Genomic DNA, 57,671 nt, shown 5'->3' with positions numbered 1-57,671 from the left:
CGGTCGCGATCATGGCCTACGCGGTCGATGACCCTGCGGTGTCGGCATTCTGGCCATTCGGTGGTTTTTCGCCCGAGTGGCAGGCGCTGCTGTGGGCCGCCCGCCACCGGGTGCCGGTGCGGTTCTGCGATCTGCCCGCTGCCACCGTGCTGGCCCAGCGCGACGAGCGGCATGCGGACGTATCACGGGTCCGAGTCGACCCGATCGCGGCGCTCGCCGACGCCGCAGGCTACGACGATCCCGAACGCTGGTGGGATGATGTGGTCGAATCTCGCACGGACGGAAGCGGTTTCGACGCGATCACCGAGGCCATGCGGACGGTACGGGAACTCGAACCCGCTGAGGACGACCTGATCGAGCATCAGCGCGAAGCACACATGCGTCAGGTGATCCGCAAAGCCGTCAAGGAGTTCTCGACGGTGGTCGTGATCTGTGGGGCGTGGCACGCACCGGCCTTGGTCGGGAAACTGCCTCCGGCAAGCGGGGATTCGGCTTTGCTGCGCGGGCTGCCCAAGGTCAAGTCCGCGACGGTGTGGGTGCCGTGGACGCATTCGCGGCTGGCCGCGGCGTCTGGCTATGGCGCGGGTGTCCGCTCGCCCGGCTGGTATCAGCACGCGTTCCTTGAGCGAGAACGTCCGGTCGAGACCTGGCTCACGCTGGCGGCCAGGGCATTACGCGACCATGACATCTTCGTCTCCTCGGCCCATGTCATCGAAGGAGTGCGGCTGGCGAACGCGCTGGCCGCGATGCGGGGCCGCGCCCATCCCGGTTTGAGTGAGGTCAACGAAGCCACCGAGGCCGTGTTGTGCGAGGGATCCGACACCCAGTTCGGGCTGATCGTGCGCGAGCTGGTGATCGGTGAACGGCTTGGCAGCATTCCCGAACATCTGCCGATGGTCCCGCTGCTCGCCGATATCACCAAACAACAGAAGTCCTTGCGCCTCAAACCCGATGCCACTGCCAAGCAGGTCACCCTCGACCTGCGAAAGCCCAATGACCTTGCCAAATCGCATCTGCTGCACCGGCTCACCGCGCTCGACATTCCGTGGGGCAAACCCGAGACAATCACCGGGCAGGGCACGTTCAAGGAAGCCTGGGCACTGCAATGGCAGCCCGAATTCGCCGTGCAGGTCGTGGTGTCGTCGGTGTGGGGCAACACGGTGTACCGCGCCTGCAAGGCCAAATTGGCCGACACCGCCGAGAAGGCAACGCATCTGGGATACGTCACCGCGGCGATCGAGGCCGCTCTGCTCGGCGGAGTCGACGAGGCAGTCCCGGAACTGCTCGCGATCCTGGAGAACAAGGCCGCCGTCGACCGCGACCTCACCGAACTCATGGCGGCGCTGCCCGCGCTGGCCCGATCACTGCGCTACGGCGACGTGCGCCGCACCGACGCGGGTGCGCTCGGAGTGGTCACCACGTCTCTGCTGCGCCGTGTCAACGTCGGGCTGCCCGCGACGCTGACCGGGCTCGGCCCGGATGCGGCCGCCGAGATGCTCGCCCACATCAATGCGGTCACCAACACCGTCGACCTGCTCGACGCCGGAACCCGCGAGGAATGGCTGTCCACCATCGCGCGTCTGGCCGATCGCGACGATCTGCACAGCAGCCTGGTTGGCCGGTTCGTCCGGATCGGTGTCGACGGAGCGGTGTTCACCACCACCGAAGCCGCGCGGCGCATGCGCCGCGCCTTGAGCATCGGCGCGCCTGCCGATGAGAAGTCCGCCTGGATCGAAGGTTTCCTGTCCGGCAGCGGTCTGCTGCTGGTACATGACACAGAGCTGCTCTCCGTGATCGATGAATGGCTGACCGGTTTGACGGCAACGGAATTCACCGATGTGCTGCCGCTGGTACGTCGCACCTTCTCCACATTCGACGCCGGCATCAAACGCAACATCGGGCATGCGGTGGCCACTGCAAGCGCCACTGCTCACACCGAATTCGCCATCGACGCCACTCGCGCCCGCCCTGCGGTGATCGCGGCGGCGGCCATCTTCGCACGAGGTATCGCCCATGACTGACGAGACCATCTCCGACGAACGGGACCGCCGATGGCGGCTCGTGCTGGGCTCGGACGCGGAGTCACTGCCGAGCCTGCAAGGCGGTGACGTCGAGATGGACAAGGCATTGTCGGCGCTCTATGACCGCAAAGGCGGACTCGGCGGTTCGGCCCCGTCAGTGGCGCGATGGTTGGGAGATATTCGAAAGTACTTTCCCAGCACGGTGGTTCAGGTCATGCAGCAGGATGCCGTCGAACGGCTCAACCTGCGCATGCTGCTGCTCGAACCGGAGATGATGGACAGCGTTGTACCGGACCTGTCGTTGGCCACCACGCTCATCACGCTGGGGCAGGCCATTCCCGACGAGTCGAAGGCGTCGGCCCGGGCCCTGGTCCGCAAGGTCGTCGAGGACATCGAGCGGCGCATCGCCGACGGCACCCGCGCCACACTGCGCGGGGCACTGTCGCGCAATGCCCGCACCAGCAGGCCGCTGGCCTCCGACATCGACTGGAACCGCACCATCGCGCGAAACCTGAAAACGTTTCAGCCCGAGCTGAATACGATCATCCCCGAACGGCTGGTCGGGTTCCGCCGTGCCGGCCGCTCGGTGACCAAGGACATCGTGCTGGCCATCGACCAGTCCGGTTCGATGGCCGAATCGATTGTGTACTCCGCGATTTTCGGCGCGGTGATCGCCTCGATGCGGTCGCTCCGGACGTCGCTCGTCGTGTTCGACACCGAAATCGTCGACCTCACCGGCCTCCTCGACGATCCCATCGACGTGCTGTTCGGCACCCAGCTCGGCGGCGGCACCGACATCAACCGGGCCATCGCGTACTGCCAGACTCTGATCACGCGCCCGGCCGACAGCATTTTCGTGCTGATCTCCGACCTCTACGAGGGCGGCATCCGCGACGAGATGCTGGCCCGCGTCAAACAACTCGTCGACGCGGGCGTTCAGGTGGTCGTGCTGCTGGCACTGTCCGATTCGGGCGCACCGTCATTCGATCGGGAGATCGCCGCCGACCTGGCCACGATGGACATCCCCGCGTTCGCCTGCACGCCCGACGCGTTCCCCGAACTGCTGGCGCTGGCCATCAACAAGGGCGACATCCGCGGCTGGGCAGACCGACAAGGCCTCAGCTGACATCTACAGGGACTGAGCACCGCGGCTACACGGAATGACACCCGGCATCCAAAGGCGTCCGCTGGAACCGGTCGGTCTCGTTCCCCACCGTTGTTTCGGTGATCAGAACCAATCGAGCCATGCCTCTGCCAATATCGGGCCCGTGAGATTGGAGGCAGGGTACGGGAATTCTCCGGCGGACGCTGTGTCTAAAATTGGTGGCCAGCATTCTGTTGCGGTTTCAGCCCTTGCGGACAACATGGCAAGCGGCCTAGGCGACACGCTTAAGGCTGTGAGGAAGTTCTTATGGTAAATGTAGCTATTGCCATCGCTAACGGCGTATCGAGCGCGTGTTTACTCCTTCAGGCGACACGCTTGTGGAACGATTCCGGCGATGAGAAGCAGCCGCACGTTGCGGATTGGCTTGCATTACTTGGCGGCAGCGTACTACTCGGGAACACAATCTATCTAACTTCCGGTAACCCTCAGTTGTTTCAGACCGCTCTGATTCCCGCGGCCGGATATGCCATAGGTCATGCCAAATACCATCAATTTTGGCCACGTGTCATTCCGCGAATACGCAGGAAAGGGGACGAGCGCAATGGTTGATCCAGTGGGCTTCGAGTTGGACTCTCCGAGGCGTGATGTGGTGATGGCACGTGTGTTGGCACGCATGAACTCCACGATCGAACGACGATGGGCACCTGTCACGCGGCGTGTTCATCACGCGTCGCTTTAGCGCATCGCGCCTCGCTGTTGCCCTGGGCGGCCGCCAATTTCCGGGCGTGCATACAGGGGCGACGATCACGAGCAACGAGTCGGCTGACCGGATCGCGGTGACGCTGCGCACCTCATCGACATCGCCGGTCACAGTTGATGCTGACGTCGAGGTGGGCCGTCACTGGCAGGAGAGCATCTTCCCGACTGTGGCTGATGCCTCCAACTTCTTTCAAGCTGGCAGCACCGCGTGGTCACCGGCACGGCGAATAGGCGCGTTTGACGGTTTGCGTCTTGGATGGTCCTCGTTCAATCCCGCGTGCTGTGGCCACCACGCGAGAAGCGCCTGTGCCTCTTCATCGGTGAGAGGATTGTCCGCGGTCACCGACTCGATGCGGCACTCCGGGTACTCAGCAGCTTTGGCGGGTGAGATAGGCCTTTTCGTACCGCCCCTTTCAAGCAAAAGGTTAGTTCGATTTGGCAAGCCGTGGTGTCGGACGACCTGCCAGGCCACGCATGCGATGTGGAAGCCTCCTACTGCGCTCTTGCTCCGACGTGCACACGACCCCTTTCGCGCGCTTGATCGCGGCCCTGAGCGCCCCGGTTGTCAGGCACACGCGGTCCGAACTTTCGCCCGCTGAGCGAGCCGCTCAGCCCCCTCAAACACGTACAGCAAGTTGGCTTCGTCGGCCGCGGCATCGCTATCGAAAGACTGTCCAGCCAGCCGCGTCACTGTTGCGGCAACTACAGCGGCGAAATCGTCAGGCCACGTGACCGTGCGAGTAGCCAAGACCGGACCATCGATCTCGGCCAACCCGACGGCGATACTCGGACACTCCCCGGACGCCGCCGTCGGCACTCCGGGAGACATTCCGTTTGGCGTATCCCGGTGCGGATTGAATGGCAAGAACTCCCAGTCTAAGTCGCCAAATCGGCAACATAGGATCCCGTTGTGAGGGCAATCGATCCAGGCGAACTCTATGTCAGCCTTCTGAAATTTCCGGATCTGGTACGCCGAGGCAGACACGCAGGCGACGAGCACAACGCAGCCCTCGGTAGTCAAGACAAGTTCCTGACCCGGCCACCTCTTAATCCCCGAGTCATAGACCTCACCCACGGCTAGCCGGAGCGGATCGACCATGTCGAGCCTTCCTGGGGTGCCAGTCGCCGATCACGAATCATCATTCTGGCCAACCCGGGTCCGAAGGTTCGGTGGGGTACAACGGATTATTCCCATCGGTCTGAGGTTTCGCGAGCGGTTGAGCAAAGTGCTTGCAGGCTTCGAGGTCAGCGTCAGCGGTGGGCCAGGGCACGGGCGAGAGGAAGAGTTTCTTATTGGTGTAAACGGAATACTGTCCGACATACACGCTGAATTCGTCGATAGACCATTTGCCAAAAACATCACCGCGCGGGAAATTGCTGCTGCCGCGTTGTGCCGGTTGGGCTGGTTCCGGTGATCCGCTCATGAGGATCCGCATCACGGTGATACCCATGCGCACCGGGAACTCTGGTTCCATGCTGCCGTACGGTTGAACCGTCCCGCCGACGTCAAGGACGAGTGACCTGTAGGGCGGGTCGCCTCCCCAATCGTTGTCGAATACCTGGGAGATTCGCCGAACATCACTGAACACGATCGCCTCAGTCCGACCGCCGGACTGAGTGATCCGTTGAATGTGAAGGTGCTCGGTACCCACGGACCCAGGGGCCTTCATGGCAAGAAAGCTGGTGAAGGGGCGACGTAGGCCAGTTGATGAGAGGTAGTCGCCCACATTGGGCTGAACGGCGCGGTAGAACCCGTGATACGCGGCACGTTCGTCCTGGGCGAACAATGCGCGATCATAGGACTCCAGGTAGGCGCGCACGGCAACCGCTGGACCGTCGACCAATGAGATACCCGGTTCGGCCGACCAGCGAAACGTCATGCGCTCAACGGCAGACGGTGGTCGGTAACCGCTGCTAGCTCCCGGTGACGAGCATCCAGTGATTGCCATGGCGGCAATCATATTGGCAGCCAGCACAATTCGATTGCTCATAGGAGCGGACGCTCAGTCACCTTGGAAGGGGCAGCGGGCATCAGAAGCCCGATCGAACCGGGATACCATGTGCCAGCTTCGCCGCCGGTTGCTGCGCCTGCACCAGCAAGTAGACCACCTACTGCGCTTCCCAAAGTGGTCACCGGCAGCGCGGGATCGGCTCGGTGTTGCGGCGTATGGTCCAGAGTTGTTCGCAGTACTGCAGTAGGTGCGACCGCACGGTGAGGGCACGGTCGGGTCGGTACCCTGGCCCGTCCGGCTCGGAATCTTGAAGCAAATTTCGGACTTTGCCGTCGCGGTGGTCGACACCCCAGAGGTGATATTCCACGCCCTTGTAGCCCCACAATTCGTAGGGACACATGAGAACCGCGAACGGGGTGGCCGGGACGCGTCCGATCCGGGCGGCGACCGGCTCGGAATACAGTTCCGGGGGCAGGCTGACACCGGATTCCAGGTGGTGATCGAGCGCCGCTTGGAGGTGTTCAGCGGCGGTTTCGAACAGCTGTTGCCAGCCTTCGGTGTTGGTGATCTCTGCGATGGACAGAATGCGGGTGATGGGCACGCTTCGCCGTTCGCGCGAGAGCGAGGTGAGGTGGGGTAGGTCGAGCCCGTCGGTGAGCTGCAGGAGGGCTCGGTGTTCGGGACGCAGGGCCCGCCCCAGGGCGCGTTCGGCGGTGTCGAGCTCTTCGATGCTCGCCGGCGGGTAGCGGGTGGCCTGCACCGATCCGATCGCCTGGAGTTGGTCGTCAATCTTGTCGAGGACTTCGGACAATCCCGGTGGATTGTTCCTGACGTTACGGTCCCAGGGTGCGTTGAATGGGCCGCGCACCTCGTCTTCAACTTGGAGTCGCGTGGCGGAGAATTGTTCGGCTAGAAGGGAATACAGATCGGGCCACAGTTGAGCAGGGTCGTCGCCGAGAACGAACGCGCTGCCGACCTGCTGGCGTCCGGACTGGCCGTCTGTGGTGAGAATGAATGTGTGCCCGTGATAGCTGTCGGGGTCGTGGATCACCGGCAGGCAGGCTCGCCAATTGTCCTCGATCCCCAACCTCTGCGCGAAGTCTCCGGCGCTCTCAGTGAACCACTGCTCTACCGCCTCCATCGCTCGCGCCGATCGCTCCCCTTGGCCCAGATCGGCCGTCCCCAGGAGGTCACACCAGTTCAATCCGTCCCAGCCGTCGGCGACTTTCAGCAATGCGCGGTGGTCCGGGTCGAGGCGATGGCCGAGACGTTGTTCTGCCGCGTCGAGGTCGGCTTCGCTGGCCCCGGGGTTGGGCAGGGTGAGTTCGAAGTTCTCGTCGACGCTGGCCCTGCGGCGCGTCTCGGTGACGAAGCCGTTGATCAGTTCTTGCCATTGTTGTTGCGATGCCATCTGCCCCTCTCCTTGGGTATGTCAGACGGCCTCAGACGCCCTTGGCGCCAATGGCTTCCGCCAATCACGGATGCGCAGAGCGATGCGTTTGTGCCGCGAGCCGGACCATTCCGGGGTGAGGCCGCAGTTGGTGGCTGCGGCGACGATCTGTTGGCCCAGGAGGACTTCACTCTGGGCGACGGCTTCTCCCCGGGCGGCTTCGTCCCCGTGTGAGGCGGCATTGATCAGGTCTTCCGGCAGTTGAGGGTGCAGTGTCCACGCACTGTAAGAGAGGAAGAGTATCGGGTCAGGTTCGCCGAGGCTTGCAGCGTCCTGATGATGGAAGTAGACGAACGCCCACTCCCGGTAGGGGTAGGGATCGTCGGAGTTATCGCTGGGTGTGCGTTCATAATCGATTTCATCGAACGCACAGGTGTTGCAGCACGTGAAGCACATGCGGCCGAGGATGCCGTCAGATTCGAGTTGGGCGAACAACCGTTCCAGTCGACCGAAATCACCTGTATCCGTCCATGTTTGTTGTTCAGTTAGTCGTTGGTCCCACATGGAGTCCAGGAGTGCGGTGGCTTCGTCGGCGGGGATATCGGTGTAGTCTTGGATGCGGAATAGCACCGACTCCCGGACATCGTCGTAGGGCCAGAAGCCGCCGACGAGCTGTTCTCGGATGAAGGTGGCGAGCCTCTCGCGCGGCGTGGTGGCGGCGTTGGTCATTGCGGTGGTGGTCCTTTCATTGTTGCGGTCGGTGTGCGGTGTTTTCCCGTAGACTGCTCGGGCGGCCGCCGCCCACCGAATTATGCTTTGTGTCAACGATTTTGGCGACAGCAGTTGTGGCCGGCGCTCGGGGTTGAGGACGTTAGGTGACCCCCTGGCAGGTATCGAGTGCCTGGTTCGCTTCGTCGTACATGTGGCTGAGGACTTCGTGGTAGGCGGCCTGCCGCTGCATGGTCTGCTCCTGGGCCGGGTTGGGGGAGTTGCGGGCGTCTCGGATGAGGTCGACCGCCCGCTGCGATAGGTCGGCAAGGTGCTGCATGTGGGGGGCCGCGGCGCCGGTCGTGACACGACGGGCTTGCCGTTGGATGCGGCTGGACCATTCTTGGGCGGCGGTCACGCTCGGGCCGCCGGGCAGGACTGCCGAGCTGTATACAAGTTCTTCGGGCTCGGTGAAATCTCGCACCCCGTAATACGCATGGGTACAGGACCATTTCGGCCGTTCGAACAGGTAGAACCCAGCGCCCATCACAAGGGCGACGAGCGACCCAAGGACCGCGACGAACAGCAGGCGCCGGCGCATCGACATGGGCGTGGGATAGTCGGCGTCGGTCAGGGCGGAGTCGGCGCCGAGCGGGCCGACAGCCGCGCGCAACAGTCGAAGTCGGGTACGCATCCGGCGCCTGACATACGCGGCCCAGGCCAGCAGCACAGCCATGAGCAGCGAGAGGGCGAGGTAACCCATCGAGCGCTGGCGATCCCCGGCAGCGAGGCTGATGGCCGTGTTTGCGGCGAGCACTAGCGGTAAGACCGGCTCAAATCGTTTGCCCCACTGAGGTTGTCGATCTCGGAGAGCTTTGTTGATCAGGATCAGTCGTATGGAGGATTCCAGTACGGCAGGATCGGTGCGGATGGCGCCTCGCCACATGGCGGTGGCCGCGTGCTGCTGTTGAGTCCAGGTCAGTCCGGCCAGCGCCGCAGCGTAGGAGCGGCGGACCCGCCATTGAAGCAGGAGCACCACGGTTGCCAGTGCGACGCTCAGTCCGACCACGTTGAACCCGAATAGCGGCCAGCCATCGGCAGTGCCGTCCATCAGCAGCCACACCGGACCGTAGACGCCAGCAATCACGGCTACCAGTGCCATCCAGGTGACCCACCATGGCGCCCTTGCTAAGCGTACGAACATCGTTGCATCCCTTCGCTAGCCGGCCGGCGCAGCCGGTGCGCCGGTGGTCGGCCTGCTGGCGTTCAGGCGTTCAGTCAGTCGCGCACTGCGGGCCCATCGGGGGTCGGGGTCGGTGTTCACCGGCACGTCGAGGAAGTCGGCGGCGGTCAACTTGCGGCCCAGTCGCGTCTCCACGCACCCGATGCACAGATGCCCGATCCGGTCCGGGTGAATCTGCGCCCAGAGATGGTGCTGCAACATGAAGTACTCCCCCAGAGTGTCGGTATCGACTGCGCAGTCCATGCACAAGAAGTCCGCCGAGGCTGGTTCCCAATAGAATTCGGTGCGGCTGCCGTCGCGCAGGTAGATGTCGCGGCCGGTGAAGAAATGCACAATGCGGACAATGTGCTCGCGCTGGTCCTCGACGTAGGCGGCGATGGCCCGTTCAATCGCCAAGGTATCAACGAGCTTGCTGAATACCGGTGTCCCTACTGGCTTGTCGGCGGTGAACTGGGTGGTGCGCAGGACAAACTGGGTATTGACGATACCGGGTAGGCAGACGAATTCGTCACGGCTCGGGTCGTGGCCGGCCGGGCCCGTCATGTCGAACTCTGCCGGTGTCGGGGCTCCTGGGCAGTGAGGATCCGCTCGAGCGCGTCCGGACCGACAGCGCAGGCAGTGGCAGACGGCGTCATATCGAGCCCAACCATGAGCATTTCGCGCATCACTATGTCCGGTCCCCTATCGGTGAAGGCGCTGAGCCGACCGGTAACCCCTCGTTGTAACGGTCGGCTCATGACGTTGCAGTCGATCCGTCGAAGCACTGTCGGGGCACTTCGTCTCGCCCCGACAGCGGCCAATCACCAAACGCATCCACCCAAGCCGGACCGCCTGTAACAAGCCACCATCTCGAATCCTCTCGACGCAGCGCTGCTGCGCAGCCGGCAATGAACCGCTACGCAATATGTAGTCGGCCAACCGATCCGAGACCGAACGCCGCCACAGGGTGATCTGGGCCACAAAGATTGAGCCAGCGGGATTTCGGGTAGCGTTGGCTGCATCGCTGATCCGGGCGAGCTTCTGCCCTCGTTGATCAGGTGCTTCGGCCGTTGCCCGTACCGATGGCGGGTCGGATGAAGATTCTCAGCGGCTAGGTGCCTAATCCCCGTCGATCGGTGTTCATTCCTTCGCCCTACCGGGCTCAACGTCGTTGACTGCAGCGGAGGACCGCGCAGTCAGCTCACGAAATCGCTAGCACAGCAGAATATTTCGAGTATCGCAACGAACAGAATCGAACACACAATGACGACATGGTCAATACCGCAGATCACTTCCGGGGGCGAGCGCCGGTTGCTGGAGAGCATGCTCGACCGCAACCGTGCCGAGCTGGTCAATGCGGTGCGCGGATTGTCAGATGCCGACGCACGGCGCCGCGGCGTTGCGTCCATGACCACGCCGATAGGATTACTCAAGCACGCTGCCGTCGCTGAACGGATCTGGTTTCAGCACATCTTGGGCAAGGTGCCCGAGAGTGAGTGTGGCGGCGGTACGACGGCCGGGGATGCGAGCTTTGTGGTCGATGACGGTCAATCGGTTGCCGATGTGATCGCTGAATTCGAAAGCGCCAGTGCGCGTTCCCGTGCCGTTGCCGCCAGGTTCGACCTTGATGAGGTCAGGACACATCCCCATCTCGGGGAGGTCAACCTTCGGTTCATCTACCTGCTGGCGCTCGAGGACTTCGCGCGTCACGCTGGGCACACGGACATTCTTCGGGAACAGATCGAGCGACCGCTGCCTGGCGGTCATCTTGGTTTGGGATGAGGCGTGTTTGGTGGCGCCCACATCGACGCATGGACTCGCGCGCGGCGTCTTGACGCCGGCGGTGTGAAGTCAGCCGGGTCGGCCGGCCTCGATCACCTGCAGCACCTGGCCGGGGCGGTCGCCCGGCCAGAAGGCGTGCATCGCCCAGGTAGGTCTGCGATCGCCCAGTCCTCACCTATCTGACTCAGCACGTTGGTCTCAGACAAACAGGCCGTCCCAGCCCGATTCCTCGGTGGCGATCGCAATGTCGATGATGGAGTGGGGATCGGCCAACTCTCTCAGGAGCGGCATGAAGATCGCCTGGTGCACCAAGACACGGTAGCGCTGATGGCGATCGGACTCAGTGGATGATCGGGACTGCCCCGCCAGATACCACGATGCCGCCGGTGTCGGGCACCGTGACCGTCAGCAGACTGGGGCGACCGACGTGCTCCCCCTGGCGGATGCGGACCGTTTGGTCGCCGGCGAAGCCGAGGACCTCGCGCAGGTAGGCACCCGTGGCGGCAGCCGCGGAACCCGTTGCGGGATCTTCGTTGATCCGGCCGACCGGGAACAGGTTCCGGGCGAGGAACTCGTCGGACGCTGTCCGGTGCAGCACGGTCACCGTGCCGGTCCAGCCTTGCTTGTCCATCAGGGCGGCCAATGGTGCAGGCGCGAAGCGGAATTGGTGAAATACCTCGCGGTCGGAGAGCGCGATAATCGGGTGCCAGTTACCGGCGAACGTTTCGCGCACCGGCATGGCTGGATCCAGGTCGCTTGGCTCCAGCCCCAGCAACTCGAGGACTGCGGCGAGTGCGGTGGCATCGATGGCGCGGACCTGTGGTGGCACGCTGGTGAAGGCGACCGTCACCTCGCCGTCGGAATCTGTCGATGTCATGTCCACCTGGCCCGCTGCTGTCGCGAAGGTGAACGTGCCCGTCCCCCGTCGTTCGGTAAGCGCGACCGCCGTGGCGACGGTGGCGTGGCCGCAGAACGGCACCTCGGCCGCCGGCGAGAAGTACCGCACCTGGTAGTGCCCGAGCTCGGCGCCCGCACTGTCGACGATGAACGCGGTCTCCGCGTAGCCGACCTCGGACGCGATTTCCTGCATGCGCTGGGCTGTGAGTGCGGATGCGTCAAGCACCACTCCTGCCGGGTTGCCACCGGCGGGGGTCGCCGCAAACGCGCTGTATCGCAGAATCTCGGTCACGCCTACCAGTGTGCCGTTGTTTGGTGGCGCGATCGACAAGGTCGGTGGGTGGCCGTGTTGATTACGTTGGGCTCTTGTCCGAGAACGTGGCCAACGCAGCGCTGCCGATGATCACGACCTACAGCGCGCCATGTCGGCAGTACGGCTGACGACATGACGCGGGCCGTGCCGGTCGCACCCTGTGGCTGATCAGGCCCGACCCATCTACCCACGGTTAGTCTCGTGTGCTGGCATATCGCAAGCGGCGGGTCTTCCGGCGCGAAGTCCCGCCGCTTGGTGTAGGCGTCACACCAGGGCTGCGACCGTGTCGTAGTACGTCTGCTTGTGTGCACCCGAGGAGTCCAGAATCCCGTAGCCGCCACCGTCGCCCGCGGTGTCCTGGTAGCAGAAGAACCAGGTCGGCGGGAAGGACGGATCCTGGTTGGCCAGTTGCCATGTCAGCCAGTCGGATGCGTCAGCCAGGCTTACCTTGCCGGGGGTGATGTATCCGACTTCGGTGAAAGCCATCGGTCGGGTGTCGCCCTTGGCGGCCTGTGCCGCCTTGAGCGCGTTGATCTGCGCAATGCCGAATGGTGTCGTGCGCGGGTCCACGAAGGTCGCGTTCTGGTCGTCTTTGATGCTGTACGGGTGGTAACCCAGTAGGTCGTAGTCGCCGTTCTCGCCTGCGGCGTACATGCCGTTCAGCCAATCGACCGGCGACTTGTTCGAACCGAAGGTCGGGTAGGCCGCCAGGCCGCCCGAGATCACCTGAGATCCCACAGCTCTGATCTTCGGCGCGGCTGCCTTGAGGTAAGAGAGGTAGGTGGCTGGGCTGCCGATGCTGAACGCGATCAGGTTCGGCTCATTCCACACCTCGTAGTAGGGAATGGCGCCGAAGATTTGGACGCACTTGCCCACGAAGTTCCCGAACCCGGTAGCGCTGTGGTTGAACGGGTAGTGGATGCCCAAGCACGGCATCGGGGTCAGGCCGCGGGCGACCAACGCGTTGTTCACCGCAGTAACGGGCGCGTAGTTGGTCTGGCCGAAGGCGTTGCTCAGATAGCCCCAGTCGACTGCGAATCGGACTGTGGTGAAGCCCATTCCGGCGATGCCGTCCAGAGTGGTGGCCAGGTTGGTGGCCGATAACTGGCACAGATTGCTCTGATTGATTCCGATGCTCAATTCAATTCCCCTTCATGCGTAGACATCACTTGAGAGTGGGGCGATCCCGCAGTGGCACTCATGTCGTTGGGCCCCCTTCTCTTACTATCAGCAGGTGCCGACAAGACCAGGGGGCTGAGGCGTCGGCTCGGGCACCGTGGATCAGTGCACCGGTGTCGGCGTCGGCGTCGGCGGTGGATGATTAGATGACAGCGCGCGATGGCAGCGGATCTAGGTTTCCGCTCTGTGCGGGGATTCTGCGGATTGCAGGATGTCCCCGCGCATGTCGGGTGGCAAGGTAAGCAGCGCCGTGGTGATCGCTCGGACCTGAGGGTCGTGGGCCATTTCTAGCCAGCACAATTCAGCTTCCAAGTACCTGGTGTAGGCACTGTCGGCATCGGTGAAATAGGCGACGGACACACCGAAGACATCGGCGAGTGGCCGCAGCATGTCCAGGCGGGGATGGGTGCGCCGGCCGGAGCGTAGCTGGGAAAGGTAGGGCGCAGACATCTCAATCCCGCGGGCACGCAGGGCTTTGATCACTTCGTAGTTGCGCAGCGGGCCGCGGCCAGGTGGTCGGACCGTGTCGAACAACCGGTTAAGGCGCCCTGCCACGGTGTGCGGATCGATCGACTCCGTCGCGCCGTGGCGTCGCTTCCGGAACCTGGCGCGAGCCTCACCGGCTTGCTCTGAGGTATGCCCATCACTGGTCGCGGCTGGCGGCTCGGTTACCGCGTCCTGTATAGCACCAGCCAGCCGCTCGAAGTCAATAAAGTTGGTATCGAGGCGCTTTCGATTCACCTGTGCCGACATGGTCATATGACTACTTCCCCCTAGCTCTGTCACCTTCCCCAGAGTGACTGCGCGCGGCGGCGATTCGCGCATGCATAGGGATGCTTGCACAGCTCGGGGGTCTTATTGACGTGATGTTCTCACCTTGGTAAGCGCGGATGTTGAGGCTTTCGGCCTTAGCGCTTCTGGCTGTTTGGGCCGGCGTTGCCGGTGTCGCTTCCGTCAACCAGGCTTGCCATCGATGTCGCGATGCCACGTGTCTTCCCATTCCTGGCTGTTTCGAGCGGCTTCACGCAGCCCGCGGTGGTAGCGGCTTTCGCCAATCGCGGATTGATAGTGCGATGCGTTCGTGGCGCGAGCCGGACCACTGCGGGGTGAGACCACAGCGTGTGGCCGCGGCGACGATCTGCTCGCCTAGGAGCACTTCGCTGCGCTCGACCGATTCTCTCCTGGCAGCTCCATCACCGCTCCGGGCCGCATCGATCAGTTCTTTCGGCAGTCGGCTGTGGTGGGTCCAGGTGCTGTACGCGAGGTAGAGCAACGGATCTGGGGCGCCAAGCCGGTCGGCATCTTGCGCATGGAAGTACACGTAGGCCCACTCGCGATAGGGATAAGCCGCACCGACGTCGTCGGTGGGCGTGCGTTCGTCATCGATGGCGTCGAACGCGCAGTTGTTGCAGCACGTGAAGCACATCCGGCCAAGGATGCCCTCGGATTCCAGTTGCGCGAACATCTGTTGCAGGCGCCCGAAATCGCCGGTGTCGGGCCACGATTGCTGCTCGGCAATCCGCCGGTCCCACATCGAGTCCAACAGGGCGATAGCCTCGTCGGCGGTGATGTCGTTGTCGTCGTCGATGTGTTCCAGCACCGATTCCCGAACGTCGTCGTAGGGCCAGAAGCCACAGACGAGCCGCTCGCGGATGAGATCGGCGAGCTCTTGGCGTTGGGTGCTGGGCTCGGTCATCGCGGCAGCGGTTCCTTCGGGCGTAGAAGTGAGTCGGATGGGGCTTGGCGCCGGGCTGGCAGCTGGGCGTTCCTGATCTGCGGCGTCGTTGTTGGCGGGATCATCTTGTGCACGTTTGCGTTTGGCGGCCTGGCGTTGTTGCTCGGCTCTTTCCCGGCAGCGCTGCAGGAATTCCTCGTCAGCGGCGGGATCCTCCGGTATGAAGCGGCCCGGTTTGTCGTACTCGGGGAACCGTCGCGCATTGAACGTACGGTTTCGTGGCGCCACAGCGGCCGGTCGTCCGGCGATAAACCAGGCGATGGAGCCGACTAGCGGAAGGAGCAGGACGATGAAAATCCATAGTAGGCGCGGCAATCCACGCACTTCGTGATCATCGGTGCAGGCGATGTCGACGATCGCGAACAGCAACACGACTATGTCGAGCACACCGAAATACAGCATTGTTGTTGGCCTCCCCCGACGCCTGGTATTCACACGACTGCCCGCGACGTGCCCGTGGTCAGGCCCGTTCGTCAAGGTGTAGTCGCTGGAGCAGTCGGCAACCGAACGCCCACTGCCTGTGATCTATCACACAGAGCTTCTCAACCTGATCGTCGAGCCGAAGCGTTTGAGAGTTTGGTCCGTTCCGCGTGGTTGAAACTCGTTGCTCCGCAAGCGCTCCCGCCGACCGGCGTGCCGGCCCGCAAAATCGCTAACCCTGGCCGGCGTGTCGATCAACGCTCCGATTACGCCGGACTCCCTTCGACGCAGAAGCTTGGATCGAAAAAACCGACACTGGGTGGCCAACGCTGCTATCTACTGTGCGGCAGATCACCATGGAGCGACATTCGGTTTCGGGACAGGCTCGCGACTACACCTTGCAGAACAGTTGCCCGCCAACTGACGTCGGATCAGCAGAAGCACAGAGAATGAGAGGTGTCACCGGTGGACCCGTTCTTCCTTGACGACGAGGATCCCGCATCGGTGCAGTTGTTGCTGAGCACCGGCGACCTACCTGTGGACTCGGCCGTGGAAGCTCACGGCCATCTGGCCAACGGCTACTTCTGGACGGGAGTGGCCGAATACCTGATCAGCAGCTACCGTCCCGATCTTTCCGGCGAATTCGAATTTGACTCTGAGGCAGGAACATTCGCCGTCTTTGGCGATCGCGAACAGCTGCTGACCCTTGCGGCCTTGATGCGTCCTGCCGTGACCGACTCCGACGTGGTCGGCGCGCTCATCACCACCGCCGCCGCAGCAGGTCACGAATTCGATGACTAGCAACGAACGCTGGGCAGGTCTACCGGCACGTGCGAATAGACGCCCGGATGATCGGCGTGGATGATGATCCGGCGCCGCACCACCGACGCTTTCGACGCCGGCCTGTTCTTGCCGGCCCGGACGCCGGTGTCGTTTCCTGACGTACTCACGGACTACATCCGCAGTGAAGGGTCGCAACCCTACGTGTCTGGTGACGCTGCCGCGCATTGGCACGGAGACGAAGGCCGGCACCTGCTTGAGGCCGAGGCTGACCGGCTGGATAGGGAGCGGATGGCTGCGGACATCGCGCGCTTCCACGCTGCGCGACGAGAGGCATCGATGCTGGCGATGATCAATATCGCCCTACCCGTGGGCTGCAGCGCGACTCTCACCCGCGGCCAGGAGTATCTGCTGCGCATTGCACGCGAGGAGCGCAACGCGCTTGGCCAGTCTGGGTTTTCTGATCTTTCCCGGGCCGGGGCAGCGATGCGTGAACTCGTCTGCGCGAAACTGGGCGCTCTGATTGCGGACTCGGTGACAGTAGCCGCCGACGGCGACACCCTGGTCAACGCGGACGGCTCCGCCGCGGCGGTACTCGGGCGGTTATGCCCCACATGCTGGTATGCCACCCGGGCCGCACTCGCGCAGCGTGTCATCGACGAGGGCGCAACAGCGGTGTTGGGGCAGGGCCTGGTTGATCCCTCCTCGGTTGCGATTCTGTACGCCCTGGGGCTGATCGACTTCTGAGAGCGCGCTGGGAAGAGCGATTGCGAGAGAACAGAATTGGGACCTGAACGCCTCGCCGCAGCGTCGATCGCTGCGATCTTCATCGTCACCGAAATTGCGATCACAGCGGTTCTCATCGTCGTCAGCTGGCGAGCAGCCACCGGGCGTCTGGCCCGCAGTCAGTTGACGGGCATCCGTACCCCGTCGACGTTGCTCAGCGATCAAGCGTGGGTCGCCGGCCACCGGGCTACGTGGCGCCTTGCACCGCTGCACGGGGCGAACGCAGTGATCGCATGCAGCCTGCTGCTGGCGGTCATCGTGCGGTCATGGCCGGCGGGGCCGGTGATAGTCCTTGGAATCGGGTGCCTCGTCGTATTCGTCGGTATCGCGTTGTACACCGCGGTTGTCGCAAGCAGGGCCGCTAGCCGAACAACTCCACAGGACGCCGATCGGCCGGCCACATGAACCACCCGTAGTCGAGCTGCGATCCAGCGCAACGTAGCGATGGGGACAGTCTGAGGCAATCCGCGGGCAGCGCCGCAGCAGGCGGCGCCGCGTGCACGTCTGGTGATCGTTCGTGGGCCATCATCTCGCGCGTCTGGCCAGGGCCGCTGGATCGACAATGCTGATCGTCTTGCTCTGCATACGAATCCAGCCCCGATCGACAAACGAAGCGAGAGCTTTGTTGGCCGATTCGCGGGTTGAGCCTGCGAGCTGGGCAAGTTCGTTCTGGTTCAGCTGATGGTCGACGCGCAAAGTCCCATTGTCCGATTCACCGAATCGGTTCGCGAGGTCCAAAAGGAGTGTGGCCAGGCGCCCCGGGACATCGTTGAACGTCTGGTCGCACAGCTTGTTGGTGGTGCGGCGCAGCCGCCGTGCCAACACGCGAAGCATCTGCTCGGCAGCTTGGGGTTCCTGGTTCATCCAAGACCGCAGTGCTGTACGGGTCATTGTCGCAGCGAGCACCGCGGTGATTGTGGTGACGGTGGATGTGCGCGGACCCGGGTCGAGGAGCGCGAGTTCACCGAAAACGTCCGACGGTCCGAGGACGGCGATCAAGGTGTCGGACTGCTTACTTGCACAGGCGACTTTGACTCTGCCTGCGGTGATGATGTAGAGCCGGTCGCCGGCGTCACCTTCACGAAACACATTGTGCCGCTGTGGAAAAGATGCCCATTCAAGTTGGCGGACCGCCGCGTCCAGAACGTCCGGACCGACGCCGTGGAAGATGCTGGCGCGCGCCAACGCCGCAATCGCAGCAGGCCCATCCGGACCGATCACATCACTAGACACAGTGCCCGCCCATCGTCATCCCCCATTTGCTGAAACGGCTATACCGGCCATTTTCGTAGGTTGTCTATCTGGTTTGCTGACGTTAGCCGGCACACGTACGGGTTGACGTCCCAGTCAGCTTATGCGATTGTTCGCGTTATTGAGTGAAAGACCAAGCGAGCCGGGGGGCTTGGGGCTGGTCTTCACAGGGGGATGCATACATGGTCGAATTTGGCTTGTCGTCGCGACGCTTCAGAACAGGGGCCGCAGTGTTCGCTATATCTGTCACTGCATGGGCATCTCCGGTGGCAGTGTCGGTCGCTGATCCGCAGCCGATGCCCGATCGGTGGACACAGTTCGTCACCGACGACGGCTGGGTGGTGGACGTGAACACCACCAATGAGGTGATCAATCACATCGACAACCTGGCCGGCGCATCGAATTCGTGGCAGGCGCGGGTGACGCTGCGCTCCGAGGCCCGGATCACCGGCACCGGAGGCGCGGTGATTCAGGACGCACAACTCGAATCCGGGTATTTCGTGGGGTGCCGCACCGACTCATCCCCCGGTGTCGAGGTCGGCGCCGATATCGGCATCACTCCCTATCAGCAGATCAACGGCCAGGTCTACGGCGGCGGCTACGGACAAGGCCAAGGCGGCGCCGGCGGTGGGGGCGGCGGCGGAGGCGGCTTCGCCGGCGCCTCGGCCGGGGCCACGCTCGGCGTCCAGGAACATCTCGGCGGCTACATCCGGGTGCTGCTCAAACCGGGTGGCCTCGCGCAAGTTCCGATGGACCGCATCAGCCTGCGCAACATGCACGCGGTGTCGAACCTGCGGGAGCAGAACATCGAAGCCGATGGGTGCGGTGGTCAGGTGAAAATCCAGTCCTACACCACGATCCGGGTCCGCACGGACAACGGCAACGACACTCAGACCCTCTACGGCGAACCGAAGGACCTGTGATCGTGGCACCCGCATTGCGTTCAGGACACCCGCGACCATCAGTTGGCCGACTAGCGGTGGTTACCGCGGCGGTACTGCTCACCATGACCAGCGTCGGTGGTGCCGTCAGCGTCGCCGGCACCGCCGGCGCAGATCCCGCGGCACCGGCACCGCCACCCCCGATACCGGTGCCGGTGCCGCGGCCCATGCCCGAAGATCCCGCACGGGTTAATCCCATTGGCGGCGCGCGTGTTTCCTCCAGCACTCCACAGGGCGAGACCGCCGGCATGGAACGACCACTGGCCGCCCAGGTCGAACGCGGCGCGGCGACGGTACCAATGTGGGCCAAGGACGGCATCTTCGCCCCGACCGCGCACCCCAACCGCCAGATCGCGATCCACCTCCCGGGCGAGGTGACCCTGGGCCCGGCGGCGTGGCTACCCGGCGGCGGCGCCATCTACGGCTCTAATGACGTCGACTACCAGGTCATTCCGTACGCCGGCGGCGGGGTCGACATCACCGTCACCCGCAAGACGGTGTTCTCGTCCTCGACGATCCCCTTCGGCGTAAAGATGCCCGCAGCAACACATCTTCGGCAAGGCAACAATGTGGTGCTGGTGGAAACCGATGCTGCGCCAGGCAATCCGTCCCGCGTCATAGGCACCTTCAGCATCCCGGCCGCCGCCGACGCCAACCAAGCCCTCGTCGGCGTCTCCCCCACGCTGGGGCCTGGGTTCCCGCCCGGACAATCCAACCTCACCGTCGATCTGGGCCCGACAAGCATTTTCGCGTTTCCGGTCACCATCACCGTTTCGTACCGGGCCTCCGACGCGGCAACCACCGGGGCACCGGCTCCGAACTGGGCCGGCCTGCCCGCCGGAACACCTGCTGGCGCGGTGACCCCGCAGAACCCCGCCGGATACGTGACCGACCCGACCGGCGCGCACCGGCCCGACGGCGTCGATCCCACGACCTACGCCCAGCGCCACTCCGGCCACTGCCAAGGCGGACCCGACACCTACGGCAGCGCCGACGGGCGATCCGCGAACTTCGTGGCCGCCTGCCAAACCCAACAACTCTGCCTCGCAACAACTCCCGCGCGCACGAGCGTCGACTCCTGCAACGACCGGCTGCTGGCTCACATGTCGATCCAATGCGTCACTGTCTTCGGCCAAACCGGCGACGACTACGACGCCTGCATCCGCACTGCCTCTGACGAAGTCGCATGGGTTAAAGCCAACATGGCCGGCGGACCGGGCTAGACGCGCACCGGCACTGTCGACGTTTCGAACGTGATTCTTTGGGAGGAAATCCAGCGATGGCACCGAGGACGCCGCGACTTCAGCGGAGCGTTTACCGCTACCGGCGCGCAATGGCCATTTTCTCGATCCTGGCCGTATTGCTGTCCGCTGTAGTTACCGTCACCGGTGATCGACATGGTTCGACCTTGACAGCGCTTCCCGGGGCCACCGCTCAACCCGCGCCCACTGGTCCTACCGGCGGGTCTGGCGGGGGCTCCGGTGGACCCCCTTTCCCGATGCAGCCGCCAGAAATGCCCAGTGCGCCAGGTGGTTACAACGGTGGGTCATACCCTGCGCCCGATCAAAATAACGGCATCTCCATATACAACTCGGATGCCCCGCAAGGCTCGGACGGTGACAGCCAGGCCGCCACTTATCCACAATCGCAGCAGCCTGCTAACGGCACGCAACCACCGGACTACGACCATCCCATTTCTCAGCAACCTTCAGCACAGCCGCAGCAGCACGGTCAACAACAACACGAGAGCCAACAAGCGACACCTACTCAGCAGCCAAGCCAGAGCGCGAGCGCGACACCCAGCCGGCAACCGTCACAGAGCCAGCAGTCGTCGCCCACGCAGACCTCGAGCCCGAATCGCGAAGACCAACAGCACAAAGATCGCGATTGCCAAGGTATATCGGGCTTATCGTCGGTCACAGACGGCAAGGTCATCTACACTGCGCCCACCCAGATCGCCGATCAGGTTTCCGCTGCCGCCCAGCAGTGGAACAACCTCGGTGGCATCCAGATCGTCCCGGCAAGCGATGCCTCCGACGGGAGGAAGTCCCAGGAGGACAACGTTTCCGGCGATCGGCATTCAAACAGTGACCAGTCTGGGGATACCTCGGGCATGCCGGCTGTGACGCTGAACATCTCGACCATCGCCGACCCACTCACGCCTTGGGGCGGCGAGTACACCAGCGGCGACGACTCCTCGCCCGGCGAGATCATCATCAACCTGGCGCGCATACCGGCGGCTGGGCCTGGCGGAATCCAATCAGTTCTCGGCCACGAGCTCGGGCACGCGCTAGGCCTCGACGACAACATTCCAGGTCAGCTCATGGCGCCCTCGGGTGCCCTCCCCAACGTACCGCAAGCAATCGATATTCAACTCCTGCAACAAATCGGCAACCAAGGCGCGACGCAACAATGCGCCGCACAAAGGTTCCGAGATGCCCTGCAAGAATTTTGGTGCCCGTTCGGAACCAACGCGGACGGCAGCTGCACCGGCGCCGGAGTCGCCCGCTCCACCGGCGACTTCTTCAGTGGAGTCGGAAAAGACATCTGGGGCGATGTAACCGATATCGGCAGTCTGATCGCGGAACTGACGAGAGCGAGCACGGGCAATGGTGAATCGCAAACAGCCTTACGCCAGGCGCTCGGCCCGTTGTTCGGACTCGGGCCTGAGGGCAGCATAGGTCTGGGCGACGCGTGGACGAACCTGGGACTCGGGACATTGAACCAGCTGATCGGTCTCGATAAGTGGCAATCCGGGCAATACAAAGAAGCGATGGAGCGCGTCACCGCGAACATCGTCGAAATCGCCGCTACGGTCGGCGTCGGCGCACTTCTAAAGTTTGTTAGGCGCATCGCGTCAGCCGTCCGCGATGCAAAGTCTGCGGTCGAAGTTCTAAATTCTATTATCGCACCTGGAAAGCTTGACTACATATTTGGAAAAGTTACATCTTCACCGAAGAATACTGCTCGATCGATATCGATGCTCAGACAACTCAACGCCATAGGCGTATTCGACAATGCAGAGGGTAGAAAATTGGTGCAACAAAGCCTCGAAAGTGCCGCCAAGGCGACAGATAACGTCGCCAAAGAGGAGGTCCGGAACGGTGTCACCACGCTAACTAAAGACTCCCTGTTGATCGGTCCAGGAGGTGTCCTGAAACTAGAATCCTTCTGGGAAGTCACAAGCGACGGCCTGAGACTAACGAGTGTTATACCCTATGGCATGTAAACGATGGGAGGTGCGCGGTAGTGTCGTTCGAATATCCCGATGATGCCGAGATCCTGGACAATCTCGGTGTTGCTCCTTCTATTTCGCGGGAGCTTGATTACTGGGAAAGAACAGTCGAGCTGTCCACGGGGAAAGAGACACTGCGTGTCTCGTATGATGAGACGGGCTTTGTTTGTGTTGAGTGGCGCGAAGGGGAGAGAACACTCCTCTCTCTCTCAAGAGATCGCGCCGACAGACTCACAGTCTGGTCAAAGGGCGGCACATCGCATCTAGCGGTCGACTTCAAGGGCGAGTTGGGTACGGATGGGCGGGTAACGATCGACGTCTATCCCGATATTGCAGTCACAGATGTTCAGCGACTGTAAACCAACGGCTTCTCAGAATAGATAGCATCAGTTGCAGAACGCTCGGACTTTTGATTATCCAACGGCCGAAACGGAATTGGCTACTTTTGGTCGTGTCGACGATTTTCCAACCGAAGATTGGATATCGAGATTCACCCGATGGATCATTTAATACATCAAAAATCGACCTTCTGCGAGCGATGGAGGTAGGGCTATAATGCGCAACCAGCTACGGTCAATAAAGCTGCGCCGAGTTACCAAGCTGGCCGCAACATTGATGACGGTCCTGTTTATAGCTTGCTGCTGCTCGGCGGAATCTCCTCCTAATGAAGCAATAACGCGAGCAGTTGAGAATTTCAGCACTGCAGTCAACAAATCTGACTTCATCGCGGCCCGAACATTGGCGTGCGGGAGAATGCTCGCGGACCTATCCGCGTCTGACGCAGCACTACTACATGGCCGGAGCGCCGCCGAGTTGATGATTCTCCGAAGCGAGTTGACGAACATTGCCACGCCCCGCGTGGACGGAGACCACGCACGCGTGCCCATAACTGTGAAATACAGGAGCAGCCTACCGCAGGCAGCCGAATTGACGCGCGGCTACGAAATTGAACTACTGAAGGTGAGTTCCGAGTGGAAAATCTGTTCCTACACCCCGGCGGCAAGCCCGTGACGATGACCCCGTCCAACCCTGGAAGTCGCGCTGCGCTTCGCCTGCTAGCCGGTGGGTTGTGTGTCGTGACCGTTGTGTCGTGCAGCAATGAATCCATGTCAGCAGACTCCACGTCCACAGCTAGCGCGACATCCCCATCATCGGCAGCAGTCCCCGCCATTTCTCCCGCGATCCGCGAAATTGTGCCTCACTACGCGACTGACGTCACTGATTTGCGTCGCCTCGCCGGACTCGCCGACGCGGTCTTCATCGGCACGGTATCTGAACAGGCCGGCACTTTCGTCCGATCTGGACATACGAACACCCAGTTCAAGGTGAAAGTCCAGTTGGCACTGAAGGGCTCACCGGCAGGTGACGTCGTGGTTGAGCAAGAAGGCGGCCACGATCCCGTCAAAAACGTCACCTACGTCGTGAAAGGAGACGCGCCACTCGAACCGGGCACGACCTACGCACTCTATGCGATGTATCGCGGCAAGGAGAACCTCTACTCCATCATTCCAGCCCACGGAGATGCCCGCCTGACTGCTGAAGAAGCCAAAGAACTATCGGCCGGCACTACCCCGAAACCGGTAGCCGACATGCGCGAGGCAGTAGCACACCAAATTCCCTCCTGACGGCCTCATCCCAGCTTCTCCTGTGCAGTAGCGACGGCTCGTGTAGCCTGTCGACCGCCGGACCACATTTAGGTCCAAGCACTTTCCCGGTCAGAGTGAATTCTGCGGCGGAAGGCTGGACTCGAAGCGCTAGCTCACCTGCATGTCAAACTCCGCTGATCACCCCGTGCGTCACGATGGCCGCCGTCTCGTCGACCCAGAGCTCGTCGAGCTCGCTCTCCGGATGCAGCAGCATCCGCAACATCGTTGCGCCACCGATGATTTCGATGAGCCGTTCGGGCTTGACGTCAGCCTGCACCTCGCCGCGCTCGATCCCGTGCTCCAGTCGGACCCGCACCACGTCGAACAGCCCGTGGAAGCGTGCGACGACCCGCGCGTTGAGTTCCTCGTCGGCGCTCATGTCCGCCATCAGCCCGGGTAGCGCCGCCCGTACCGCGGGGCTGGTGAACACGTCGCGTGCCGCGGCGATCATGGCGCGGATATCGCCGACGATGTCCCCCTCCGGGGTTGCCAGTGCGGTCGGCGCCGTGGGGAATGCCGCTTCATGCACCAGCTCGGCCTTGCTCGACCAGCGGCGGTACAGCGCCGTCTTCGTCGTTCCCGCACGTTCGGCGATCGCCGCCATCGTCAGATTGGCGTAGCCGACTTCGGGCAGCAGTTCGGCGGCAGCGGTCAACACCGCGGCGTCGATCCGGGGATCGCGTGGCCGACCGGCGCCAGAGGGCTTGTCAACCGGTTGCAGGTCTGATTTCATAACGCTACGCATCGTATCGTAATTATCTCGGGAAGGAAGGTTCAGTGCCGAACCAACCGGCGGACAGCTCCGTCACGGTCGAAACGAACGTCGACCATATTCAGCGCTCCAGCCGTGACGTGACAACAGTTCCAGACATCCTGTCACAGTGGCTGTCCACCGTGATGGAAGGCGGCGTCAAGCCCGAGATCACCGTCGAGAGCGGCGTCGACTCGAACGGAATGTCTTCCGAGACAATCATTATCACCGGGCGGTGGACCGAGGGCGGCGCGCCGGTGGAGCAGAAGTGGGTCGTCCGGGTCGCGCCGACCACCGAGGACGTCCCCGTCTTCTCCTCCTACCGCCTGGACCACCAGTTCGATGTCATGCGTCTGGCCGGCGAACTCACCGACGTCCCGGTCCCCCGGGTGCGCTGGCTGGAGAACACCGGCGAGGTCCTCGGTTCACCCTTCTTCCTGATGGACTGCGTCGACGGCGTGGTCCCACCGGACGTCATGCCGTACACCTTCGGCGGCAACTGGTTCGCCGATGCCACCCCGGAGCAGCAACGCACGCTGCAGGACAGCACCGTGGAGGCCATCGCCAAGCTGCACTCGATCCCCGATGCGGACAAGACCTTCGGCTTTCTCCAGGAAATCGACCCGCCAGGCGACACCGCGCTGCGCCGGCACTTCGGCTGGCTCAAGGACTGGTACCAGTTCGCGGCGTCGGGCCTGGGCCGCTCGCCGCTGGTCGAGCGTGCCCTCGTATGGCTGGAAGAGAACTTCCCCGAGGACGTCGCGGCTTCCGAATCCGTTCTGGTGTGGGGTGATTCGCGCATCGGCAACGTGATGTACCAGGACTTCCGGCCGTCCGCGGTCTTGGACTGGGAGATGGCCACAGTCGGCCCGCGTGAGTTCGATGTCTCGTGGATCATTTTCGCGCACAAGGTTTTCCAGGAGCTGGGCGGCCTGGCCGGGCTGCCCGGCCTGCCGGACGTGCTGCGCGAAGAGGACGTGCGTGCGACGTACAAGAACTTCACCGGCGTCGAGGTCGGTGACCTGCGCTGGTTCTACATCTACTCCGGCGTCGTGTGGTGTTGCGTATTCATGCGCACCGGTGCCCGGCGCGTGCACTTCGGGGAGATGGAACAGCCCGACGACCTCGAGTCGCTCTTCTACCACAAGTCTCTGCTGGAGAAGCTCCTGGAAGGAACCGCCTGATGCTCGGCCCCATGGACGAATACCCGATCCACCAGGTCCCCCAGCCCATCGCGTGGCCGGGCTCCAGCGACCGGAACTTCTACGACCGCTGCTACTTCAATGCCCACGACCGCACGGGCAACATCTTCGTCATCACCGGCATGGGCTACTACCCCAACCTCGGGGTGAAGGATGCCTACTTCCTGGTGCGCCGCGGCGACACCCAGACCGCCGTCCACCTGTCCGACGCCATCGACCAGGACCGCCTGAACCAGCACGTCGTCGGCTACCGCATCGAGGTCACCGACCCGCTGCACCAGGTCCGCATCGTGCTCGACGAGACGGAAGGGATCGCCGCTGACCTCACGTGGAACGGCCTGTTCGACGTCGTGCAGGAGCAGCCGCACATCATGCGCCAGGGCAACCGCGTCACGCTGAACGCGCAGCGCTTCGCGCAACTGGGTTCCTGGAGCGGCACCCTCGCCATCGACGGCGAGGACATCAAGGTCAGCCCGGACACATGGATCGGTTCGCGTGACCGGTCCTGGGGCATCCGCCCGGTCGGCGAGGCCGAGCCGGCTGGCCGGCCGGCCGATCCGCCTTTCGAAGGCATGTGGTGGCTGTACGTGCCGCTCGCGTTCGAGGAGTTCTCGCTCGTGATGATCATCCAGGAGGCCCCCGACGGCTTCCGCTCGCTCAACGACTGCAGCCGCGTCTGGAAGGACGGCCGCGTCGAGCAGCTCGGCTGGCCGCGCGTGAAGATCCACTACGTCTCCGGTACCCGCATTCCCACCGGCGCCACCATCGAGGCGACGGCGCTGGACGGCACACCGGTCCGCTTCGACGTGGAATCCAAGCTGCCCGTGCCGATCCATGTGGGCGGCGGCTACGGCGGTGACGCCGACTGGCTGCACGGCACGTGGAAGGGTGAGAAGTTCACCGAGCGCCTCACCTACGACATGACTGATCCCGGCATCATCGCTCGCTCCGGCTTCGGCGTCATCGATCATGTCGGCCGTGCGGTGTGCCATGAGGGCAACAAGCCGCCGGCCGAAGGCTGGGGCCTGTTCGAGCACGGCGCGCTCGGCCGCCACGATCCGTCGGGCTTCCCGGACTGGCTGACCATGGCCCCCTAGTTTTGCGCGGCGTCCCCCGGCCGGGCAAACAGGAATGTTCCCCGATACAACGGCGTATCGGGGAACATTTGTCTTTGGTGACGCTAGCCGGCCCACCACAAGGAGGCGGCGAGCAGAACTTCGACCAAGCCGTAGAACCAGTTGGGGTAGAACGACGTTCGGTCACCGACGATTGCAGACACGATGCGCCCGAAGGCCATGCCGAGCAACGCCACGCTCACAGTCACCACGATGCCGAAACGCACCTGCTCCGGCGCCGCGATGGCGTATCCCAGGATCGCCGCGACGGCCAACCCGAAACCGCCGTAGACCGCCCGCACCTCGGCCCGAGATGCCGCCTCGCCCAAGGTGATTCCGAATGGCCGCAACATCTCTGCCGGAGCGGTCAGGGCCCGCAGGCCCATGCCGGCAAAGAACACCGCGTTGACGGCGACGACGACGTTGGTAGTCACTGACACCGCTACCTCCTGACGACGACGCTGAACCAACCAGCATGACGGACGTGAGTCATGCCGTCAGGCGAAACGACTCAGAGACGCCACATTTCGCGCTCAGTGGCGGCCTGCTCGAACGCCTTGTGGCGAAAAGTCTCCGGCTGGCGCACTTTCGCAGCCAGATGCAGCCGTGTCACGAACGCGGCGGTCTTGTCCGACCACCAATGCATCGCGGCCGCGGCGGGGTGGAAGCCAACTGACGCAGAGTTGGTAGCCATCGCGGTATCCCTTCACGAACTCCGACAATGCTTTTGAGATCGCACAACCCTCGGCGACGGCAACGTCGGCACTAGTGCACAGGTTCAGCGACGGAGGTCGCTCATCTATTCCCTGCAGCACGCTGTTGTTCGCTGTCGGCTTACTCCAGCCCGGCGGTGCCGTCCGCGCTGACGGTGACCTTGGCACCCGCGAGGTCCTCGCGGGTGCTGGCCTCGGCTTGCGACGGGTCGGTGATGACGGCCAGCGCCCGGCTGCCATCGGGCGTGCGCACAGCCACGAAGACCTTCTCAGGCGTACCCTCGCGGGTCACCGGTGTGGTCCAGGTTTCCACCGTGCCGGTGCCCGACCAGTCGTCCTCGGCCACCACCGTCGGCTCGACATCGACCTCGGATTGCACGTCTGCCCAACGGAATTCGTTTGCCGGTGGCTCGGTGCTGTAGACGCCGAAGCTGTGCTTGGTCAGATAGCCACCGTTGGCGGTGATGAGCCCGATCTGGCCGGGATGGGCCACCAGCCGCTGGGCCATGGTCGCGATCGAATGCGACACGTAGTTGTTCCACGGCCCGCCGGCGAAGGTCAGGCCACCGGTCACCGTCAGCGGCCGCACCGGATCATCGAGGGCCAGACCGAGCTCGCGGGCGGCGACCTGCACTGCCGACGGGAAGCACGAGTACACGTCGACCGCGTCGATGTCGTCGATGCCGAGGCCGGCGAGCTCCAGCACGCGACGGCCCGCGATGCGGATCGCCGGCGACCCGGAGAAGCTCGCCCGCTCCCCGATCAGATAGGTGTCGTGGGCGTCGGTGCCGGCGTACGGGAAAACCCACCGCTCCTGCGGGATCTGAAGCGCTTCGGCCTTGCCCACCGACGTCAAGATCAGGGCGGCGCCCTGGTCGACCATGTTGTTGGAGTTCATCAGCTTGGTGTACGGCCAGCTGATCATCCGGTTGTCCGGACCGGGCTGCCAGATCTGCTCGGCAGACACCGCCTCCCGGCTCCAGGCATGCGGATTGCCTTCTGCCACTTGGCTGAATCGCGCCCACAGTTCCCCGATCCGACGGCGATGCTCCTCGGGAGCTTCCCCCGCCGCGATCCGCAGCGCCTGCTCGAACATCGGGTACACATGCGACGGCGCCACCAAACCGATCCGCAGTTCGGCGGGTCCGGCCATGGTGAATTCGGGGTCGCTGGGTGCGAGTGGCACCGACTCGTCCTGCTCGGTTCCGGTGAGCCGTTCACCGCGCGCCTTCAACCGCGTCCGCGTCCGCCAGGTTTCCCCGCCGGCGATCAACACCACGTCATTGCGGCCCTGCTGGATGTCCAGGCACGCCTGGTTCACCAACGACTGCGGCACATTGCCACCGACCGGGGTGTACCGGGTGACGGCGCCCGGCGCGCCGATGCGCTGCGCCAGCAACAGCCCCGGGTCGCGGTAGCGCACCGACAACAGGTTGACGATCCGTACCGCGTCGACCGCCTCGAGGACACGGGCGTCAGCAGCGGCACGGGCCGCCGCTTCCATCAGGTCGACGGGCTCGCCGCCCGGGTTCTCGTCGTACTGGTTGACCTGGCCATAGCCGACAAGCACCGGGGTTCTGGGATCAAGGGGCATACATCCACCTTGGTGGCACCCGCCCTGCGCTGTAAACGACCGGCGCGGAAACCCGCACATGAGCGTTCGGGACATCTGTTTGCCCTCAGGTCCCGCAGATGTCGCATGAGGAAACGTATAGGTGTCGCACAATGCGATTTACAGGGCGGCGCCGACAGCATTGCATGGACCTCACATGCAGAAGGGTGAACACATGACGATGAGCGTGGCCGAACGGGCCGAACTCGCCGCAGCCGTCAAAGACCTGCTCAGTGAGCATTGCACCGAAGCCGACGTCCGCCGGGTGATGAGCACCGACACCGGATTCGATCGCGACCTCTGGAACAAGCTGGCCGCCCAGGGCGTGGCGGGCCTGATCATCGATCCGGAATACGGTGGCGTCGGGCTGGGCGCACAGGAGCTCGAGGCGGTCGCCGAGGTCACGGGTGCAGCCTTGCTTCCTGCCCCGTTCCTGTCGAGTGCGGTCTTCGCCACGGCCTTGATCCAGGCCGCCGGCACCGACGACGACAAGGCACGGCTCTTGCCTGCGTTGGCCGACGGTTCGTCGATCGCAACCGTCGCAGCCACCGGGCCCCGCGGCACGTGGGCACCGGATGGTGTTGCGGTTCAGGCAGTTCGGCACGGCGACCAGTACCAACTCACGGGCACCGCGCACTACGTGCTCGACGGACAGATCGCCGACGTCGTCATCGCCGTCGCGAAGACCAACGAGGGCATCGCGATCTTCGAGGTCGCCCCGGACGCACCCGGCTTCGACCGCACCGCCGCAACGGTTTTCGACCCGACCGTCCGGCTGTCGACGTACACCTTCGACCAGACCCCGGCCCGTCGCCTCGGCACCGGCGGCTGGGCTGCCGTGGAAAACGCGTTGTGCCTCACGGTGATCGCCCTGGCCGGGGAACAGGTCGGCGGTGCTCGCCGCCTGTTCGATGTCACCGTCGAATACCTCAAGACCCGGATCCAGTTCGGGCGGCCCATCGGCAGCTTCCAGGCGATCAAGCACATGGCGGCCGACCTGCTGCTGGAAGTCGAATCCGCCACCTCGGCCGCACAGCATGCCGCCGCACAGTTCGATACCGACCCGGCGGGCTCTGACGGTCCTGTGGCGTTGGCCGGATTCGCCTGTGCGGAGGCCTATCACACCACCGCCATGCAATCGATCCAGATGCACGGCGGCATCGGCTTCACCTGGGAGCACCCCGCGCATCTGTTCCTGCGCCGGGCGCGTACCGGCCGTCAACTGTTCGGCAGCTCACGTGACCATCGTGAGCGCTACCTGGCAGCAAAGGGCGCCTGAGATGACCACCACCGCAACGAATCCCGATGACCTCCGTACCGAGGTCCGCGACTGGCTCACACAGAACTGGACCGCGTTGCCACCGGCGGACGACCCGTGGGTCAGCTCGCCGGCGGAAATCGCCTGGCGTGAAAAGGTTCTCGAAGCCGGATACGCCGTGCCCACGTATCCGCCCGATTGGTTCGGCCGCGGCTACCCGAGCAAACTCGCCGCGGTGATCCAGCAGGAGTTCCGCGCGCTCAAGGCTCCCGGCGCCTGTCAGGACAAGCACAACATCCCGGCCAACACCTTGTTCGCGTTCGGCTCGGACGAGCTGAAACATGAACTGCTACGGGACTTTCTGACCGGGGCCGCCCGCACCTGCCTGCTCTACAGCGAGCCCGGCGCCGGATCCGATCTGGCCGGGGTGAGCACCACAGCGGTGCGCGACGGCGACCGTTGGGTGGTCAACGGCCAAAAGGTGTGGACCTCCGGAGCGGCGACGTCCGAATACGGTCTGCTGATCGCGCGCACCGACTGGGATGCACCCAAGCACAAGGGCATGAGCTACTTCATCATCCCGATGCGGCAGCCCGGCATCGAGGTACGGCCACTGGTCCAGATCACCGGTGAGGCGCATTTCAACGAAGTGTTCATCTCCGATGCCACCGTGCCGCACGCCAATCTCATTGGCGGAGAAGGCAACGGCTGGCGCGTCCTGCAGACCGCCCTGGCGTACGAACGCTCCATCATGGGTGACGGCGGACGCGGATCGCGCAACAAGTCCAAGGCCGACAGCCTCGTGGAACTGGCCCGCGAGCACGGCCGCCTCGACGATGCCGCCCTGCGGGAGCGGCTCGCGGACGTGCTGGCGTTGCGGGAACTCAACCGTCTCAACAATCTTCGCGCCAAGGCGTCGACCAGCCAGGGCACGTCGAGTTCGATCATGTCGCTGGGTAAGCTCGCGATGTCGCGAATCCTGCACTCGGAGGCAGCGTTGAAGACCGAGATCATCGGCACCGAATCACTGCTGGCGGGTCCCGACAACCCTGAGGCCGACGACGTGAACTTCCTGTCCCTCAACGCATTCTTCACCTCCATCGGCGGCGGCACCGACCAGATTCAGCGCACCATCATCGGTGAACGCGTCTTGGGCCTGGCGAAGGAACCCGAGACCGACCGCGACATCCCGTTCCGCCAGGCGCGACGCAGTTGACGAGCATGGCCTACGACCCACCGCTGTCGGGCATCGAGATTCTCGACCTGACCGCCGGACCCATCACGGCCGTCGGCCGGCTCCTCGCCGATCTCGGTGCCCACGTCACGTCGGTGCACCTGGCCGGTGTGACCGCGGCCGACACCACCGGACCACGTATCGACGGGGTGCCCATCGGCACCGCCATCAACCGCCACGGCATCCCGCCAACCGAGATCGATCCGTCGACCCCGGCCGGGCAACAGGAATGGGCCGAATTGGTGGCCACCGCCGACATTCTCATCGAAAACACGCGCCCGGGGTCGGCGGCCGAGGAGTCGTTGGCAGTCAAGCAGATTCACGCCGACCATCCGGCGTTGGTCATCCTGTCCATCAGTGACTTCGGTCGCGATACGCGCTACCGCGACTGGCAGGCAACCACTCCCGTGCTGCACGCGTTGACCAGCGAGCTGTCCCGCTCGGGCATCCCGGGACAGCCACCGCTGGTGCCACCGAGTGCCGACCTGCCGTATCACGTCGCCGCCGCCCAGGCCGCCTTCTTCACCCTCGCCGTCTTCCTGGATCGGCTGCGCACGGGCACAGGCGATCTCATCGATTTCTCGGTGCTCGAAGGTGCGATGCAGACCCTCGACCCGCCATTCGGCACCGCGGGCAGCGCGGCGGCCGGTGTGCCCATCAGCGAACAGCAGCGCGACTGGATCGCCGAGCAGCAGCGCTATCCGATCTTCAGGTGCAAGGACGGCCACGTCCGCATGTGCGTGTTGGCAAAACGCCAGTGGCAGGGCATGTTCGAGTGGATGGGACGCCCGGCGGAATTCGCCGACCCCAAGTTCAACAGCCTCCGCGAGCGTTTCGCGTCCGCGACACTCTTCGGAGCCATCGAGCAGTTCTGTGCCGACAAGACCCGCGCCGAGCTGGAACTGGCCGGACAACGGCACGGCGTGCCGACGGCCGCGGTGCTGAGCCTGGCCGAGGCCCTGTCCACCGAACAGGTTGCCGCGCGCGGCTTCTTCCGCGAGACCGAGCTCTCCCCCGGTCTGACGGCACCCGTACCCGTCGGCGTCGTGGAGATCGACGGGCACCGGGCGAGCAACCTGAACATCACGGCACCGGGTCACCGACGACTCCGTGACGCACCCACTCTCACCGCGCGCGCCCGCAGCGACCTCGGACTGCCCCTGGAGGGGCTGCGCGTACTGGACCTCGGCGTCATCGTCGTCGGCAGCGACACCGGTCGCCTCTTCGCGGACCTCGGCGCCGACGTCGTCAAGATCGAGAATTCCGCCTTCCCCGACGGGCTGCGCATCAGCCTCACCCGGATGACGCAGGCTTACGCCGCCGGTCACCGCAACAAGCGGTCGATCGGAATCGACCTCCGGTCCGAGGAAGGCCGGGCGCTGGCACACCAGCTGGTGGCCCAGTCCGACGTCGTGCTGAGCAACTTCAAACCCGGTGTGGCAGCGGCGCTCGGCATGGACCACGCGACCCTGCAGCAGGTGAATCCGGGCATTGTCGTCGTCGACAGCTCGGCGTACGGAGCCACCGGCCCATGGGCGAAGCGCCTCGGCTACGGACCGTTGGTCCGCGCCGCGGCGGGCTTCACCGAGCTGTGGACCTACCCGGATAACCCGGATGCCTTCTGCGACACGGTCACGGTGTACCCCGATCACGTGGCGGCGCGGATCGGCGCGTTGAGTGCCGTCGCGCTCCTGCTGCGCCGCGAACGCAGCGGTGGCGGTGGATCGGCGAGCGTCGCGCAAGCCGAGGTGATGCTCAGCCACCTGGCCGACGACATCGCCGGCGAGGTGCTGAACCGTCGCGGTCATGCGCGCGACAACCAGCCGGCTCATGACGCACCGTGGGGCCTGTTTCCCGGCGCCGGCGATGACGCGTGGATCGCGGTCACCGTCCGCGACAACGCCGACTGGTCGGCCCTGTGCGCGGTGATCGACCGGCCCGACCTCGCTGCCGATGCGGAGCTGGGTTCGCGCGCCGGGCGGGACCGTCAGCGGGCGCGGCTCGACGCGGCGCTCAGCGCCTGGACATCCCGGCACGCACCGGTAGACGCGATGGTGCAGTTGCAGGCCGCGGGCGTCCCGGCCGGGGCTGTGCTGCACGCCGTCGAGGTCCCGACCTGGGACTACTACGTGGAGCGACGGGCGTTCCGGGAGGAACTGCATCCGCATGGGACCGCACCGTTCATGATGGAGAACGTGCAGATCCATGCTGACCTCATTCCCGATCCCCCGCTGGGGCAGGCGCCGCTGCTCGGGGAGCAGACCCGCGAGGTCGCGGCCGAACTGCTCGGCTTGGACGACCAGAAAATCGACGAGCTGATCGCCCGCGCCGTGCTCGAAGTACCTGCGGCAGCTGCACATTCGGGACGGTAACCGCCCCTTCCCATGGAGATCGATTTCACCCGCCTTCGCTACTTCGTCGCTGTCGCCGAGGAGCTCCACTTCAAGCGCGCCGCCGACCGGTTGATGATCACGCCGCCGCCGCTCAGCAAGCAGATCAAGCTGCTCGAGCGCGAACTGGGTGGGGAACTTTTCGAGCGGACCTACCACGACGTCCGCCTGACGCCGCTGGGCCTGCAGCTGCTGGAACCGGCACGCGACATCCTGCGGCAGGTCGAGGAGCTGAAGGCGACCGCGTCACGAATCACGCAGGAGATCAACCCTGTTCGCATCGGCGCGACCGCCTACGCGCCATCGGATTTCCTGGTCAGATTCGAGCAAGCGGTGGCCGGGCTCGCCATGCCCACCGAGTTCAGTGTGCCCGGGTCAGCGGCCGAGGTCATCGCCAAGCTGGTTTCCGGGCATCTCGAGCTGGGCCTGATCCACCTGCCGTCCGCCGACAAGCGCATCCGGCACCGGGTGGTGGCCACCTATCCGGGCGCGGCCGCGGTGCGGTTCGACGACCCGTTGGCCGCCAATGACATCATCGCGATCGAGGACCTGCGGGACCGCGACGTGGTGATCGACTTCGCGCGGCCCAATCCCGTCGTGCTGGCGCAGATGACGCGGGGCCTCAACGCGCGGGGCGTCACGCGTATCGTGCGGGCCGTCAGCCAGTTGGGCGGCGAACTGGAGATGGCCAGCCACGTGTTCAACCGGTATCTCGTCGCGCTGGTCAGCTATGCGCCGGCCTCGATGCTCGGCCGAATCTTCTCGCCGCCCGAATTCAAGCTGATCCCCATCGACGAAAGCACTTGGGCCCCGGCCAAAATCGCGCTGGCATGGGCGCCGGACCGGCTGAATGACCCGGCCGAGATCGAGGCCGTCGTCGAGCAGCTCGTCACTGCCCTGGCATAACCCCCGCGAGCGAGTTGGGTGTCACCGCACAGCGGTACGCTGCCTCGACCGACAAACTCCGTCAACGCGCCCCCGGAAGGATCGAACCGTGCTCGATGCCGATGATGTGCGCCGCATCGCGCTGTCCCTTCCGGAGACCACCGAGAAAGAGCGTTGGGGCCACCCGACTTTCGACGTGGCACGCAAGATGTTCGTCACGGTGCCCGACGACGCGACCTCGTTTGCGGTGCGCTGCCCCCGATTCGACCGCGAAGAGCTGATCGCGGCCGAGCCCCACAAGTTCTGGGTGCCGCGGCACGAGGCCGCGTCGTCGTGGGTTCGGGTCCGGCTGGCGGCCCTCGATGACGAGCGGGAGCTGACCGACATTCTGGTCGACTCCTGGCGACTGGCTGCGCCGCCCAGACTCACTGAGCAGCCGGAGTCCTGATCCCGAAGGCTCAGACCCGCTGCCGCACCCGGCCGAAGACCATCGATTCCTCGATGCGGTCGAAGCGGTGGTCGATCACGTCGAGCACGTAGTTGTGCCGCACGTGCCACGGGCGATGAGTACCCGACTTGGGCAGCGCGTGGGGGTTGCGGTTGATGTAGCCGGCGTCGAGGTCGAAGGTCTTCTTCTCGGCCATCGGTGCCGCGCCGAGATGTGGGTACGCGTGGGTGTAGCCGTGAGTGTCCATGTACTCCACCAGCTTTGCGAATGCTCGCGCCGTCATATCGGCACGCAGGGTCCATGACGCATTCGTATAGCCCAGGCACCAGGCCATGTTCGGTACGTCCTCGAGCAGGAACTCCTTGTAGACGAACCGGTCGGACGGAGTGATCGGGTCACCGTCGACCGCCAGAGAGATGCCGCCGAGGGCCTGCAACTCCAGCCCCGTCGCGGTCACGATGATGTCGGCATCAACGCGCGCACCGGATTTCAGCACGATGCCGTTGGCGTCGAAGTGGTCGATGTGGTCGGTGACGACCTCGGCCCGGCCGTCACCGATGGCGGTGAAGATGTCACGGTCGAGCACCGCGCAGAGGCGTTGATCCCACGGGTCGTACTTCGGGTTGAAGTGCACGTCCACCGGGTAGCCGGCCGGCAGGGCGGCCATGGCGCGGCTGCGGATGAGCCGTCGGCCGCCCTTCGGGAACTTCCTGAGCAGGTTGTAGCTGAGCACCCCGATGAGCACATTGCGGAACCACACGATGCGGTGGGCAAGCTTGCTCGGCAACAGCTTTCGGATCAGGTTGACCATCGGGTCGATCTGCCACTGCGACATCAGGTAGGTGGGCGACCGCTGCAGCATCGTCACCTTGGCGGCGGTCGTCGCCATCGCGGGTACCAGGCTGACGGCTGTGGCACCGCTGCCGATCACCACGACCTTCTTGCCGGCGTAATCCAGTGACTCCGGCCAGAACTGCGGGTGGACGACGTCGCCGGCGAAGCTGTCGATGCCGGGGAAATCAGGGGTGTACCCCTGGTCGTAGTTGTAGTAGCCGGTGCCGCAGAACAGGAATCGGGCACGGTAGGACCTGGCCTCGCCGTTCTCCACGGCGTGCACCGTCCAGGTGTCGGTCGCCGAATCCCAGTCGGCCGACTGCACGTGCGTGTTGAAGGTGATGTGACGGTCGATGCCGTGGGTGTGTGCCGCGGTGGTCAGGTACTCGCGGATGTGATCGCCGTCGGCGATGTTCTCCGGACGCTCCCACGGCTGGTACGGGAAGCTGAGCGTGAAGATGTCGCTGTCCGATCGAATACCCGGGTAGCGGAACAGATCCCAGGTGCCACCGATGCGCGTCCGCCGCTCCAGGACCCGGTACGTCAGCTGCGGGTTGCGCTGGTGCAGCCGGTACGCGGCGCCGATGCCGGAGATGCCGGCACCGATGATCAGCACATCGAAGAACTCGCCGTCGCTGGCCGTCATGAATCTCCCTTGATCAAATCCGGTACCGCCGGTTTCACCTTAGGACATGATGATCCTAGGCCGTCGAGCTGTGGGCAGCTCCGGCGAGCAGCGCCCGCAAATGCTGATTGACCTGCTCGGGACGCTCCAGGTTCGCGCAGTGACCACCGCCGAGTTCGACGAACGACCACAGATTCGGCACGTTCCTGGCAATCCGGCGGGACGCGGCGATGGGCAGCAGCCGGTCTTTGGTGCTGCCGATGACCAGCGTCGGCACCGTCAGGTTGTCGAGGCCGATGTGATGAGCATCGAGGTTGTCGACCAGCGCGTTGACCCATCCGCTGCGGCCCGCGGCGGAGGTGCCCATGAACAGTTCGTAGACGTAGTCGGCGACCGCGGGCTCGGCGTCACGCCCGACGGCGATCATGGCGACGAACTGGCGCGCCGCCTTACGCGAACCCGGCACCAACGGCGCCCCGCCGAAGGTCTTCAGGATGCGGCCGGCGGCGTAGGCCCGGGACTTCGCCAGCGAGTTCGGGACCTGCGCCAGCTGGACCAGCTTCAGCAGGTCACCGGTGGTGGTGTTGATCAGGGCGACGGCGTCCGCGCACTCGGTGACGCGCTGCGGATAGCGCTGCGCCCACGACGTGATGGCGATGCCGCCCATCGAATGCCCGGCGATGACGGCCCGCTCCCCTGGCCTGAGTGTCGCGCTCAGCACCGCGTCGAGGTCCGCCGCGAGAAAGTCCAGGTTGTACTTGTAGCGGCCTTTTGGCGCCTCACTCTGGCCGTGCCCGCGGTGGTCATAGGCGATGACCCGGTAGTCCGTCGCCAGATCCGCGATCTGGTTGCCCCATACGCCGATGGCGCAGGTGATGCCGTGGGCGAACACGATCGGCTGCCCGTGTTCGGGACCGAATACCTCGGCGTGCAGCCGGGTGCCGTCGACGGCCTTGATTTCCATGGAACGGCCTGGTGGCAGCGCCGCGGGACGCCCGGGTTTGACCAGCTGGGATTGAGTGAAGGCGGTCATGCTGCTCCGTTTCGGGTTCGGCGACGTTGCCGGCGGGACATCCCGTACCGCGAGCCTACCTAAATAACCAGCACTGGTTTGACGGTAAAACCGGCGGTGGCGTCCGACCAGGCGTCAGCGAAGCGGCCGAACGGGTAGGTCCGTACCAGTTTGTCGACGGGCAACTCGCCCCGAAGGACGTGCCCGGCCAGCCGCGGGATGAAGCTGTGCGGCTCGCTGTCGCCTTCGATGACACCTTGCACCCGCAGCCCGTTGGCCAGGATCAGCCCGACGGGCAGCTCCGCGGTCAGCGCGCCCAGGCCGACGAGCGCGAGCGTGCCGCACTTGCGCAGCAGCGTCAGCGCGGTGCTGATGACGTCGCCGCGCGCGGTGGTGTCGACGGCGAGCGTCGCGCCACCGCCGGTGAGTTCCATGATCTCGGCGGGCAGGGTCTCCGAGGCCGAGTCGACGGCCCCGGTGGCACCCAATTCGATTGCCAGCGAACGCCGTTCGGCGATCGGGTCGACGGCGACGACAGTGCGGCACCCGGCGATGCGGGCACCCATCACCGCCGACAGACCGACCGCGCCGGCGCCCCACACCACCAGCACATCGTCGGGTCCCGCGGCCAGGGTGTTCAGCACCGCGCCGACCCCGGTCTGCACACTGCAGGCCAGCGGCGCCGCCAGTTGGGCGTCGATGCCGTCGGGCAGGACCACGACATTCGACGTGTTGGCCAGCGCGTGAGTGGCGAAGCTGGACTGCCCGAAGAATCCACCGCGTACGGGCTGACCGTCCAGCCGCAGGGCGCTCGCCTCGTCACCGCGGTCGCCGGCCATGTTCAGGCGGGTGGCGTTGTCGCAGTAGGCGGGCGTGTCGGACGAACATGCGGCGCACTGCGAGCAGCTGGCGAACGTCAGGACGACCTGGCGGCCGACGTCGATGCGGGCGTCCGGTCCGGCCGCCAGGACCGTGCCCGCGCCTTCATGGCCGAACACCATGGGCAGGCGCTTCTCCGGCCAGCGTGCGGCCGTGCTGATATCGGTGTGGCAGATGCCGACGGCATCGATGCCGACCAGTACCTCGGCGCCCTGCGGCTCGCGAATCTGGACGTCGGTCAGTTCAGGGGCCGAACCCGGGCGGAGCAACACCGCGGCACGTGCGTCGATCATTCACGGATGGTAGGTCGACGGTAATCTGCGCCGGGTGACCGGGATCGACAACTGCCGGGTGCCGCGCGGATGACCAACCGCCAGTTGCCCCGATGGTCCGTCCCGTTTGTCTTTGTCACCGGTGCGGCGTCGCAGTACCTGGGTGCCGCGATCGGTGTGTTTCTCTTCTCGACCACTCAACCGGCCACCGTGGCGTGGCTCCGGGCCGCGGCCGGCGCGCTGGTGCTGATGGCCTGGCGCCGGCCGTGGCGAATGCCGTTGACGCGCCGCCGCGTCGCGATCGCGACCCTGTTCGGGTTGATCACCGTCGGCATGAACATCGCGTTCTACGAGGCGCTGGCTCGCATCCCGCTGGGCACCGCCGTCGCGGTGGAGTTCATCGGGCCGACGCTGGTGGCCACGCTCGGTTCACGGCGGCCGCGTGATCTTCTGGCTGCCGCTCTGGCCGCCGGCGGGGTTGTGCTGTTGGCCGGCATCGAATTCACCTCAGAGCTCGCCGGCGTGGCATGGGCACTGGCCGCCGCCGCGCTGTGGGCCGGTTACATCATGGTCGGCAAACGGGTGGCCGACGCGCACGGCGGTCTCGACACGCTCGCCCTCGGAATGTCGACCGCCGCAGCCATTTTGGGCCCGGTGATCATCGGTCTTCAGGCCCACACGAACTCGGCGGTGTTCGTCGACCCGCGCACCTGGCTGCTCGGCCTGGGCGTCGGCCTGCTGTCGACGGCCATCCCCTACGCCCTCGACCAGATCGTCCTCCGCCAGGTCGGCCAGGCGAGGTTCGCGATCCTGCTGGCACTGTTGCCCGTGACGGCGACCCTCATCGGGCTCACGGTGCTGCATCAGGTTCCGACGATCGGCGAGATCGCCGGCATCGGGCTGGTGGTGACCGGCCTCTTACTCGGTGCCCGCGGCGCACCGTGAAACGGACATGCGACAGTGACAGTGACCCACCGGCAACGCCTACAGGAGAAGAGCACCATGCGCGCCATTCAGATCGCCCGGTTGGACGGCCCTTCGGCGGCCGAACTGAACGACATCCCCGAACCTGACGGCAGCGGCCTTGTGGTGATCGAGGTGCACGCCGCCGGCGTCGCCTTCCCCGACGCGCTGCAGTCCCGCGGTCTGTACCAGCACAAGCCGGAATTGCCGTACACCCCCGGCGCCGAGCTCGCGGGCGTGGTCCGCAGCGCACCCGAGGGCGCACACGTGGCGGCCGGCGACCGGGTGGCGGCGTTGACCATGTTGTCCGGCGCCATGGCGGAAGTCGTTGCGCTACCGGCTGATCGGGTTTTCAAGCTGCCCGACTCGGTGTCGTTCGAGGCCGGCGCGGGACTGCTGTTCAACGATCTGACGGTGCACTGCGCGCTGCGTACCCGCGGCCGCCTGACGCCCGGCGAGACGGTGCTGGTGCACGGCGCCGCGGGCGGCATCGGCACGTCAACGCTGCGGCTGGCCCCGGCGTTCGGCGCCGCCCGCACCATCGCGGTGGTGAGCTCGCCGGACAAGGCCGAAATCGCCCGTGCCGCCGGCGCTTCCGATGTCGTGCTGGCCGACGGTTTCAAGGACGCGGTGCGCGAGCTGACCGGCCGCCGCGGCGTCGACCTGATCCTCGACCCGGTGGGCGGCGACCGGTTCACCGATTCCCTTCGGTCGCTGGCACCCGGCGGCCGGCTGCTGGTGGTGGGATTCACCGGCGGCGATATCCCGACGGTCAAGGTGAACCGGCTGCTGCTCAACAACGTCGACGCGGTGGGTGTCGGTTGGGGCGCGTGGGCCATGACGCACCCGGGTTATCTCGCCGAGCAGTGGGAGGAGCTGGAGCCGCTGCTGGCCTCTGGCGCCGTGACCCCGCCCGCGCCCGAGGTCTATCCGCTGGAGCGCGCCGCGGACGCCATCGCCTCGCTGGAAAACCGTTCCGCCAAGGGCAAAGTGGTCGTCACGTTGCGCTGACCGGCAGCACCAGCCGGGACTGCCCGCCGTCGCCGTGCGCGACGGTGTGCACCGACGGCACCATCCGGGTTGCGGTCCCCAGCGGGTCGCCGGTGCCCAGATTGCGCGCGAACCGCGGGAAACAGCCGCCGGCGACCAGCAGCCGGATCCGGTGGCCGGCTGCGAATCGGTAGGCGGTGGCGTCGAGTTCCAGGCGCAGCAGCGCCGTGGGCGCATCGGCCGCGGTGAGCCGGAGGTAGCCGTCGGTGACGTTGGTCGAATGTCCATCGGGCCCAACGTCACTGATGCGCACGAACACGTCGGCGTGCGGATTGTCGGTCCGGTGGTCCAGCTCGACGTACGGCGTTCCGATGACGTCGAGGTCGGCCGGCAGAACGGGGCTGGTGAAGGTCAGCACGTCCGATCGCTCGGCGAGCGCGGTGTCGTCGATGTAGCCCGACTTACCGGAAACCAGAAGGCGCCCACCGATACTCGGGGTCGGGTCGGCCGGGTCATAGATGAACGTGGACGGCGCCCCGCTGTCGGGCGGCGTCTCGGCCAGCGCCGCGCCGGGGTGCAGGTGCCACACCTGTTCGGCAGCCGCCGGCGGCCACTCCTGCATGTCGAGCCAGTCACCGCCGGCAACGCAGATCCGCACGGGAGCCCCTGCGCGGCGGGAGCCGTCCAGCCACAGCACGGATTCCTTGATGGCCTCGGTGCCACCGGATCCGTGCGTCCACGGTCCGACTGTCAGAGCCACCTCGACACCGCGGGCCCGCAGCCGCCGGTACTGCTCGAGGGTCTGGTCGACGAACACGTCCTGCCAGCCGGTGATCAGCAGCACCGGACCCCGCAGGTTGTCGAGTGCGGCCGCCACACCGTTCTCGGCCCAGTACGGCGACGACGGATCCGGCTGTTCGAGCCACGCGTTGAACCACGGGGTCCGTCCGCCCAGCAGCTCGGCCGCGGCGGGATCGAGCGGCAGCGTCTCCAGCACCGGCTTGAGGGTGCGCGGCGTCGCCATGCCGCGGAGGATCTGACGGATCCAGCCGCCGCGGTGCTGCCACGCCACTTGATAACTCCACCCCAGGAAGTCGCCGAGCGCGAATGATCCGGTGCTCCATACCGAGTGACCGAAATCGTGCGGCGCCATCGTGATCACCGAGGTGGTCAGGTCGTCAGGTTGGTCGACGAGGAGCGCCAGCTGGGTGAACCCCAGGTATGACGCCCCGACGGTGGCGAATTCGCCCCCGTACCAAGGCTGTTCACGCAGCCATTGGACCGTGTCGGCACCGTCGTCGACCTCGTGACGGCCGGGCTCGAACGCACCGTCGGACCCGAAGGTGCCGCGGGTGCTCTGCAGCACGACGTGGAAGCCCTGCCCCGCGTACAGCCCAGCGAACACCCGGTTGGGCAGGCCGTCGCGGCCGTAGGGCCCCCGCATCAACAATGTGCCGGCGGGCTTACGGGTCCGCGGCGCGTAGTGATCGGCCAACAGGACGGCGCCGTCGCGCATCGGCACCGGAAGCGACCGTTCCACCTGGAAGCTCATGGCCCGTGGCAAACCCAGGCGGCGGGTCAGCGCGCGGGCACCGAGCCACGCCAGGGTGTCGCGTCGCACGTCACACTCTCCTCTTCCGGTCGTGGGCCTTGGACCATTTTCCACGGCGGCACCAGATCCACAGCAATCGAGGGCCGGAACTGTGATCTGTTCGACGGAAAGGAAATGTTGCGCGCCAACGCCTCCGACCAGCCGGGGATTTGTGCACGATTTTCCGCGGCAAGCGCGGAAAATCGTGCACAAAAATCCCTAGAAGGCCGAGGTCTCCAGCTCCATGACGTCGGTGTCGAGCGTCTCGATCACCTCACGCACCGCGGTCAGCAGCGGCAGCACGTTCTTGGCGAAGAACTTCGCCACCGCCACCTTGCCGGTGTAGAACGCGTGGTCGCGTTCCGTGGCGCCGTCGAGCGCCGCGTGCGCGATCTGGGCGGCCAGGATCAGCCGCCAGCCGATCACCAGGTCGCCGACCGCGAGCAGGAACCGCACCGAACCCAGGCCCACCTTGTACAGCTGCTCGGGATCGCCCTGCGCGGCCATCAGATAACCGGTCAGCGCGGCGGCCATCGCCTGGACATCGGCCAGAGCCGTTGCCAGCCGGTCGGTTTCAGCCTTGAACTCCGGCCCGGCGCTGTCGATGGTTGCCGTGATCTGGCTCGACACGTGGGCCAGCGCCGCACCCTGGTCGCGGATGATCTTGCGGAAGAAGAAGTCCAGCGACTGGATGGCCGTGGTGCCCTCGTACAGTGCGTCGATGCGGGCGTCGCGGATGTACTGCTCGATCGGGTAGTCCTGCAGGAAGCCGGAACCGCCGAGCGTCTGCAGCGATTCGGACAGCATCTCGTAGGCGCGTTCGGATCCGACGCCCTTCACGATGGGCAGCAACAGATCGTTCACCCGGTGCGCCAGATCGGCGTCGGCACCCGAAACGAGTTGCGCGACATCAGCGTTCTGGTAGGCGGCGGTGTAGAGGTAGACCGCGCGCAGACCTTCGGCATAGGCCTTCTGCGTCATCAGACTGCGTCGCACGTCGGGGTGCTCGATGATCGCCACGCGCGGCGCGGTCTTGTCGGCCATCTGGGTGAGGTCGGCGCCCTGGATGCGCTCCTTGGCGTAGGCCAGAGCGTTGAGGTAGCCGGTGGACAGGGTACCGGCGGCCTTGACGCCCACCGTCATCCGGGCGTTCTCGATGACCTTGAACATCTGCGCGATGCCGTTGTGCACGCCACCGACGAGGTAGCCGACGGCGGGCTTTCCGTGGGCGCCGAACGTCAGCTCACACGTGGGTGAGGACTTGATGCCCATCTTGTGTTCCAGGCCGGTGACGTACACGCCGTTGCGCTCGCCCAGCTCGAGGGTCTCGGGGTCGAACAGGAAGTTGGGCACGAAGAACAGGCTGAGTCCCTTGGTGCCCGGACCAGCGCCTTCGGGCCGGGCGAGCACCAGGTGGAAGACGTTCTCGGCGGTGTCACCGACGTCACCGCCGGAGATGAAGCGCTTGACGCCTTCGATGTGCCAGGTACCGTCGGGCTGTTCGATGGCCTTGGCCCGTCCCGCCCCGACATCGGACCCGGCGTCCGGCTCGGTCAGCACCATGGTGCCCGCCCAGCCCTTGTCCATTGCCGTCCGCGCCCAGTGCTGCTGCTCCTCGGTGCCCACCTCGGCCAGCGTGTGCGCCATCGCCGGCCCAAGGCCGTACAGGAAGGTCGCCGACGGGTTCGCGCTGATCAGCATTTCCTGCGTCGCCCACACCAGTGCCGCCGGCGCCGGCGTCCCACCGGCGCGCTCATCGAGGCCCAGGCGCCACCATTCGGCTTCCTTGACCACCCGCACGGTCTTGGCCAGCTCCTCGGACACCGTGATGCGGTGCTCGTCGGGCAGGAACACCGGCGGGTTGCGGTCGGCTTCGACAAACGTCTCGGCGACAACGCCTTCGGCGAGCTTCGAGATCTCGTCGAGGATCGATCGCGCCGTATCGGCATCGAGGTCGCCGTAGCCACCCGCATCCAGGGCCGCACCGACCGGCAGCACTTCGAACAGATTGAATTCGATATCGCGCAGATTGGCGATGTAGTGGCTCACACACCAAGGATTGGCGGCGACCAGAACGTACGCAACCGTAGGTTGCGCCAACCTACGGTTGCGTAGCCGAAGGGTGCGAGGTCACGCCGTGCCGTGACCTGCGTCACATGCAGCCTGGCTGGGATTTGTGCACGATTGTTCGCGGTCGGCGCGGAAAAACGTGCACAAATCCCGGGGCGGACTACAACTGGACGATCACGCTCTTGTTCTTCAGGTAGGCCTCGAGCCCTTCCCGGCCGAACTCCTGGCCCCAGCCGGACTGCTTGTAGCCACCGAAGGGCAGGTCGTGGTCAAAGACCAACTGGCAGTTGACCTGAACGCTGCCGGCCTGCAGACGTTTGACGATGCGGTGCGCCCGGCTGACGTTGGTGGTCCACGCGGTGGCCGCCAGGCCGTAGCTGGTGTCGTTGGCCATGGCGACGGCCTCGTCCTCGGTGTCGAACGGCAGGATGCTGACCACCGGCCCGAAGATCTCCTGCTGGTACAGGCGCATGCCGGGGTCGACGTTGGTCAGCACCGTCGGGTGCACGAAGTAGCCCTTGCGATCCAGCCGGTACCCGCCGGCGACGATCTCGACGCCGTCGTTCTTGCCCTCGTCGATGAAGCCCAGAACCCGATTCAGCTGCTTCGCACTGATCAGCGGGCCACTCATCACGCCCTCTTCCTCCGGCCCGCCGTACTTCATGAAATTGGCGACGTTCGCGATGCCCTCGACCACCTGGTCGTAGACTCCGCGCTGCACGAAAATCCTTGAGCCGCAGACACATCCCTGGCCGGAGTGGATGAAGATGCCCATGGCCGCCCCGAAGGTGGCCTTGTCCAGCTCGGCGTCGTCGAAGATCAGCACCGGTGACTTGCCACCGAGTTCCAGCATGACCTTCTTCAGGTTGCCCGCCGAGGCCTTGACGATCTCCTTGCCGACTTCGGTCGAACCCGTGAAGGCGACCTTCTCGACGTCGGGATGTGCGCTGATGGCGGCGCCCGCGGTGTGGCCGTACCCGGTGATCAGGTTGACGACACCCTCGGGGACGCCGGCCTCGTGGATCAGCTGGTCCAGCAGCAGCGCCGAAAGCGGTGTCTCCTCAGCGGGTTTCACCAGACTGCTGCAGCCGGCGGCCAGCGCAGGCGCGACCTTGGCGCAGGCATTGAAGATGGGGCCGTTCCACGGGAAGATCAGGCCGACGACGCCGTAGGGCTCACGCAGCGTGTAGCCGTGCTGGTCGACGTAGGCATCCGAGGCGATGCCGCTGGTGCGGATGTCGTAGGCGGTGCCGTTGATCTTGGAACACCAGCCGGCGTAGTAGCGGAAGAACTCGGCACAGGTCGGGACAACGAGCTCGGACTGCATCTTCATCATGCCGGTGTTCGCCGAGTCGATGGCCGCGAACTCGGCGGCGTGCTCGTCGATCAGGTCGGCGATGCGCCACAGGATCTTGGCGCGTTCCCGGCCGGGCAGACCGGACCAGGCACCGGATTCGAAGGACGACTTGGCGCGCGCGACGGCCTCGTCGACGAACTCGGGGCCGCAATCGGTGAACTCGCCGATCTGCTCCTCGCTCACCGGATCGATGATCGGGATGAGCTCGCCCGTACCCGGGCGCTTCTGGATGTCCTCCAAGACCGACTGCAGCGTCATCGCGTGCCTCTCATCGTCAGCGAGTTCGCGCCCCGGGGTGGACGCGCAACAAATGCTGTGCAGTTGCTTAGCATTGCCGTCGTCGGGTCGTCAAGAGTGGCTCGCGCCGGCGGGATGTCTGGAAAGATCGGGACCGTGTCTGCCGGCCACGACTACACCTCCCCTGACCTGGCACGCAGCGCCCTGGTGCTGATCGACGTGCAGAACGATTTCGTCTCGGGCCCGTCGCAGGTCGACGGCACCGCCGAACGAATGCCCGAGATGGCACGGCTGCTCGCGGCATTCCGCGCGGCGCACCGGCCGATCGTGCACATCGTGCGGCTGTACGTCCCCGGCGGCAGCGACGCCGACCCACCGCGCCGGGCCGCCATCGAGTCCGGAAGGCAGATCGCCGCCCCGCACACCGATGGCGCCGCGGTGCCCGCGGACCTGCTGGCGCACCCCCTCGACTACGACTCACTGCTGGCCGGCGGTATCCAGCAGGTGGCGCCGGGCGAGGTCGTGATGTTCAAACCACGGTGGTCGGCGTTCTATCGCACGGCGTTGGACGAGCACCTGCGCGACCTCGCGGTGAACACCGTCGTGGTGGCCGGCTGCAATCTGCCGAACTGCCCGCGCGCCACCCTGTTCGACGCCTCCGAGCGGGACTACCGCGCCGCGCTGGTCGCCGACGCCACCTCCCAGGTGACGCCCGAGCGGCTCGCCGACCTGGCGCTCATCGGCGTCGAGACACTGACCACCGCGGACATCGAGCGGTTCTTCCAGCCCACTGCAAGTCCACAGGAAGGCCAGTGAAGAATTCAGCGGGTGAGACCGCACAGTAAGCCGCGCTCCTGACCGCCCTCGCGATCACCGCGGTGCTGCTCGCCGGCGTCGCTGCGGGGATCATCAACGCCGTGGTCGGCTCCGGCAGCCTGATCACCTTCCCCGTGCTGATGGCCGTCGGCTATCCACCGCTCGTCGCCAACATGTCCAACTCCGTGGGACTGGTGCCGGGCAACTTCACCGGCGCCTACGGCTACCGGCATGAGCTCGGCGGCCAGGGCCCCCGCATCCTCCGCCTCGGTGCGGTCTCACTGGCCGGGGCGATAGTCGGTGCGGTGTTGCTGCTCAAACTGCCACCCGGCGCGTTCACCGCGGTCGTGCCGTGGCTCATCCTGCTGGCCGGCGCGCTGGTGCTGGTGCAGCCTTTGTTGCGCCGCGCGCTGGATGCGCGCCGCGGTGCGCCGCGGTCCACCGACCATGCCGCGCCGCTGTACGCGGGCGTGTTCGGATGCGCGGTGTACGGCGGCTATTTCGGTGCGGCGCAAGGCATCATCATGATGGCGTTGTTCGGGTTGTTCGTCTCGGAAGATCTGCAGCGCCTCAACGGCGTCAAGAACATCGCTGTGGGACTGGTCAATTCGGTCGCGGCCCTCATCTTCATCGTCGTCGGCCAGGTGGCCTGGCTGCCGGCGCTGCTGCTGGCCGTCGGCTCCACAGTCGGCGGCTACATCGGGGCGAGGATCGGACGCCGCCTGCCACCCAACGCCTTACGCGCCTGCATCGTCGTCGTCAGTGTCGTCGCGTTCACCGTCATGATGCTCAGGTAGCCGGCCCGCCATTGCCGAATTCGTCACCGCTAACACGCAATAGCGGACTTTTGGTATGTCACGATTCGAACGCGACGGGCCCAGCTAACGCGCGGATGGGGTGCCGGTGTGTCAGCATGGACCGGTGAGGCCAAGCAAAAGCAGAAGCCGAATCAGAAGCCTGGTCGCAATCCTGGTGGTACCACCAGGATTGATGTCCGCTGCGCTACCACCGGCAGCACATGCAGCCGACTGCCCTGATGCCCAAGTCATTTTCGCCCGCGGCACCGACGAAGCGTCTGGACCCGGCGGGGTCGGGACGGCGTTCATCAATTCACTGCGTACCGCCATCAGCCCGAAAACCCTCGACGTATATGCGGTCGACTATCCCGCGACCACCGACTTCCCCACCGCCGTCGACGGAATCCGTGACGCCCGTAGGCAAATCGTGACGACGGCGGCGGCCTGCCCCCGGACCAAGATGGTGCTCGGCGGGTTCTCGCAGGGTGCTGCCGTTGCGGGCTTCGTCACCGCGGGCACCATTCCCGACGGGATCTCCGCCGCCGAGGTGCCGGCCCCCATGCCGCCGGACGTCGCGGATCATGTTGCGGCCGTTGCCTTGTTCGGCAAGCCCTCCGCACGGTTCATGCGCGCCATCGGCTCCCCCTCCGTCACGGTCGGCCCGGTGTACCAGCCCAAGACCACCGACATCTGCGCGAACAACGACCTGGTGTGCGACGCGCACGGGTCGAGCTTCGACGCGCACAACAGTTACATCGACAGCGGATTGATCACCCGGGGCGTCAACTTCACGGTGAGCCAATTGCAGGCGGGCTGGGCGGCCGATGCACTGGCCGGACCCGCGCCGTGGTCATCGACGACGGTGCAGGCCGCCGATCAGGCCGGGCGCGGTCAGTCCGCGCCCGCCGCGACCCCGCCGAACACCGCGGCGCCGGCCCACATGCCGGCGAGCGCGCCGTGGCTCCCGGGACCGGAGCAGACGGCACCGGCACCGGACGCAGCGCCACCTCAGTAGTCGTTACCGGAACTGCACGCCCCGGCGCCGCACCCACCAATCGGCAAACAGTGTCCCGGCGATCCACACGCCGACCGCGATACCAAGGTGCACAGCACTTTTGGTGTCGCGGCCGAGGACGGGACCGAAGACATGGGCGACGGCGTTCGGTAGCGTCCGCCACAATTCACGGTGTTCGACGCCGCCGATCGGGTCGGCGACGAAATACAGGACGTACGGCAGCACCAGCGACGACAACCAGAATGCGATCCGGCGCCGGTCGTGGCGCTGGCCCCACCGCTGCACCAACCGAACTTCAGCAACCGGCAGCAGCACCGACACCGCATTGCCCACGCCCAGCCACGACACGATCGGCACCGCGACATTCGGGATCGTCACACCGAGCCGGGCCGGGCTTTCGAACCAGACGGTGAGCACCGCGGCGGCGGCAAGCGTCGGAAGTCCGACGAGAATCAGCAGCGCCAGGTTCTTGTGCAGCAGGATCCGCCATGGCGCCACCGATTCGGCCAGCCGCTGCTGAACCCGATCATGGTCGGCACCAAGCACATTGGTTGTCGTGGTGTCGGCGAGCACGAACGACGAGAAGTACGTGCCGACCAGGATCACCCAATCGTGGTGATGCCGTCCCCCGGAGGTCAACGGCTGCACGGCAAGCCACAGCACGGCGAGCACGACGTTGGCCGCCACGCCCAGCAGCCAGGTGCGCGGCGGGGTGAAGGCCCAGCGCACTTCCGACCACACTGCGGGCAACATCGTCCATCTCCACCGTCAACGCCCCGTCCGCCGCGGAGTGCGTGCGACGATACCGGCAACAATCGTTGCGGTTCCTGTGAGCGCAGTGCCGCCGACACAGATCTGAATGGGAGCGCATGGCGGAACCGCACGGCACCGATCCCAGTGCCCACATTCAGCTGATCGTCGACCTGCTGGCCCGATCGCTGAATCGCGCGGTGCTGCTGGACGACACGGCGATGACGCCCATGACCTTCAGCCGCCAGCTGGGGACCGTCGACGACGTGCGGATGCACAGCCTCCTCGAGCGGGCCACGAAACCCGAAGTCATCGCGGAGCTTCAGGCCTTGGGAATCGACGACGCCGACCCGGGCGTCGCGATTCCACCGCTGCCCCGGTACGCCATGGTGGCGCGGTACTGCGTGCCGGTCCGATCGGCCGCCCATCATTTCGGCTACCTGTGGGTGATCGACCCGGAGCAGTCACTGAGCGCGGCCGAGCGTGCCCTGGCGAACCAGGCCGGCGCGGATCTGGTGGCGGTCCTGGATCGGCGCCAGACCACCGAGCGTGCCGTCGAGTCCGCGCGTCAGGCTCTGCTGGGCCGCCTGTTGTCGGCCGATGTGGGCGAGCCGCTGAACGCGGTGCTACTCGAGCTCAGCGCCCAGGACATGGCGCAGCCGGACAGCCTGCTCACCGTTTTCGCGTTCGTCCCGACCGGGGACGCCGCGGAGACCGAGCAGCGTCTCACCGCACTTCGGCTGCGGCTGTCCGCCGTCGAGCGAACGCACAACTGGTTCGTCCTGCCGGGGAGTCCCGTGAGCGTCTTCGCCTTCTGCCCCGCGCACGTGCGGGTCCCGCCGCAGCGCCTCGCCGAGACCGTGACCTCGTCGATCCGGGCCACCTTCGATGACGCCCCGGTCATCGGCTGGTCCGGTAGCCGGCTGCCCCTCGCCCAGGCCGCCCAGTCGTTTCGGGATGCCCGGCTGGCCTGCGCGCTGGCCGCCGCGGGCGCCGGCCCGGTCGACGCGGCGCTCGACTGGACCGCGGCCGGGTCGTGGCGGGCGGTCGCGCTACTCACCGACAGCCTCGCCGACGCTCCCGACGAACTCGACGCGCTGATCCATCCGGGCGTCACCGCGCTCTTGGCCGAGGGACGCGACGACCTGATCCAGACGCTCGAGGCCTATCTGTCCTCCGGCGGCGACGCCCGGCGCGCGGCCGACACCATGCACCTGCATCGCTCGACGCTGTACTACCGCTTGGAGAAGATCACCCAGGCCCTCGGTGACGACGTCACCGACCTCACCGACGGCGAAGCCCGCTTCGATCTCATGCTCAGCATCCGGCTGGCCCGGCTGCGCCGGCACTGATGCCGGGCGCCGGCGACCTTCCGACTGCTGTCGGAAAAACGGCCGGATGTTCCGACAAGATGGCGCCTGCATTGGCCCCCACATGCCGTCGTGACCGGCTTAGTATTCGCACACACCAAATAGTGGTGCAGCTCACATCTGTCGCTGGGCGTGGGCTGAAAACGCCCTGACAAACGCCGTCGGGGCAGCGCGAAGGAGACGACGTGAGCGGGACACCGACCCTCAACAAGGCACTCAGCCAACGCCAACTGTCCATGATCGCGATCGGGGGCGTGATCGGTGCCGGGCTGTTCGTCGGCTCAGGTGTCGTCATCAAAGACACCGGGCCCGGCACATTCATCACCTATGCCCTCGCCGGCGTGCTGATCATCATGATCATGCGGATGCTCGCCGAGATGGCGGTGGCCAATCCGTCGACCGGCTCGTTCGCCGATTACGCCCGCAACGCCTTGGGCAACTGGGCCGGCTTCTCGATCGGCTGGCTGTATTGGTACTTCTGGGTGATCGTCGTCGGATTCGAGGCGATCGCCGGCGCCAAGATCATTCGGTACTGGCTGCCCTCGGCACCGATATGGCTCACAGCCCTACTGCTGCTCATCGCGATGACGGCGACGAATCTGTTCTCGGTGTCATCGTTCGGCGAGTTCGAGTTCTGGTTCGCCAGCATCAAAGTCGCGGCCATCATCGTGTTCATCGGACTGGGCTCCTGTTTCGTGCTCGGTCTGTGGCCGCACAAATCCATGGATTTCTCCAACCTGACCGCACACGGCGGGTTCTTCCCACTGGGCCCGTCAGCGGTCACCGTCGGTGTCGTCACCGTGATCTTCTCGATGGTGGGCGCCGAGATCGCGACCATCGCCGCCGCCGAGTCCACCGACCCTGAGCGCGCTGTCGCCAAGGCCGCCAACTCGGTCATCATGCGCATCGCGGTCTTCTTCGTCGGCTCGGCGTTCCTGCTGGTGACCATCCTGCCGTGGAACGGCAAGCAGCTCGCCGCGTCGCCGTTCGTCTCGGCCTTCACCGCGATGGGTATCCCCTACGCCGACCACATCATGAACGCGGTTGTCCTGACCGCGGTCCTGAGCTGCCTGAACTCGGGCATGTACACCGCCTCGCGCATGCTGTTCGTGCTGGCCGCCCGCCGGGAGGCACCCGCCCAGCTCGTCTCCGTCACCCGTCGCGGCGTTCCGGCAGCCGCCATTCTGACGTCGTCGGTCATCGGGTTCCTGGGTGTCATCGCCTCGGCCTTCTCGCCCGATTTCATCTTCAAGTTCCTGCTGGATTCCAGCGGTGCGGTCATCCTCTTCGTCTACCTGTTGATCGCCATTTCCCAGATCGTGCTGCGGTACCGCAATGGCGGCGACAAGCTCAAAGTCAAAATGTGGCTGTTCCCCGTGTTGTCGATCATCACGGCGCTGGCGATGACCGCCATCTTGGTGCAGATGTACGTCCAAGGCGGAGACAACCGCAGGGCCCTGACCTTGAGCCTGCTGTCCTGGGCTGTGGTGATCGGGTTGTTCTTCGCCAACCGCTGGTTCAACTCCCGCCGGCCGGTCCCGGAGCCCGTCACCGCGACCGAGCGGCCGCACCGAGTGCTGGTGCTGGCCAACGAAACCGTCGGCTCCGAGGAACTGCTCGACGAACTTCGCGCCATCGGCGCCGACAACGCCACGACCTATCACGTCGTCGTGCCGGTCAGCCCGATCGAGACCGGCGCCGCCGCCTCACACAGCCCCCTCGACGTCTGGGAGGCCACCAAAGTCCTTGCCCAGCAACGTCTCGACCAGACGCTGGCCGCGCTGCACTCGGCGAACCTGGAGGCCGACGGCAAGCTGGGCGACTACCGCCCGCTGCGCGCGCTGGCAGCCGGTGTCGAAGAATTCCACCCGGATCAGATCGTCATCGCGACAGAGCCACCGGAACAGTCGATCTGGCACCGCTTCGATGTGGTCGACCGCGCCCGGTCCGACTACAACATCCCGGTGACCAACGTGATCGCGATGACACCCGCCGAGGAGCCTGTCGCGTGACGATCATCGCCGGGTTCAGCGCGTCCCGGCAGGGCAGCGCCCCGATCAACCTCGCCGTGCAGATCGCGAGGACCACCGGCGAGAAGGTCATCGCGGCAGCGGTTCTCGAGCGCTCGTGGCCGCCGCGCAACGACCCCGTCGAGGAGGAATACCTGCGCCACGTGAAGGCGCAGACGGCCCAGTCCTTGCAGGCCGTCGTCAACGGCCTCCCCGGGCGACCGGACGTACCCATGCTGGTTCACGAATCTGGTTCCATCCCAACCGGTTTGCTCGAGCTCGCGCAGGAGTTCGAGGCCCGCGCGGTGGTGCTCGGGTCGTCGTCGTCCGGCCTACTGGGACGCGTGGCGCTCGGCAGCGTGACGGAGCGGCTGGTGCACACCGCGCAGGTGCCGGTTGCGATCGCGCCGCGCGGATACGCCTTCAGTCACGAGCCGATCCGCCGCCTCACCGCGGCCTACGGCGGCGAGGCCGACACCAATGGATTGATCCGGGCGGCTGCGGAGCTGTCGAAGGACTGGAATGCCCAGCTGCGGATCGTGGCGTACACCGTGCGGCCCGCGTGGGCGTTCGGTGGGCCCTCGCTCGAGGCGGGTGCCGAGGACATGGTGGTCGCGCAGTGGTCGAAGCGCACCGCCGACGATGTCACCAAGCAGCTCAACAGAGTTCGCGAAGATCTGGCCGTGCCCGACGTGGACATGGTCGTCAGCAGCGGGCGAGATTGGCAGCAGGCCGTGGAGAACACGGGCTGGACCTCAGGTGACGTGCTGCTGCTCGGATCGGGTGCGGCCGGACAGTCCGCCCGGGTGTTCCTCGGATCGGCAGCGGCGAAAATCCTGCGCCATTCACCGGTCCCGGTGATGATCATGCCGCGCGCCTGAGTTCTCGACCAAAGGGCCAACTATTGCACGCTTGACGAAAAAGCCTGCAATAGTTGGCCTTTCGATGTCTGTGGGCTAGCTCTTGCCGTAGGGCGCAGCCTTGACGACGGGGCTGGCCGACGGGGTCAGTGGCACGGTCGGCGGGGCGGCCTGGGTCGTCGTCGCACCGTTCGCGCCGGCTGGGTTCTCCCGCGCCGGTTCGGCACCCGCCACGGTGGTCGCGGCGCCCATGGCCACGAGCGCGCCGGCTCCGACGGCGGCCGCGATGCGGCGGATGGTGGCGGCATTGGTCAGACGTGAACGAGACATCAATTTCCTCAGTGTGTTGTTGCGTGTGCAGGATTGGTGCCCGCAGCCCCGTGCCACTCGCACCTCCGACTCTCGTGTCCCCCTGACATCCACACGTGCAGATCGGGGGCGGCTAAGCCGAACCACAAACAATCGGTGCCGCAGAATCTGCCGTGACGTGCGGGCTACGTCAACAGCCAGCGGAAATGTTGAGCAGACTGCTCAGGGTGTGACGCAGGACACTGTGACCCACGCATCATTTTGTCCGGTACCGCTGGGGTTGACGCCGGCGTCGCAGAGGTGTCGCCGGAGCCGATCCGGGGTAAGGACCGACGGTGCGACACAGACACCGCGCAGGTCTGCCATGAGGCTGCGGCATAGCGACATCACGTCGCCCGGGATCACGCGGAGGCGGCGCGGTAACGGCTTCTCCTACTACGACGCCACCGGCGCACCCGTCACCAACGAAGAGACGCTGCAACGGATTCGGGACCTGGTGATACCACCGGCGTGGCGGAAAGTCTGGATCAGCCCCCACCGCAACGGACATATCCAAGCAGTGGGGATCGACGCCGCGGGCCGCCGCCAGTACCTCTATCACGCCGTGTGGCAACAGGAACGCACCGAGGAGAAGTTCGACCGCGTACTCCAGCTCTCCACGGCGCTGCCCGACTGGCGAGACCGGATCGCAGCTGACCTCACCGGCCGCGGACTGCACCGCGAGCGCGTACTCGCGTTGGCCCTGCACCTGATCGACCTCGGGTATTTCCGCGCCGGTGGCGAGGAATACGCGCAGGACAACGATTCGTGCGGACTGGCCACGCTGCGCTGCGAACACGTCGAGGTGCGCAGCGGCACAGTGATATTCGACTACCCGGCGAAGAGCGGCGTACAGCGCCACCTGGAACTGGCCGACCAGCAGGTGGTCCGAGCGGTCCGCGCGCTACGCCGAGGACGAGGCCCCACCGAGCGGTTCTTGTACTGCCGCAGTGGTTCGGGGTGCGTAGAGCTGCATGCCGACGACCTCAATGCCCGATTCAAAGAGCTGGTCGGCGAGGAGTACAGCGTCAAGGACCTGCGCACGTGGCACGGCACCGTGCTGGCCGCCGCGAGCTTCGCCGCCGTCGCGCCGGCGGATACGAAGGCAGCTATTCGCCGCGCCCGGACTTCGGTCTTCCGCGAGGTTGCCGAAGAACTCGGCAACACCCCTGCCGTGGCGCGTAGTTCGTATGTCGATCCGAGGGTCGTGACAGCGTACGAACGTGGTCTGACGATTTCCGCGGCCGTCGGGCGGGCCGAGAAGCAGCGGAATGACACTGCGGCTCAGGAGATCCTGGAACGAGCCACCCGAAAACTCATCCGCCGCATGGCGCGAACGTCAGGCGCCTGAGTGCTGAAGCCCGGTCTGCAGGGAGGCATCGATCATCCGCGGGCTCAAGATGTGATCGAGCGCCGTCGTCGCGCAGCCGATGACGCCGACGCGCTCCTGAAGCACCGACGGGACCACCTGCAGCGTGCGGGTGGCCAGGGTACTGGCGTTGCCGTACAACGTCTCGCGCAGGCCGGCCACGAACACGTCGTAGGCACCGACCATGTCGCCCGCCACGACCAACACCGCAGGGTTGATCAGATTGACCGCGGCCGCGAGCACTTCGCCAACATGCCGGCCGCTGTCACGAATCTTGCTGCGGGCCTTGGCATCTCCACTGTGCGCCAACGCCACGACGTCACGCAGATGGCCCACGGCGTACCCTTCACGCCGCAGATCGCGCACGATCGCCCAGCCGCCGGCCACCGCCTCGACACAACCCGTGTCACCGCAGCGGCACGAGATACCGGCAGCCGCCGCGATCTTGCTGTGCCCGAAGTCCCCGGCGGCCTGCACCGCGCCGCGCCGGAGTTGGCCGCCCATCACGATGCCGGCGCCCAGTCCGGTGGACGCTTTGACGACCAGCATGTCCTGCACATCGGCGAATCCGAACCGGCGTTCGGCCAGTGCGATCACGTTGGCGTCGTTGTCCATTACCACCGGCGCGTCGGCGAGGTGCTGGAAGTACGGCGCCAATGGCACACCGTCCCAACCGCTCATGTTCGGCGAGTCCAGACTCGCTCCGAGCTGCCGATCGACCGTGCCGGGCAGACTCAGACCGATGCCGAAAATGCGGTCGCCGCGGCGACCGGAGTCGTCGAGTAGCTCTCCGAGCCGCTTCACCAGATCGGGCATCAGGTCGTCCGGGCCCATCCCGGGCTCCTGATCGATGTCGGCGGTAGCAAGGACGTCGCCGGCGAGGTTGCACAAAGCCAGCTGGGTCCGGCTGCGCCCGATGGCCACCGCGAACACGATGCCCGCATCGACGTTGAACATGAGCTGCGCGGCCGGACGTCCGCCCGTCGACGCCACGTGCTCGGGCTCGATCACCAGATCGTCGGCTTCCAGCGCTGCGATTCGCGCCGTCACCGCGGTGCGCGACAGGCCGGTGATTCGGCCGATCTCGCTGCGGGTAATAGCCCGGTGATCCCTGATCACGGCGAGCACTTCGCCGGCAGTAGGTGACACCGACGTGCCGCTGAGCGCCATGGCTGCCATTGAAGCAAGGCGACACACGCCGACGCAAGCGTAAGTCAGGGTTAGTTAGGTATTTGAAGTACATAACTAGCTTGCAGAAAATCCCAATGGGTGTATGGTTCGTTCTGAAACGATCAAGCGAGGAGTATCAGCGGTGACTATTCGGATCGGCGTCAACGGTTTCGGGCGTATCGGGCGTAACTTCTTCCGGGCCCTGGATGCGCAAAAAGCAGCGGGCAAGAACGCCGATCTGGAGATCGTCGCGGTCAACGACCTGACCTCCACCGATGCGTTGGCGCATCTGTTGAAGTTCGATTCGATCCTGGGCCGGTTGCCCTATGACGTGCGCGCGGACGGGGACACCCTGATCGTGGGTGAGACCAAGATCAAGGCGCTGGCGGTCAAGGAGGGTCCGGCGGCGCTGCCCTGGGGGGATCTGGGGGTGGACATCGTGGTGGAGTCGACCGGGATTTTCACCGACGCGGCCAAAGCCCGGGGGCATCTGGAGGCCGGGGCCAAGAAGGTGGTCATCTCGGCGCCGGCGACCGGTGAGGACATCACCATCGTGATGGGTGTCAACGACGACAAGTACGACGGCAGCCAGAACATCATCTCCAAT

General features: G+C 65.4%; 53 protein-coding genes (1 of these 53 running past the window's edge). 29 read left to right on the top strand and 24 right to left on the bottom strand.

Going from position 1 to position 57,671, the window contains the following annotated elements; translation table 11 throughout:
- Positions 1-2,021, top strand: partial view of a DUF5682 family protein gene (locus BR47_RS0110805; RefSeq protein ID WP_231506691.1) — the 3' portion only. The gene continues 160 nt to the left of window position 1, outside the view; only the last 2,021 of its 2,181 coding nucleotides appear in the window; its start codon lies off the left edge, out of view; its stop codon occupies positions 2,019-2,021.
- Complete coding sequence (locus tag BR47_RS0110800; protein ID WP_029119510.1) at positions 2,014-3,147, top strand: VWA domain-containing protein; 1,134 nt, start codon at positions 2,014-2,016, stop codon at positions 3,145-3,147. Before BR47_RS0110805 ends, BR47_RS0110800 begins: the two co-directional genes overlap by 8 nt.
- 1,303 nt (positions 3,148-4,450) lie before the next feature.
- On the opposite strand, the gene BR47_RS0110795 is transcribed toward BR47_RS0110800, so the two are convergent.
- The 6 genes from BR47_RS0110795 to BR47_RS33740 all read right to left on the bottom strand — a co-directional run bounded on the left by BR47_RS0110795 (position 4,451) and on the right by BR47_RS33740 (position 9,721).
- The gene (locus BR47_RS0110795) at positions 4,451-4,984 is read right to left on the bottom strand and encodes a hypothetical protein (protein WP_029119509.1); all 534 of its coding nucleotides are present in this window, start codon (positions 4,982-4,984) and stop codon (positions 4,451-4,453) included.
- 40 nt (positions 4,985-5,024) lie between these two features.
- The gene (locus BR47_RS32045) at positions 5,025-5,765 is read right to left on the bottom strand and encodes a hypothetical protein (RefSeq protein ID WP_029119508.1); all 741 of its coding nucleotides are present in this window, start codon (positions 5,763-5,765) and stop codon (positions 5,025-5,027) included.
- Positions 5,766-6,015: 250 nt separating this feature from the next.
- On the bottom strand, positions 6,016-7,248 hold the full coding sequence (locus BR47_RS0110785; RefSeq protein ID WP_029119507.1) for an SMI1/KNR4 family protein: 1,233 nt from the start codon (positions 7,246-7,248) through the stop codon (positions 6,016-6,018).
- Positions 7,249-7,269: 21 nt separating this feature from the next.
- Complete coding sequence (locus BR47_RS0110780; RefSeq protein ID WP_029119506.1) at positions 7,270-7,956, bottom strand: DUF6891 domain-containing protein; 687 nt, start codon at positions 7,954-7,956, stop codon at positions 7,270-7,272.
- Positions 7,957-8,098: 142 nt separating this feature from the next.
- Positions 8,099-9,097, bottom strand: coding sequence for a hypothetical protein (locus tag BR47_RS0110775; RefSeq protein WP_029119505.1), 999 nt, complete (start codon positions 9,095-9,097; stop codon positions 8,099-8,101).
- Between the two features lie 57 nt (positions 9,098-9,154).
- Complete coding sequence (locus tag BR47_RS33740) at positions 9,155-9,721, bottom strand: hypothetical protein (RefSeq protein ID WP_231506690.1); 567 nt, start codon at positions 9,719-9,721, stop codon at positions 9,155-9,157.
- A gap of 699 nt (positions 9,722-10,420) precedes the next feature.
- On the opposite strand from BR47_RS33740, the gene BR47_RS32545 reads away from it, so the two are divergent.
- Complete coding sequence (locus BR47_RS32545) at positions 10,421-10,939, top strand: DinB family protein (RefSeq protein WP_081831255.1); 519 nt, start codon at positions 10,421-10,423, stop codon at positions 10,937-10,939.
- Positions 10,940-11,279: 340 nt separating this feature from the next.
- On the opposite strand, the gene BR47_RS0110750 is transcribed toward BR47_RS32545, so the two are convergent.
- The 4 genes from BR47_RS0110750 to BR47_RS32540 form a co-directional block, all read right to left on the bottom strand.
- Positions 11,280-12,128, bottom strand: a complete 849-nt coding sequence (locus tag BR47_RS0110750; RefSeq protein WP_029119502.1) for a PhzF family phenazine biosynthesis protein — start codon at positions 12,126-12,128, stop codon at positions 11,280-11,282.
- Between the two features lie 285 nt (positions 12,129-12,413).
- Complete coding sequence (locus BR47_RS0110745; RefSeq protein WP_029119501.1) at positions 12,414-13,289, bottom strand: glycoside hydrolase family protein; 876 nt, start codon at positions 13,287-13,289, stop codon at positions 12,414-12,416.
- Positions 13,290-13,499: 210 nt separating this feature from the next.
- Positions 13,500-13,883: a helix-turn-helix domain-containing protein gene (locus BR47_RS0110740; RefSeq protein ID WP_090562425.1), complete on the bottom strand. Its 384-nt coding sequence runs from the start codon at positions 13,881-13,883 to the stop codon at positions 13,500-13,502.
- 466 nt (positions 13,884-14,349) lie between these two features.
- Positions 14,350-15,465 carry a PLD nuclease N-terminal domain-containing protein gene (locus tag BR47_RS32540; protein ID WP_081831254.1) on the bottom strand — a complete coding sequence of 372 codons (1,116 nt, stop codon included), beginning with the start codon at positions 15,463-15,465 and terminating at the stop codon, positions 14,350-14,352.
- A gap of 483 nt (positions 15,466-15,948) precedes the next feature.
- Between BR47_RS32540 and BR47_RS0110730 the strand changes: the two genes are divergently transcribed.
- The 3 genes from BR47_RS0110730 to BR47_RS33735 are packed head-to-tail and all read left to right on the top strand — an operon-like array spanning position 15,949 to position 17,454.
- Complete coding sequence (locus BR47_RS0110730; RefSeq protein WP_029105895.1) at positions 15,949-16,284, top strand: Imm51 family immunity protein; 336 nt, start codon at positions 15,949-15,951, stop codon at positions 16,282-16,284.
- 60 nt (positions 16,285-16,344) lie between these two features.
- Positions 16,345-17,010: a hypothetical protein gene (locus BR47_RS0110725; RefSeq protein ID WP_029119499.1), complete on the top strand. Its 666-nt coding sequence runs from the start codon at positions 16,345-16,347 to the stop codon at positions 17,008-17,010.
- A 36-nt stretch (positions 17,011-17,046) separates the two neighbouring features.
- Positions 17,047-17,454 (top strand): SdpI family protein, encoded by a 408-nt coding sequence (locus BR47_RS33735; protein ID WP_029119498.1) that lies wholly within the window; start codon positions 17,047-17,049, stop codon positions 17,452-17,454.
- Positions 17,455-17,574: 120 nt separating this feature from the next.
- Here the strand turns inward: BR47_RS33735 and BR47_RS0110715 are convergent, their stop codons facing one another.
- On the bottom strand, positions 17,575-18,243 hold the full coding sequence (locus tag BR47_RS0110715; RefSeq protein WP_036421790.1) for a Crp/Fnr family transcriptional regulator: 669 nt from the start codon (positions 18,241-18,243) through the stop codon (positions 17,575-17,577).
- A 353-nt stretch (positions 18,244-18,596) separates the two neighbouring features.
- Between BR47_RS0110715 and BR47_RS0110710 the strand changes: the two genes are divergently transcribed.
- The 6 genes from BR47_RS0110710 to BR47_RS33055 all read left to right on the top strand — a co-directional run bounded on the left by BR47_RS0110710 (position 18,597) and on the right by BR47_RS33055 (position 24,101).
- Positions 18,597-19,223 (top strand): MspA family porin, encoded by a 627-nt coding sequence (locus tag BR47_RS0110710; protein WP_231506696.1) that lies wholly within the window; start codon positions 18,597-18,599, stop codon positions 19,221-19,223.
- A gap of 83 nt (positions 19,224-19,306) precedes the next feature.
- A complete protein-coding gene (locus BR47_RS30225) occupies positions 19,307-20,464 on the top strand; it encodes a hypothetical protein (protein ID WP_231506689.1) in 1,158 nt (385 codons plus the stop codon).
- 275 nt (positions 20,465-20,739) lie between these two features.
- The gene (locus BR47_RS33065; RefSeq protein WP_141772159.1) at positions 20,740-22,470 is read left to right on the top strand and encodes a hypothetical protein; all 1,731 of its coding nucleotides are present in this window, start codon (positions 20,740-20,742) and stop codon (positions 22,468-22,470) included.
- Between the two features lie 20 nt (positions 22,471-22,490).
- On the top strand, positions 22,491-22,835 hold the full coding sequence (locus BR47_RS33060; protein WP_141772158.1) for a hypothetical protein: 345 nt from the start codon (positions 22,491-22,493) through the stop codon (positions 22,833-22,835).
- Positions 22,836-23,031: 196 nt separating this feature from the next.
- Entirely contained in the window at positions 23,032-23,487 is a 456-nt protein-coding gene (locus BR47_RS34200) for an Rv0361 family membrane protein (RefSeq protein WP_502685821.1), read from the top strand.
- Positions 23,448-24,101: a hypothetical protein gene (locus BR47_RS33055; protein ID WP_141772157.1), complete on the top strand. Its 654-nt coding sequence runs from the start codon at positions 23,448-23,450 to the stop codon at positions 24,099-24,101. Before BR47_RS34200 ends, BR47_RS33055 begins: the two co-directional genes overlap by 40 nt.
- Before the next feature lie 145 nt (positions 24,102-24,246).
- Here BR47_RS33055 and BR47_RS0110685 read toward each other — a convergent pair whose 3' ends face one another.
- Positions 24,247-24,855 (bottom strand): TetR/AcrR family transcriptional regulator, encoded by a 609-nt coding sequence (locus tag BR47_RS0110685; protein ID WP_029119494.1) that lies wholly within the window; start codon positions 24,853-24,855, stop codon positions 24,247-24,249.
- Positions 24,856-24,899: 44 nt separating this feature from the next.
- On the opposite strand from BR47_RS0110685, the gene BR47_RS0110680 reads away from it, so the two are divergent.
- Both BR47_RS0110680 and BR47_RS0110675 read left to right on the top strand, forming a co-directional pair.
- Positions 24,900-26,057 (top strand): phosphotransferase family protein, encoded by a 1,158-nt coding sequence (locus BR47_RS0110680; protein WP_029119493.1) that lies wholly within the window; start codon positions 24,900-24,902, stop codon positions 26,055-26,057.
- Positions 26,057-27,172 carry an Rv3169 family protein gene (locus tag BR47_RS0110675; protein ID WP_029119492.1) on the top strand — a complete coding sequence of 372 codons (1,116 nt, stop codon included), beginning with the start codon at positions 26,057-26,059 and terminating at the stop codon, positions 27,170-27,172. The genes BR47_RS0110680 and BR47_RS0110675 overlap by 1 nt, the downstream gene beginning before the upstream one ends.
- A gap of 83 nt (positions 27,173-27,255) precedes the next feature.
- Here BR47_RS0110675 and BR47_RS0110670 read toward each other — a convergent pair whose 3' ends face one another.
- From BR47_RS0110670 to BR47_RS0110660, 3 genes are all read right to left on the bottom strand, one after another.
- Positions 27,256-27,624: a DUF4345 family protein gene (locus BR47_RS0110670; protein ID WP_029119491.1), complete on the bottom strand. Its 369-nt coding sequence runs from the start codon at positions 27,622-27,624 to the stop codon at positions 27,256-27,258.
- Positions 27,625-27,701: 77 nt separating this feature from the next.
- Positions 27,702-27,884, bottom strand: coding sequence for a hypothetical protein (locus tag BR47_RS0110665; protein WP_020104360.1), 183 nt, complete (start codon positions 27,882-27,884; stop codon positions 27,702-27,704).
- A gap of 140 nt (positions 27,885-28,024) precedes the next feature.
- Positions 28,025-29,497: an acetyl-CoA acetyltransferase gene (locus BR47_RS0110660; protein WP_029119490.1), complete on the bottom strand. Its 1,473-nt coding sequence runs from the start codon at positions 29,495-29,497 to the stop codon at positions 28,025-28,027.
- A 193-nt stretch (positions 29,498-29,690) separates the two neighbouring features.
- On the opposite strand from BR47_RS0110660, the gene BR47_RS0110655 reads away from it, so the two are divergent.
- From BR47_RS0110655 to BR47_RS0110635, 5 genes are all read left to right on the top strand, one after another.
- Entirely contained in the window at positions 29,691-30,794 is a 1,104-nt protein-coding gene (locus tag BR47_RS0110655; protein WP_029119489.1) for an acyl-CoA dehydrogenase family protein, read from the top strand.
- A gap of 1 nt (position 30,795) precedes the next feature.
- The gene (locus tag BR47_RS0110650; RefSeq protein ID WP_020104363.1) at positions 30,796-31,989 is read left to right on the top strand and encodes an acyl-CoA dehydrogenase family protein; all 1,194 of its coding nucleotides are present in this window, start codon (positions 30,796-30,798) and stop codon (positions 31,987-31,989) included.
- A gap of 5 nt (positions 31,990-31,994) precedes the next feature.
- Entirely contained in the window at positions 31,995-34,379 is a 2,385-nt protein-coding gene (locus tag BR47_RS0110645; protein ID WP_029119488.1) for a CaiB/BaiF CoA-transferase family protein, read from the top strand.
- Positions 34,380-34,391: 12 nt separating this feature from the next.
- On the top strand, positions 34,392-35,303 hold the full coding sequence (locus BR47_RS0110640; protein WP_029119487.1) for a LysR family transcriptional regulator: 912 nt from the start codon (positions 34,392-34,394) through the stop codon (positions 35,301-35,303).
- A gap of 88 nt (positions 35,304-35,391) precedes the next feature.
- Positions 35,392-35,730 carry an MmcQ/YjbR family DNA-binding protein gene (locus BR47_RS0110635; RefSeq protein WP_029119486.1) on the top strand — a complete coding sequence of 113 codons (339 nt, stop codon included), beginning with the start codon at positions 35,392-35,394 and terminating at the stop codon, positions 35,728-35,730.
- Between the two features lie 10 nt (positions 35,731-35,740).
- Here BR47_RS0110635 and BR47_RS0110630 read toward each other — a convergent pair whose 3' ends face one another.
- The 3 genes from BR47_RS0110630 to BR47_RS0110620 are packed head-to-tail and all read right to left on the bottom strand — an operon-like array spanning position 35,741 to position 39,373.
- Entirely contained in the window at positions 35,741-37,210 is a 1,470-nt protein-coding gene (locus BR47_RS0110630; RefSeq protein WP_029119485.1) for a flavin-containing monooxygenase, read from the bottom strand.
- Between the two features lie 55 nt (positions 37,211-37,265).
- Positions 37,266-38,222 (bottom strand): alpha/beta fold hydrolase, encoded by a 957-nt coding sequence (locus tag BR47_RS0110625; RefSeq protein ID WP_051634730.1) that lies wholly within the window; start codon positions 38,220-38,222, stop codon positions 37,266-37,268.
- Between the two features lie 59 nt (positions 38,223-38,281).
- Positions 38,282-39,373 (bottom strand): NAD(P)-dependent alcohol dehydrogenase, encoded by a 1,092-nt coding sequence (locus tag BR47_RS0110620; protein ID WP_029119483.1) that lies wholly within the window; start codon positions 39,371-39,373, stop codon positions 38,282-38,284.
- Positions 39,374-39,442: 69 nt separating this feature from the next.
- On the opposite strand from BR47_RS0110620, the gene BR47_RS0110615 reads away from it, so the two are divergent.
- The gene (locus BR47_RS0110615) at positions 39,443-40,297 is read left to right on the top strand and encodes an EamA family transporter (protein ID WP_020104370.1); all 855 of its coding nucleotides are present in this window, start codon (positions 39,443-39,445) and stop codon (positions 40,295-40,297) included.
- 57 nt (positions 40,298-40,354) lie between these two features.
- Positions 40,355-41,326 (top strand): NADPH:quinone oxidoreductase family protein, encoded by a 972-nt coding sequence (locus tag BR47_RS0110610; protein WP_029119482.1) that lies wholly within the window; start codon positions 40,355-40,357, stop codon positions 41,324-41,326.
- On the opposite strand, the gene BR47_RS0110605 is transcribed toward BR47_RS0110610, so the two are convergent.
- From BR47_RS0110605 to BR47_RS0110595, 3 genes are all read right to left on the bottom strand, one after another.
- Positions 41,313-42,926, bottom strand: coding sequence for a CocE/NonD family hydrolase (locus BR47_RS0110605; RefSeq protein WP_029119481.1), 1,614 nt, complete (start codon positions 42,924-42,926; stop codon positions 41,313-41,315). The two genes, BR47_RS0110610 and BR47_RS0110605, sit on opposite strands and share 14 nt — an antisense overlap.
- 189 nt (positions 42,927-43,115) lie before the next feature.
- Positions 43,116-44,945 (bottom strand): acyl-CoA dehydrogenase, encoded by a 1,830-nt coding sequence (locus BR47_RS0110600; protein WP_029119480.1) that lies wholly within the window; start codon positions 44,943-44,945, stop codon positions 43,116-43,118.
- 181 nt (positions 44,946-45,126) lie between these two features.
- On the bottom strand, positions 45,127-46,581 hold the full coding sequence (locus BR47_RS0110595) for an aldehyde dehydrogenase family protein (RefSeq protein ID WP_029119479.1): 1,455 nt from the start codon (positions 46,579-46,581) through the stop codon (positions 45,127-45,129).
- Between the two features lie 114 nt (positions 46,582-46,695).
- On the opposite strand from BR47_RS0110595, the gene BR47_RS30215 reads away from it, so the two are divergent.
- The 3 genes from BR47_RS30215 (at position 46,696) to BR47_RS0110580 (ending at position 49,188) form a co-directional block, all read left to right on the top strand.
- Entirely contained in the window at positions 46,696-47,376 is a 681-nt protein-coding gene (locus BR47_RS30215) for a cysteine hydrolase family protein (protein WP_020104375.1), read from the top strand.
- A 62-nt stretch (positions 47,377-47,438) separates the two neighbouring features.
- Complete coding sequence (locus tag BR47_RS0110585) at positions 47,439-48,173, top strand: sulfite exporter TauE/SafE family protein (RefSeq protein WP_020104376.1); 735 nt, start codon at positions 47,439-47,441, stop codon at positions 48,171-48,173.
- A 193-nt stretch (positions 48,174-48,366) separates the two neighbouring features.
- A complete protein-coding gene (locus tag BR47_RS0110580) occupies positions 48,367-49,188 on the top strand; it encodes a cutinase family protein (protein ID WP_029119478.1) in 822 nt (273 codons plus the stop codon).
- A gap of 3 nt (positions 49,189-49,191) precedes the next feature.
- Here the strand turns inward: BR47_RS0110580 and BR47_RS0110575 are convergent, their stop codons facing one another.
- Complete coding sequence (locus tag BR47_RS0110575; protein ID WP_020104378.1) at positions 49,192-49,941, bottom strand: hypothetical protein; 750 nt, start codon at positions 49,939-49,941, stop codon at positions 49,192-49,194.
- 116 nt (positions 49,942-50,057) lie between these two features.
- On the opposite strand from BR47_RS0110575, the gene BR47_RS0110570 reads away from it, so the two are divergent.
- The 3 genes from BR47_RS0110570 (at position 50,058) to BR47_RS0110560 (ending at position 54,198) form a co-directional block, all read left to right on the top strand.
- Complete coding sequence (locus BR47_RS0110570; protein ID WP_029119477.1) at positions 50,058-51,290, top strand: PucR family transcriptional regulator; 1,233 nt, start codon at positions 50,058-50,060, stop codon at positions 51,288-51,290.
- Between the two features lie 203 nt (positions 51,291-51,493).
- Complete coding sequence (locus tag BR47_RS0110565; RefSeq protein ID WP_029119476.1) at positions 51,494-53,320, top strand: amino acid permease; 1,827 nt, start codon at positions 51,494-51,496, stop codon at positions 53,318-53,320.
- Positions 53,317-54,198 carry a universal stress protein gene (locus BR47_RS0110560; RefSeq protein ID WP_029119475.1) on the top strand — a complete coding sequence of 294 codons (882 nt, stop codon included), beginning with the start codon at positions 53,317-53,319 and terminating at the stop codon, positions 54,196-54,198. Before BR47_RS0110565 ends, BR47_RS0110560 begins: the two co-directional genes overlap by 4 nt.
- A 75-nt stretch (positions 54,199-54,273) precedes the next feature.
- Here the strand turns inward: BR47_RS0110560 and BR47_RS0110555 are convergent, their stop codons facing one another.
- Positions 54,274-54,507: a hypothetical protein gene (locus BR47_RS0110555; protein WP_020104382.1), complete on the bottom strand. Its 234-nt coding sequence runs from the start codon at positions 54,505-54,507 to the stop codon at positions 54,274-54,276.
- Positions 54,508-54,850: 343 nt separating this feature from the next.
- On the opposite strand from BR47_RS0110555, the gene BR47_RS0110550 reads away from it, so the two are divergent.
- Positions 54,851-55,876: a DNA topoisomerase IB gene (locus tag BR47_RS0110550; protein WP_029119474.1), complete on the top strand. Its 1,026-nt coding sequence runs from the start codon at positions 54,851-54,853 to the stop codon at positions 55,874-55,876.
- On the opposite strand, the gene BR47_RS0110545 is transcribed toward BR47_RS0110550, so the two are convergent.
- Entirely contained in the window at positions 55,865-57,064 is a 1,200-nt protein-coding gene (locus BR47_RS0110545) for an ROK family transcriptional regulator (RefSeq protein ID WP_029119473.1), read from the bottom strand. The two genes, BR47_RS0110550 and BR47_RS0110545, sit on opposite strands and share 12 nt — an antisense overlap.
- Before the next feature lie 142 nt (positions 57,065-57,206).
- On the opposite strand from BR47_RS0110545, the gene BR47_RS0110540 reads away from it, so the two are divergent.
- Positions 57,207-57,671 (top strand): glyceraldehyde 3-phosphate dehydrogenase NAD-binding domain-containing protein (locus BR47_RS0110540; RefSeq protein ID WP_029119472.1); only part of this gene is annotated, 465 nt, incomplete at its 3' end.

The organism is Mycobacterium sp. UNC410CL29Cvi84 (assembly GCF_000686745.1).
Classification (GTDB): domain Bacteria; phylum Actinomycetota; class Actinomycetes; order Mycobacteriales; family Mycobacteriaceae; genus Mycobacterium; species Mycobacterium mucogenicum_B.
The sequence above is the reverse complement of the archived record's forward strand: the minus strand, read 5'-3'. Positions and strand labels throughout refer to the sequence as shown.

Excerpts from the sequence above, each read along its gene's own strand:
- BR47_RS0110800 (WP_029119510.1), top strand. The coding sequence starts at position 2,014 with ATGACTGACGAGACCATCTCCGACGAACGGGACCGCCGATGGCGGCTC.
- BR47_RS0110795 (WP_029119509.1), bottom strand. The coding sequence starts at position 4,984 with ATGGTCGATCCGCTCCGGCTAGCCGTGGGTGAGGTCTATGACTCGGGG.
- BR47_RS32045 (WP_029119508.1), bottom strand. The coding sequence starts at position 5,765 with ATGACGTTTCGCTGGTCGGCCGAACCGGGTATCTCATTGGTCGACGGT.
- BR47_RS0110785 (WP_029119507.1), bottom strand. The coding sequence starts at position 7,248 with ATGGCATCGCAACAACAATGGCAAGAACTGATCAACGGCTTCGTCACC.
- BR47_RS0110780 (WP_029119506.1), bottom strand. The coding sequence starts at position 7,956 with ATGACCAACGCCGCCACCACGCCGCGCGAGAGGCTCGCCACCTTCATC.
- BR47_RS0110775 (WP_029119505.1), bottom strand. The coding sequence starts at position 9,097 with ATGGCACTGGTAGCCGTGATTGCTGGCGTCTACGGTCCGGTGTGGCTG.
- BR47_RS33740 (WP_231506690.1), bottom strand. The coding sequence starts at position 9,721 with ATGACGGGCCCGGCCGGCCACGACCCGAGCCGTGACGAATTCGTCTGC.
- BR47_RS32545 (WP_081831255.1), top strand. The coding sequence starts at position 10,421 with ATGACGACATGGTCAATACCGCAGATCACTTCCGGGGGCGAGCGCCGG.
- BR47_RS32540 (WP_081831254.1), bottom strand. The coding sequence starts at position 15,465 with ATGCTGTATTTCGGTGTGCTCGACATAGTCGTGTTGCTGTTCGCGATC.
- BR47_RS0110725 (WP_029119499.1), top strand. The coding sequence starts at position 16,345 with ATGATGATCCGGCGCCGCACCACCGACGCTTTCGACGCCGGCCTGTTC.
- BR47_RS0110710 (WP_231506696.1), top strand. The coding sequence starts at position 18,597 with ATGCCCGATCGGTGGACACAGTTCGTCACCGACGACGGCTGGGTGGTG.
- BR47_RS30225 (WP_231506689.1), top strand. The coding sequence starts at position 19,307 with ATGACCAGCGTCGGTGGTGCCGTCAGCGTCGCCGGCACCGCCGGCGCA.
- BR47_RS33065 (WP_141772159.1), top strand. The coding sequence starts at position 20,740 with ATGCAGCCGCCAGAAATGCCCAGTGCGCCAGGTGGTTACAACGGTGGG.
- BR47_RS34200 (WP_502685821.1), top strand. The coding sequence starts at position 23,032 with ATGCGCAACCAGCTACGGTCAATAAAGCTGCGCCGAGTTACCAAGCTG.
- BR47_RS0110685 (WP_029119494.1), bottom strand. The coding sequence starts at position 24,855 with ATGAAATCAGACCTGCAACCGGTTGACAAGCCCTCTGGCGCCGGTCGG.
- BR47_RS0110675 (WP_029119492.1), top strand. The coding sequence starts at position 26,057 with ATGCTCGGCCCCATGGACGAATACCCGATCCACCAGGTCCCCCAGCCC.
- BR47_RS0110665 (WP_020104360.1), bottom strand. The coding sequence starts at position 27,884 with ATGGCTACCAACTCTGCGTCAGTTGGCTTCCACCCCGCCGCGGCCGCG.
- BR47_RS0110660 (WP_029119490.1), bottom strand. The coding sequence starts at position 29,497 with ATGCCCCTTGATCCCAGAACCCCGGTGCTTGTCGGCTATGGCCAGGTC.
- BR47_RS0110655 (WP_029119489.1), top strand. The coding sequence starts at position 29,691 with ATGACGATGAGCGTGGCCGAACGGGCCGAACTCGCCGCAGCCGTCAAA.
- BR47_RS0110650 (WP_020104363.1), top strand. The coding sequence starts at position 30,796 with ATGACCACCACCGCAACGAATCCCGATGACCTCCGTACCGAGGTCCGC.
- BR47_RS0110645 (WP_029119488.1), top strand. The coding sequence starts at position 31,995 with ATGGCCTACGACCCACCGCTGTCGGGCATCGAGATTCTCGACCTGACC.
- BR47_RS0110640 (WP_029119487.1), top strand. The coding sequence starts at position 34,392 with ATGGAGATCGATTTCACCCGCCTTCGCTACTTCGTCGCTGTCGCCGAG.
- BR47_RS0110630 (WP_029119485.1), bottom strand. The coding sequence starts at position 37,210 with ATGACGGCCAGCGACGGCGAGTTCTTCGATGTGCTGATCATCGGTGCC.
- BR47_RS0110625 (WP_051634730.1), bottom strand. The coding sequence starts at position 38,222 with ATGACCGCCTTCACTCAATCCCAGCTGGTCAAACCCGGGCGTCCCGCG.
- BR47_RS0110620 (WP_029119483.1), bottom strand. The coding sequence starts at position 39,373 with ATGATCGACGCACGTGCCGCGGTGTTGCTCCGCCCGGGTTCGGCCCCT.
- BR47_RS0110615 (WP_020104370.1), top strand. The coding sequence starts at position 39,443 with ATGACCAACCGCCAGTTGCCCCGATGGTCCGTCCCGTTTGTCTTTGTC.
- BR47_RS0110610 (WP_029119482.1), top strand. The coding sequence starts at position 40,355 with ATGCGCGCCATTCAGATCGCCCGGTTGGACGGCCCTTCGGCGGCCGAA.
- BR47_RS0110595 (WP_029119479.1), bottom strand. The coding sequence starts at position 46,581 with ATGACGCTGCAGTCGGTCTTGGAGGACATCCAGAAGCGCCCGGGTACG.
- BR47_RS30215 (WP_020104375.1), top strand. The coding sequence starts at position 46,696 with ATGTCTGGAAAGATCGGGACCGTGTCTGCCGGCCACGACTACACCTCC.
- BR47_RS0110580 (WP_029119478.1), top strand. The coding sequence starts at position 48,367 with ATGTCCGCTGCGCTACCACCGGCAGCACATGCAGCCGACTGCCCTGAT.
- BR47_RS0110575 (WP_020104378.1), bottom strand. The coding sequence starts at position 49,941 with ATGTTGCCCGCAGTGTGGTCGGAAGTGCGCTGGGCCTTCACCCCGCCG.
- BR47_RS0110570 (WP_029119477.1), top strand. The coding sequence starts at position 50,058 with ATGGCGGAACCGCACGGCACCGATCCCAGTGCCCACATTCAGCTGATC.
- BR47_RS0110555 (WP_020104382.1), bottom strand. The coding sequence starts at position 54,507 with ATGTCTCGTTCACGTCTGACCAATGCCGCCACCATCCGCCGCATCGCG.
- BR47_RS0110550 (WP_029119474.1), top strand. The coding sequence starts at position 54,851 with ATGAGGCTGCGGCATAGCGACATCACGTCGCCCGGGATCACGCGGAGG.
- BR47_RS0110545 (WP_029119473.1), bottom strand. The coding sequence starts at position 57,064 with ATGGCGCTCAGCGGCACGTCGGTGTCACCTACTGCCGGCGAAGTGCTC.